Here is a 55587-nt window from a genome sequence, read left to right as displayed (position 1 = left end):
AGCTCCTTGAGGTTGCTGCTGAGCGTCTTATCTGTGATCGTCCCAAGATAGCGCTTCATCTCGTTGAACCGCACCGGCTCATACTCCATCAGGCAATATAAGATCACCATCTTGTGCTTGCCGCTGATGAGCGACATCGTGTAGCTGAATCCGGTGTCGGCAAAATTTGCGCTTTTAATATACTTCTCCATGCAGGACATATTTACACTTCCATTTCAGAAAGTACCTGTATTTATTAACAGTACTTGTGTTTTTTCCGATGCATGCTATGATGATAGCAGGATGACCATATGAAGTCAATCCAAAATGCAAATGGAGGTCGTTAATAATGAAAAAAGAATTGGGTGTCCATCCCTATCTGTTTCCAATGCCCGTGCTGATGATCGCCACTTACGGCGACGATAATGTCGTCGATGTGATGAACATGGCGTGGGGCGGTATCTGTGCCGAAAACATGGTTTCTCTCAACATTGACGAGGATCACAAGACCTCAGAGAACATCAAAAAGCGCGGTGCGTTCACGCTGAGCATTGCGGACATTCCCCATATCGAAGCCGCCGATTTCTTCGGCATCGCCAGCGGCAACAAGATGCCGGACAAGTTCGAGCGCAGCGGCTTGAGTGCTGTAAAAAGCGAAAAGGTAAACGCTCCTATTGTGCAGGAGTTCCCGCTGACGCTGGAGTGCAGGGTCGTTGAGGACAAGATGGAGGTCTACGGCCACCACATCATCGGCGAGATCGTCGGCGTGCTGGCGGATGAAGCCGTGCTGGATGAAAAAGGCAAGGTGGACGCCGCAAAGCTGAATGCATTTGTGTTCGACCAGTTCCGCAGCGGCTACTATGCCATCGGCGAAAAGGTCGGTCAGGCATGGCACACCGGCGCACCGCTGATGAAAAAATAAAGATAATCCCTGCACTTGCAGGCAAACTGCCAGCTCGCTATGCCGATCTTGCTTTTCAGGATACGACACGAAGGATGCCAGAGCGTTTTACGCCAACAATGAAGCGCTGATGGGCAAAAAGAAGGCCGTTTTCCTCACCGCGATGGCCGATGAGGATCAAAAGACTGCCTCCGGCGCGAACTCTTCGTTTGACCTCATGGCCGACTATCTCGGCTGGGAGATCGTGGGCAGGCTGAATGTCGGCGGCTGCTCCACGGTGGACGATCTTCACGAAGAAGACCTGACCGCCGCTTACGAGCTCGGCAAGAATCTGTAAACAGTTGATCGTATAAAAAAAGAGGACTTGCTTTGCAAGCCCTCTTTTTTATTGTCGAAACATTCTGCTGTTGTACACGGCCAACGCCGCAATGAGCGACAGAACAGTGGAAAAGATCAGCTTCACCGGCGCGAGCGCTTGCAGACTGACGAGAAAATACGTCCAGCCGTCGGCTTCCAGCTTGATGCGAAAGGCCGGAATGCAATAGCCCATCGCAACATACGCCGCGGCAAAGATCACGGCAAACGCTATGATCGTCCAGCGTCTCTTTTTCATCTCCCACGCTCCTTTCTTATCACTGTACCGCGCAGCCGCCCCATTCGACGACTGTGAAGCCCGTGCGCTCGGGCGCGGAAAGCCCCTGCGCGGGAAGGTCGACAAATTTTTCCGATGGCTGCCACGCCATGAAGACGCGCAGCAGCGTGTCAGGCGCGGGATCGACCGTGAGCTTGGCAGAATCCGTATAAACGTCCTGCTGGAACGAAATCAGATTGTAGGCGTTGTCCTGCATCTGCGGCAGCCAGTAGATGATAAACTCGTTCGCCTCCTCGCGATTAAGGCCCAGCTGCGCGAGCGCATCCTCGAGGAACGCCGCGGTATCCTCTCCCGCGACGCAGAAGCCGGTGGAAAAGTCGTAATCCGTCCCCGACGTGCCCTCCCAGTAGAGGTAGCGGTAGGTTTGGCCGCTCTCGTCCGTCAGCGTGCCATCCGGCGCGGCGCGGACGCTCCAGCCGTCACCGTAGGCGGGATAGGCGCACGTCAGCTCGCCCGCAAGATCAAGCGTCACACGCACATCCGTCTCCTGCTCGGGATATAGATAAATCACAGGCTTTTCGTCACTCACCTCTTCCTTCGGTTCCCGCCCGCAGGCCGAGAGCGAAAAGAGCAGCAAACACGCAAAAGCTAGGGAAAACAACTTCTTCATGGCAGAGTTCTCCTTTTGTTGTTATATTGATAATAGACGTAAATCTCCACGAAAAAGTTCCAATTTTCGCGTCCGCAGACGTGAAATGATCTTGATTGTTATTTCTGACGACAAAAGGTGAATTGCCGCAGCACGGCAAGAGAAGTCGCCCTGAGGCGTGCGCGTCAGAAATAACACCCTTGCACGGAGCGAGTGTCGAGGGAACCGAGGCACAGAGCGCAGTGCATCCTAAATCAAACGCGGAGCGGCATAGCCGCTCCGCGTTTGAAGTATTCATTTGTGCGGTACCTGCCAGATCGTATCCGCATACTGCGCGACGGCGCGGTCGGCGGCGAAGATGCCGCTGCGGGCGATGTTGATGAGCGACATGCGGTTCCATTCCTCGCTTCTTGCGTAGGTGTCTGCCATGCGCTGCTCGGCGGCGCAGTAGGACGCGAAGTCCTGCAAGAGCATGTATTCATCGTTCATCAGCAGCCGCGAGGCGAGATCGTCGTAGGAAACGCCGTCTGAGAAGCCCGCCTTGAGCTTGTCGATCACCGCGCGCAGGTTCTCGTCGCGCGCGTAGAGCTTCTGCGGGGCGTAGCCCTCGCGCTTGAGGCGCACGACCTCGTCGGCGTGCAGGCCGAAGAGGAACATGTTCTCGTCGCCGAGCCTCTCGTGCATCTCGACGTTCGCGCCGTCGAGCGTGCCGACGGTCAGCGCGCCGTTCATCATGAACTTCATGTTGCCCGTGCCGCTGGCCTCCTTGCCTGCGGTGGAGATCTGCTGGCTCACCTCACTCGCGGGCATCAGATGCTCGGCGAGCGACACGCGGTAGTTCTCAAGGAACACCACCTGCAGCTTGTCGCGGCAGATGGGGTCGGCGTTGATCTCAGCGGCAAGGGAGTTGATGAGGCGGATGATGCGCTTGGCGACCGCGTAGCCCGGCGCGGCCTTCGCGCCGAACAGGAACACGCGCGGCTGCATGGCGCGGTTCGGGTCGTTTTGCAGCTGTTGATAGAGGTAGATGATATGCATCGCGTTCAAAAGCTGACGCTTATACTCGTGCAGGCGCTTGACCTGCACGTCGAAGATCGCGTCGGTGTTGAGCACGATGCCCTGCGTCTTTTTGACGTAGGCGGCAAAATCGAGCTTATTCGCGCGCTTGATCTCGCCGAGGCGGTTCAGCACCGCGGTGTCGTCTGCATAGGCCTCGAGCTTTTTAAGCGCTTCGGGCTGCAGGAGGTATTCATCCCCGCCCGCGAGCGCGCGCACGAGCTCGTCGAGCCGCGGGTTGATCTGCGCGAGCCAGCGGCGGTGGTCGATGCCGTTGGTCACATTTTTGAACTTCTCCGGCTCCATTGCGCACTGGTATTTGAAAACGTCGTTTCGCAGGATGTCGGAGTGCAGGGCGCTCACGCCGTTCACGGCCATGCCGCCCGCAATGCACAGGTTTGCCATGCGGACCTGACCGTCCCAGATGATGGCCATTTCGCGCGTCTTGGCCTCGTCGTGGTAGTAGTTTTCGATTTTTTCCTGATAGCGGCGCGCGATCTCGGTGATGATCGTCCACACGCGCGGCAGAAGCGACTGCATCAGCTCCTGCGGCCAGCGCTCGAGCGCCTCGGAAAGCACCGTGTGGTTCGTGTAAGCGACGGAGTGCGTCGTAATGTTCCACGCCGTGTCCCAGTCGAGGCCCGCGTCGTCCATCAGGATGCGCATGAGCTCGGGGATGACGAGCGCGGGGTGCGTGTCGTTGATCTGGATGACATTCTTTTCGTGGAAATTCGTGGCCGTGCCGTAGACCTCGATGTGCTTGCGCACGATGGACTGCACGGTCGCGGAGACGAAGAAGTACTGCTGCTTTAAGCGCAGGCTCTTCCCCTCGGGATGGTTGTCCTCGGGATAGAGCACCTTCGCGATGGTCTCGGCCATCGCGTGCTGCTCCTGCGCGCGCAGATATTCGCCCTGTGAAAAGAGCGACATGTCGAGCGGCACGGGGGACTTCGCGTCCCAGAGGCGCAGCGTGTTGACATGCTTCGTGCCGTAGCCCGCGATCTCCATGTCGCAGGGGATAGCCAGCACCTCGGTCTCACCCTCGGGCACGACATGCAGCCGCCCGTCGTCCCAGAACTGGCGGACCGTGCCGCCGAAGCGGACGGTCTCGGTCTCCTGCGGCTTGGGCAGCAGCCACGCGCCGCCGAGGTCCTTCCAGTTGTCCGGCAGCTCGACCTGCTGGCCGTCGACGATGCGCTGGCGGAAAATGCCGAGCTCATAGCAGATGGAATAGCCCGCGGCGGGGATGTCGAGCGTCGTCATCGAGTCGAGATAGCACGCGGCCAAGCGGCCGAGGCCGCCGTTGCCGAGACCCGCGTCGGGCTCGCTTTCAAAGATGTCCGCTGCGCGGAAGCCCAGCTCGTCGAGCGCTTCGGTCAGAATTTCGCCGACGCCTAAATTGAAGGCGTTTTTCATCAGGCTGCGGCCCATCAGGAATTCCATCGACAGGTAGTGCACCTGACGGCGGTGTTCCTCGCGGGTCTCGCGCATGGTGTCCACGCTGCGCTCGGCCATCACGTCGCGCAGGACAAGGGCGCTCGCGCGCATCATCTGCGCGTCGCTCGCCTCCTCCACGGTGCTGCCGAAGCTGACCTTCAGCTTTTCGCACAGCGCGTCTTTCATTTTCTTCACAGAGTCAATGGTCATAGATCGTTTTCCTTTTCTTTATCGGCAGATAGATTCGTAAATGTTGCGGTATTCCTGCGCCGAGCGCGTCCAGCTGAAATCTGCGGTCATGCCGCGCTGCTGGAGCATCGCGTAGGCGCCCTTGTTGTCATGGTAAAGGTCAATGGCCTCGCAGATCACGTGGCACATGTCGCCAGCGTTGTAGTTGGCAAAGGTGAAGCCGTTGCCCTGTCCGTTCCAGGCTTCATACGCATGGACAGTGTCCTTTAATCCGCCGGTCTCGCGCACGATGGGCACCGCGCCGTAGCGCATCGCGATCATCTGCGAGAGCCCGCACGGCTCGCTCTTCGACGGCATCAGGAAGAGGTCTGCGCCCGCGTAGATCTGCATGGCGAGCTGCTCGGAATAGCCGAGGTAGACGGCCATGCGTCCGCCGTAGCGCTGCTTGGCGTACTCAAAAAACGTTTCGTACTTCGCGTCGCCCTTGCCGAGCACGACGAACTGTACGTCCTTGCCCATAAATGCGTCGAGCGTTTCGCACACAAGGTCGAGCCCCTTGTGGGAGACAAGGCGCGTGACCATCGCAAGGATGGGCGTGTCGGGCCGTTCCTGCAGCCCCAGCACGCGCTGGAGCGCTGCCTTGTCCTTCTTCTTTCCGGCAAGGTCGCCGGGCGAGTAGACCGCTACGAGATTCCTGTCGTGCGACGGGTCATAGCGCTGCATGTCGATGCCGTTGAGCACGCCGTGGAGCTTGCGCGCGTTCATGCTCATCACGTTTTCCAGCCCGTGGGCAAAGTACGCGTACTTGAGCTCCTGCGCGTAGGTCGGGCTCACGGCGGTCACGGCGTCCGCCGTGACGATCGCGCCCTTTAAAAGGTTCACATCGCCGCCGAATTCGATCGTGCCGCCGTCGAACCAGCCATGGTCCAGGCCGAACAGGTCTTCGACCGTGCGGCTGCCGTAGCGGCCCTGATATTCGATATTATGCACCGTAATGACGGTTCGGATTCCCTTATAAAAGTCGTCGCGCACGGCTTCATCCCTGATGTAGATGGGCACAAGCGCGCTCTGCCAGTCGTTGCAGTGGACAACGTCGGGCTTTTGCGGCAGGGACTTGAGCAGTTCCGTCACCGCGCGGGAGAAAAAGCCAAAGCGCTCGCCGTCGTCATAGTAGCCGTAGAGCTCGCTGCGGCGGAAATACGTCTCATTGTCGACAAAGTACCACGTGACGCCGTCACGCTCGAGCGAAAAGAGCCCGCAGTAGACGCTGCGCCACGCAAGGCGCACGAACGTCCACTTTTCAAAGTGGAGCTGCTCGCCCCACTTGTCCTTCACGCGCTCGTAAAGCGGCAGGATGACGCTCACGCGGTCTCCGTTTGCCGCGAGCGCCTGCGGAAGGCTGCCGGCCACGTCGGCAAGGCCGCCCGTCTTGCAAAAGGGGACCGCCTCGCTCGTCACATACAAAATGTTCATCTGCAAGCTCCTTTCTTCTGTTTGCTGCTTTTATACAATGCTGCCCTTGCTCACGGCGAGCGGGTAGCTCTCGTGTCCGATGAGTGTGCCGCCGCGGCGGATGCGGACATCCTTGTCGGCGATGACGCAGCCGAGCGTCACACCCTCCTCCACCACGGTGTTTTTAAAGAGGATGCAGTTTTTGACGGTGCTGCCCTTGCCGACCTTGACGCCCGGGAAGAGGATGCTCCCCTCCACGCTGCCCTCGATCTGGCAGCCGTCGGCGATGAGCGAGCCCACACAGCGCGAATCCGGCGCGATGTAGGACGCCGCCTCGTCATCCTCTTTAGCGAGGATGGGCCGCTCGGCACACAGGAGCTCGGAGCGGATGGCGGGGTCTAAGAGCTGCATGCTGCGCTCATAGTATTCCTGCACCGTGCGCAGCTGCGCGGCAAAGCCGTCCCACAGGAAAGCGCGCAGGTCGAGCTTGTCGCCCATGGCGCAGAGCACATCGCTGCGGAAGCTGTATTTATCCTGCGCAGCGCACTCGTCCACAAGGGAAATGAGCAGATCGCGGCTCAGAAGGTAGATCTCCAGGCTGCGGCAGCCGCTCGCCTTGTGCGGCGCGCAGCGCGTCTCGGTGATGCGGCCCGCCTCGTTGACGGTGAAATACGTGGCGTTTTCCACAAACTGGCCGCTCTCGGTGCAGACGCAAGTGATGTCCGCGCCGCTTTCGATGTGCGCGTCCAGCACCTTCTGCAGCGGCAGATTGATGATAAGGTCGCTGTCGGACAGGACGACGTACTTCTGCCGGATCTCGTGCAGGTACGACCGAACGCCCGAGAGCGCCTCCATCTTGCCGCGGAATTCCTCCACGCCGAACTTGCGCGCGTCGGCAAAGGGCGGCAGCAGCTTGAGACCGCCGTTCTTGCGCGCCATGTCCCACGTCTTGCCGCTGCCGATGTGCTCGAGCAGGCTTTGATAGTTGCCGTGCAGCACAACGCCGACGTCTGTGATGCCCGCGCCCGCCATGTTGGAGAGCATGAAGTCGACCACGCGGTAGCGCCCGCCGAACGGCACAGAGCCGGGCATACGCGCTTCGGTCAGCTCGCGAAGGCCAGGAGCCTTTTCATAGGCAAAGATGATGCCGTGCAGTCCGTTCATCGTACCGTCTCCTTTCCGTCCACGCTGCGCATGCGGTTGGCAGGCAGCACATAGTCATCCGCGACCGCCGCGCCGGGGCCGAGCACCGTGATGCCCCACTGCTCCGGCGGCACCGCCTCGGGCGGCGCGCCGACAAAGGCGTGCTCGCCGACGACGCCGTTCTCGCCGATGATGGCGTAGGAGACGCGCGCGTCCTTTTTGACGACCGCACCGGGCATCAGGATGGAGTACTGGACGCTTGCGCCCTCCTCCACCGTGCAGCGCTCAGAGAGGACGGAGTTCTCCGCCTCGCCCTCGACCGTGCAGCCGCGCGCGACGACGCTGTGCTTCACGTGCGCGTTCTGCCCCAGATACGCCGGCGGCGCAGAGACGGAGCGGCCGTAGATCGGCCAGTCCTTTTCGAGTAAGTCAAGTCCACTGCCGGTCGCGAGCATATCCATGTTCGCATCCCAAAGAGAGTCTAGCGTGCCGACGTCCTTCCAGTAGCCAGAGAAGCGGTACGCCGCCATCTTTTCCCCGTTTTGCAGCATCTTGGGGATGATGTTTTTGCCGAAGTCGTTGCTGCTCGCCTCGTCGCTCTCGTCCTCGATGAGGTACTCACGCAGCTTTTTCCACGTGAAGACGTAAATGCCCATCGACGCCAAGTTGCTCTTGGGATGCGCGGGTTTTTCTTCAAATTCCGTAATCGTGTCGTTTTCATCCACATTCATAATACCAAAGCGCGGCGCATCCTCCCATGGCACCTCCATGACGGAGATGGTGCAGTCCGCGCCCGCTTTTTTGTGGTGAGCGAGCATTTTAGCGTAATTCATCTTGTAGATGTGGTCGCCCGAGAGGATGAGCACATACTCGGGGTCGTACATGTCGACAAAGCCGATGTTCTGGAAGATGGCGTTGGCCGTGCCCTTATACCACGACGCACCGCCCGCGCTCTGATACGGCGGCAGGATGTGCACGCCGCCGTCCGCGCGGTCGAGATCCCACGGCTGGCCCGAGCCGATGTAGCGGTTGAGCTCCAGCGGGCGGTACTGCGTCAGAACGCCGACGGTGTCGATGCCAGCGTTGGCGCAGTTTGAGAGCGGAAAGTCAATGATGCGGAACTTGCCGCCAAACGGCACGGCGGGCTTCGCCATATTCTCCGTGAGCACGTAGAGACGGCTGCCCTGGCCGCCGGCAAGCAGCATAGCGATACATTCTTTCTTCACGCTTGTTCTCTCCTCCTTGTTTCGTTGCCGTCCGGTCACACCTCGGGCGGCTCGTTGGTTTTCTCCTCTTCCTGCCATTCGCCCTCGCCCGCGAAGAACACCGCGCCGAGCGGTGGGATGGTCACGCACAGCGAGCAGGGCTTGCCGTGCGAGGGGATGGACTCGGTCAAAAGCTCTCCTTCGTTGCGCCAGTCGCCCGTGCCGCCGTATGCGGGAAGGTCGGTGGTAAACACCTCGCGGTATATCTTTTTCGGCGGGACGCCGAAGCGGTAGTCCGCGCGTCCGACGGGCGAGAAGTTGACCGCCGCGATGAGCTCGCGCCCTTTCCGGTCGCGCCGGACGAAGACGACGACGTTGTTGTGGTTGTCGTCGGCGACGAGCCACTCAAAGCCCTCCCATGAAAAGTCAATGTCCCAAAGCGGGCTCTGCGATAAGTAAAAGCGGTTGATGTCCTTGAAAAACCGCTGGGTCTGCTGATTTTCTTTGTTTTCGAGCAAATACCAGTCGAGCTGCGAGGCAAAATTCCACTCATGCCACTGGCCGAGCTCCGCGCCCATGAATGTGAGCTTTTTCCCCGGATGGGCGAGCAGGTACGCCGTGAACGCGCGCACGCCCGCGAGCTGCTGCCAGTCATCCCCCGGCATCTTGCCGCGAAGCGACCCCTTCATGTGCACGACCTCGTCGTGCGAGATCGGCAGGACGAAATTCTCCGAAAAGGCGTACATCAGCGAGAACGTGATGTCCTTGTGGTGGAACTGGCGGAACCAGGGGTCGAGCTTCAAATAGTGGCACATGTCGTTCATCCAGCCCATGTTCCACTTGAGGTTGAAGCCGAGGCCGCCATCCTTGGCGGGCCGCGTGACGAGCGGCCACGCGGTCGACTCCTCGGCGACCATCAGCGCGTTCGGGTCGACGGAAAACGCAGTCTCGTTGAGCGCGCGCAGGAAGTCGATGGCCTCTAAATTCTCGTGCCCGCCATTGATGTTCGGCGTCCAGCGGCCGTTTTCACGGCCGTAGTCGAGGTACAGCATCGACGCGACCGCGTCCACGCGCAGGCCGTCCACATGGAACTCGCGCAGCCAGAACGCAGCAGAGGAAAGGAGAAAGCTCTTCACCTCGCCACGGCCATAGTCGAACACACGCGTTCCCCAGCCCTTGTGCTCGCGCTTATTGGGGTCGGCGTATTCGTAGCAGGGCGTGCCGTCAAAGTCGATGAGGCCGTGCGCGTCCTTGCAGAAGTGCGACGGCACCCAGTCTAAAATGACGGAAATGCCCTTTTGGTGCAGATGGTCGACAAAGTACATAAAATCCCTGGGCGTGCCGTAGCGCGACGTTGCGGCAAAATAGCCGGTGCACTGATAGCCCCAGGAATCGTCAAGCGGATACTCGGTGACGGGCATGAGCTCGACGCAGTTGTAGCCAAGGTCCAGAACGTGATCCGCCAGCTCATGGGCAAGCGTGCGGTAATCGTAAAAATCACCGTTCTCGCGCCGCCGCCATGAGCCGAGATGGACCTCGTAAATGTTGAGCGGCGAGCGGTCGAGGGGTGCCTTTGCGCGGCTCGCGCGCCATTCGTCATCCCCCCAGCGGTAGCCGCCGAGGTCATAGAGCTTGCTGGCCGTACCGGGGCGGGTTTCGGCGTGGAAAGCATAGGGGTCGGCCTTGAGCACGGTCTCGCCCGTCTGTGCCGTCACAGCAAACTTGTAGGTGTCGTAGCGCTTGAGGGACGGCACAAAGCACTCCCAGAAGCCGTCCGCGTTCTTTTCCATCGGGTGGGCGTAGCCGTTCCAGCCGCAGAAATCGCCCACAACGGACACATGCGCGGCGTTCGGCGCCCAGGTGCGGAAGACGTAGCCGTCTTTCCCCGACCGCCGCGTGCGGTGCGCGCCGAGATAGCGGTAGGCCTCGCTGTTCGTGCCGCCGTAAAAAGCTGCGGCGTCAAATCGTCTGCCGGTTTGTTTCATGCCTCTTGTCCTTTCTCCTCATAGAGCGTATGAGAGCGGCGCAGCACCTTATTCCTCATCCGGTGCGCGCTGCGCAGCGGCGCCGCCGAGGCCGAAATCCTCCTCCACGCTCGCCGTGTCGCGGCGGAGCATATTTTCCATCACGCGGATATCGCTGTCGATGTCCATCGCCTCGTTGCGGTACAAATCGTCGAGCTGCTTGTCAAAGCCCTTGATGAGGGCATCCATCGTCTCTTCGATGCGCTCCTGCGCGCGGGAGAGATTCTCGCCCTCGATGCCCGCCTCTTCAAACTTGGCGTAGCTGTCAAGCAGCTTGAGCGTCGTGGGCAGGTAGTAATTGAGGAACGTCGCGGCCTGCTGCTGCTTTTCGGGATGCTCCTCGACCTCGCGGAAAATTTTGCCCGCAACGGTCTCGAGGTGGTCGATCTTCTCACTCAGCACGGCGTCGGCGATGCGGTCGTTCGCCGAGCGGATGGCGCGCAGCGCGCCCGCGTAGCCCTCGTTCGCTTCCTTGGGCGTGACGTTTTCCTTTTTCGCGGTCGCATTCGCGTAGTCGGCAAAGGCGTCGGCGCTGCGGAAGAAGATGCCGCGGCCGCTGTCTAAGTACGCGCCCGTGCCGAGCAGGCCCTTTTCGACCATGTAGTCAAGGTCACTCTCGATTTTTTTGCGGCTCTTGCCCGTTACGGTGCAGAGCTCCTCCACGCTGATGTAGCCGCGCTCGCCCATCACGGCGAGATAGCGCGCGATGCGTGCACTGCGGCGCTTCATGCGCTGACCGGCAGCAAACATCGCGATACCGCCGGCAAGGAAGCCGCACTCGGACAGCATGTACTCGGCCATGTAGGAATACCAGCCGTAGCCGATGATCTCGCCGATGTTCGAGATCAGCCCGCTGCCGGCAGCCAAGGCGATAATGCCGCCGATGATCATCAGCGTGCGCGCGGTCTTGTCGGAAGTCTTCGGCGCGCGGTTCATCTGCTTCGCCGTCTTCACCACGGACTTTTCCACCTTGCTGCGCGAGGAAACGTTTGCATTCGGGCTTGTGGACGTGCGCATGCCACTGCGCGGCGAACTCACCTTTTTCGGCTTGTCCGAGAGCTTGGAGATGAGCGCGATGAGGCCGATGGGCCACAGGCCGAAGGCAAACAGCGCCGCGATCAAAATCCAGCCGCCGACGTCGACATCGTTCTTTTTCTTCGTTTTTCCGCCGCTCTCGTCAAAGCGGAACGAACCGGTCTCGGGATCGTATTCAAAATCCTTGCTCATCAGTTCTTCTCCTTTTTCTTGCCCGCTCTCGCGGCGCGCTCGCGTTCAAAGTCGACGATCTTCGTCTTTTTGCCCGTCTTTTCATCCAGCACATAGAGCGTATTGAGCTGGGATCTGAGGTTTGCCTTCACCGAGTCGATATAGTCGCGGCGCAGGCACGCCTGCTCCTCCTTTTCCTCGTCGGTCAGGCCCTCGGCCTTGGCCTTGTGCGCCAGCGCGTTGATGCGCGCGATCTTTTCATCCATCGTCATATGCTTCTTCTCCTTACAGGTATCGGCGCAGCAAAAGCGCCGTTCTTCCTTTTTTACTCAGGCCGCCGACCTCGGCGACCTCGAACTTGCCGAGGCCGCGGGCGGAGATCACATCCCCCTGCGCGACGGGGGCGTCGCTCTTGAGCGTTTCGCGGTGGTTGAGCTGCACGCGCCCGGATGAGATGAGCTCCTGCGCCTTGCCGCGGCTCATCGAAAAGCCGCTCGCCGCCACGGCGTCGAGCCGCAGTGTCGAGACCGTGTCGCGAATCTCCTTGACCTTGAGCTCGGGGACGCTCAAGTCTGAAAGCTCGATCTCGCTGACCGAGAGCTTCACGCGCCCCGCGCTCGTCACGTTTTGCAGCAGATACGGCGCGATATCGCGCGAGACGATCAAATCGCACGAGCCCTCCGACACCAAAATGTCGCCGAGCTTTTCGCGCGTGACGCCCTGCGCCATCAGCGAGCCGAGAAAGTCGCGGTGCGTCAGCGTATCTTCCTTGCGATACGTGCAGCGGAGCGCCGTCATGTACTCGCTCTCGTCGGCCTCCTCCTGCCAGTCGGGCAGAAAGAGGAGCATTCTCCGCTCCGCGCGCTCAAATCCACCGCAGAAGGCGCAGCCGTCATGAATGGCGGCGGCATGCAGTAGGTCCTGCGCGCTGCGCTGCTCAGCGGGGCTCAAAAAGTCCGTCGCCGACGGGATATTGCGGTTTCTGCTCTGCTCACACTTGTCCAGAATGTGCGCCAGCAGCACGCGCTCATCGCCATTGCGCGCGGCGCGATCCAAAAGCTGCCGTCTGTCCATCATGCTTTCCCATTCTGCGTGCGCCAGAGGGACGCATACTCGCCGTTTTGCGCGAGCAGCGCCTCGTGGCTGCCCTGCTCGGCGATGCGGCCATTCTCGACGACGAGGATGCGGTCCGCCGAGCGGATGGTCGAGAGGCGGTGCGCGATCACAAGCGTCGTGCGCCCACGCGCGAGCTCGTCGAAAGCGTGCTGAATTTTGACCTCCGTCACGCTGTCGAGCGCGCTCGTCGCCTCGTCCAGAATGAGGATGGGCGGGTTTTTGAGGAAGATGCGCGCGATGGACACGCGCTGCTTCTGTCCGCCGGAGAGCATCGTGCCGCGCTCGCCGACATAGGTGTCGAAGCCGTGCGGCATGGCCATGATATCATCGTAAATCTCCGCGCGCTTCGCCGCTTCGACGATCTCCTCGTCCGTCGCGTCGGGGCGGCCATAGCGGATATTCTCGCGCACCGTGTCGGCAAAGAGGAACACATCCTGCTGCACGATGCCGATGGCGCGGTGAAGAGACGACTGCGTAAGAGAGCGCACATCTTCCCCGTCGATACGGATCGCGCCCTCGCTCACCTCGTAAAAGCGCGGGATGAGCTGGCAGAGCGTCGACTTGCCTCCGCCGGAGGGGCCGACGATGGCGAGCATCTCGCCAGGCCTTATATGCACGCTCACGTCGTGGAGCACGCCTTCATTCTCCTCGCCCTCGTAAGAAAAGCTCACATGGTCGACGTCGATCTCGCCGCGGCAGTGTTCGAGCTCCTTCGCGTCCGGTGCGTCCTTGAGCGCGGGCTCGACGCGCATGAGCGCCGTGAAGCGCTCAAGACCTGCAAAGCCACGAGCAAAAATCTCAGAGAAATTCGCGAGCTTTCGCACGGGGTTGATGAACGTTGCGATGTAAAGGGAAAACGTGATGAGGTCAATGTAGTTCATCTCGCCGCGCATGATGAGATAGCCGCCCACCGTGATGACGGCGGCAGAGAGCAGCGTCATAAAAAATTCCATCGTCGCGTTGAACACACCCATCTCGTGGTGGAATTTGCGCTTGGAGACCTTGAATTCCTCGTTCGCCGCGTTGAATTTGTCGATCTCCTCTTCCTCGTTGGCAAAGGCGCGCGCCGTGCGGATGCCGGAGAGCGACGACTCAATGCCGACGTTGATGGCGGCAGTCTTCTGCTTCTCGCCGCGCGAGGCTGCCGTCATCTTGCTGCGGCGCGACATGATGACCGCGATGAACACCGGCAGGATGCACGCCACGACCAGCGCGAGCCGCCACTCGATGGAAAACAGGATGGCGAGCGCGCCGACGATCGTCAGCGTCGAAATGAGCAGGTCCTCGGGGCCGTGGTGGGCGAGCTCCGTGATCTCGAAGAGATCGCTCGTCAGCCTGCTCATGAGCTGGCCCGTGCGGTTGTGGTCAAAGAAGCTGACGTCCAGCTCCTGCACGTGCGTGAAAAGGTCGCGGCGGATGTCCGCCTCCACCAGAATGCCGAATGTGTGCCCCCAGTAGGAAATGACATAGTATAAAAGCGCGCGCACAATGAACGCCGCCATCATCACGCCCATCACGATAAAAAACGTGCGGTACTGCTGATTCGGCAAAAGGTCGTACATCGACTTGCGCGTCACGAGCGGGAAGGCGAGATCGATGAGCGCAACGACCGTCGCGCAGACAAGGTCCAGGATAAACAGGCCGCGGTGCGGCTTGAAGTAGGTGAAGAGAATGGAAAGCGGCTTTTTCTGCTGAAATTCACGGGTCGTCATATGGTCGATAGCTCCTGCAAATACTTTTTCAAGGTGATTGTAGCACAGGCGGGCAGTGCTTGCAAGGAAAGCCGCCCCTTTTTGCGTAAAAAAGAACGGCCCCCGGCCGTTCTTTTTCTCTTTACTTGATGCGCACCGTGATGGTCAGCACCGCGCCGCCAACGGTGGCCGTCACGGTCGTGGTACCCACCTTGGCAGGCGTGATCAAGCCGTCCGCCGAGATGGACAGGACGCTCGCGTCCGCCACCGCCCAGGCCGCGGCCGCGTCCGTGCCGGAAACGCTCAGGCGGATGGTCTCGCTCGGCTTGATCGTGCAGTCAAAGTTGCCGTTTCCATCCTTGGGCAGCGTCGTGCCGACGTTCGTCTTGATGCTCAGGGCCGAGGCATCCACCGTCGGGGTGGACGGGGTTGTCGTGGTGCCGGGATTGGTGGCAGTTGTGTCGCTGCCGTTTGCGGGATCATTTGCGTTCGGCTCATCACCGGTGTTCGGGTCAGTGGTGCCGCCGTTGTTCGCGTTCGGATCGTCCGTGTTCGTATTGCTGTCGTCGGGCGTATTGACATCGTCCTGCACGCCGGGGGTATTGCCGTCGTCGGCGGGCGTGATCTTTGCGACGATCTTGTCACCAAAGAGCGACCAGCTCAGAAGCAGCAGCACGACGACGAGCACCGCCGCCATCGCGCCGCGGACGGACTGCGTCTGCTTTTTATCCGAAACGCGCCGGCCGCCGCTCTGTTTGCTGGAGTTGTACTTGATCTTACGGGGATGGTCTCCCTCCTCGCAGAACGGGCATCTGCGATAGCTGGGGGAATATTCTTCGCCGCAGCGCGGGCACTTGAGAAGATTCATGCCGACGCTCCTTTCTTTTGTCAAAATAGAGTCTCTGCGCGCGAGCACACACGGTGCCGCATTCCTTTACATAATACTTGCTTTTTTGTCCCGCGTCAACCGAAACACGCAAATTTTTGCCGCATTCCGCCGCGCGGCCTTGCTTTTTCGCCAAAGTCTTCCTATAATCGACTTAACAACAAACGATTCATGGAGGGTCTGGCGATGAACACCATCTTCATTGGCATTGCAGGTGGCACCGGTTCGGGCAAAACGACGCTCACCGAGCATCTGAAGCAGCACTTCGGCGACGATATCAGCGTCGTGCACCACAACAGCTATTATAAATATCAGGACAGGCCCTTTGAAGAGCGCTGCAAGCAGAACTACGACCACCCCGACGCTTTCGAGACCGATCTGATGGTCGAGCAGCTTAAGGAGCTCAAGGCGGGCAAGGCCATCCGCTGCCCTGTCTACTCCTACGCAGACCACCAGCGCACAAGTGAGACCGAGCTCATCCAGCCGAGCAAGGTCGTCATCGTCGAGGGCATCCTCATTTTCCAGGACCCGCGGCTGCGCGAAATGCTTGACATCAAAATTTTCGTCGAGACCGACGCCGATGTTCGCATCCTGCGCCGCGCGCTGCGCGATGTGCGCGACCGCGGCCGCACGCTTGAGAGCGTCATCACGCAGTATTTGACGACCGTCAAGCCCATGCACGAGCAGTTCGTCGAGCCGAGCCGCAAGTACGCCGACATCATCGTCCTCGAAGGCGGCCACAACTTAGTCGCTCTCGACATGATCATGCAGCGCATCGCCAGCCACATCGCCTCCGCCGACTAACGCAGCGGTTAAAAAAGCCTCGCAGAGTTTTACCCGCAAGGGGTACGCGGCATCCGTAAGGCGGCAGAGCCGCCAACGGCTGCCCAGGCGTCCGCAGACGCGAAATAAATTGGAATCCGTTTTTCCGGCGGCGTGTACGCCGGAAAAACACTTCTCGCTCCGCACGTGTCGCAGTCGCCCTACGGGCGGCAAGGCACGAAGCGGAGCGCATCTTTCTCAAAAAAGAGGGACGCAGCTTTCAGCTGCGTCCCTCTTTTTTGAATATCTTTTACACTCCCGCGAAGTGGAACACGACGCCGATCACCGCGGAGACTCCGATAAAGACGATCGGGTGCAGGTCCTTGGTCTTTTTGATGTAGCGCGTGAAGACGAGCAGCACCAGCGCAAGGATGATGCCGCGCCAGCTGATCGCGCCGTCCCACGAGAATTTCATCAGGATGGAATCCTCCTGCGACGCGCTCGTGATCCCGGCGATCACCTGGAGCATCACGCCCGCGCAGGCCGCGCCGATCAGGCCGGTGGAGGCGGGACGAAGGCCGTAGAATGCGTTGGCGACATACTGGCTGTCGCGGAATTTGGCGAGCATCGCCGCAACGATCAAAATGACGATGATCGACGGCGTCACCTCGCCGATGGTGGCGACGATCGCGCCCGGCACGCCGCCGACCGTATAGCCGACATAGGTCGCCATGTTGATGCCGACAGGACCCGGCGTCGATTCCGACACAGCCAGCATGTTCATCAGGTCCGTCTGCGAAAACCAGCCCGTGGTCGCCCCGATATCCTTAAGGAACGGCAGCGTCGCCATGCCGCCGCCGATGGCAAACAGGCCCGTTTTGAAAAATTCCCAGTATAAGCGAAGATACAAGGTCATTTTGCCGCCCTCCCCTCAAGATTTTTCAGCACGATGCCGGACAGCGCCGAGAGCAGCACGAACCACACCGGCGAAACGCTCAGCAGCATATTCCCCAGCAGCACGATAACAAAGATGACCGCCGTGCGCTTATCCACGACCGACTTTTTCAGCAGCTTGAGCACAGCGTTCAGGATGAGCACGCATACACACACCTGAATGCCTGCAAAGGCGTTCTGCACCCAGGCAAGGTGGGCAAAGTTCGTAATGAGTCCCGCCAGGATCGTGATAATGACGAGCGAGGGGAATACCACGCCGAGCGTCGCGGTGATGCCGCCCATCGCGCCTTTTCTCTTCTGCCCGACAAATGTCGCCGTGTTGACGGCGATGATGCCCGGTGTGCACTGACCGATGGCAAAATAGTCCACCAGTTCTTCTTCCGTTGCCCAGTGCTTATTCTGCACCACCTCGCGCTCGAGGATCGGCAGCATCGCCATACCTCCGCCAAAGGTCATCACGCCGATCTTGGCAAAGGTGAGAAACAGCTCCAAAAGTTCCTTCAAAATACTTTCTCCTTACTCCACATATCCGTAAAGGCCGCGCACGGACACCTCACCCGTGCGGACGGTCTCGACCGTCCCGTTTTCGCGGCGCACGATGAGGCCGAACTCCTCGTCCACGTCAAGCGCCGTGACTTTCTCCTTCGTATCCTGCCACAAAAGCTGCACCTCGCGCCCGATGGTCACGCAGCGGCGGCGGTATTCGTCAAGATACCCGCTCGTCTCTCCGGATCTGAGCGCCGTATAAAGCGCATCGAGCTCCTCGATCATCGCCGCGGACAGCTCCGCGCGCGAAATGAGCCTGCCCGTCTCGCGCAGGATGGACGTTGCGATCTTCGAGACCTCGCCGTCGAAGTCCTCCTCGCGCTGGCTGACGTTGAAGCCGATGCCCGCCACGACGTACTGGAGCTCGCCGGTCTCACCCTCGACGCTCAGCTCGGTCAAAATGCCGCAGAGCTTTCTGCCGTTCAGGATGAGATCGTTTGTCCACTTGATCTGCGAGTACGTCCCCGCCACGCGGTCGACCGCGCGGCTCATCGCAACGGCGATGAGACCCGTGAGCGGCATCAGCTGCGACGGCGCAAGCTTCGGACGCAGCAAGATCGACAGGTAAACGCCCTTGCCCGCCGCGCTCTGAAAGCTGCGGCCGTGGCGGCCGCGGCCGCTCGTCTGCTCCGCCGCGACGGCGACGGTACCGTCCGGCGCGCCGTCGAGCGCGATGCGCTTTAAGTAGGCGTTCGTCGAGTCGATGGAATCAAAGCAGTCGATGCGCTTGCCGACGGTTTCGACAGGTCCCAAGTAGCTGCGCACGGTCTGCTCGGTCAGCGTGCCGGGCAGCGACTTGAGGCAGTAGCCGCGTCCCGTGACGGCGTCGATCTCGTACCCCTGCGCGCGCAGGGCGGAAATGCTCTTCCAGATGGCCGCGCGCGTGATGCCGAGCTCGGCGCTGACGGCCTCGCCGGAGACGAAGTGTCCCTTTTCCCGCAGCAGCAGCGCCAAAACAGTCTCTTTTCCCATAGCGTCCTCCGTTACAAAATGTAACCGAAATTGTTACCCTTTTGAGGTTGACAGTCGGCGGCTTATCGCTTACGATTGACATAAAATATCAAACGCTGCGTTTTTCGCAGCCGCCGTCTTAGGATTGTAGCACGCTTGCCGCCGCATGTAAACCAAAATCTCACGTTTTGGCTTACCCGGCGGTTTCTTGACGAATTCCTGATTTTTCCATTGCCACGCTCCGCCCCGGCGTGTACAATAAGACGCTGACAAATTATGACAGGAGTTTCCCCGTGAGCTTTTCCGACCTTACGTTTCTTTTTTATTTTCTGCCGCTGTTTTTCGCGGTCTATTACATTCTGCCCTTTCGCTTCAAAAATGCTGCGCTCGTGCTGGGCAGCTTTGCCTTCTACTTCATCGGCGCGGGCGCGCGCGACACACTGCTGCTGTCCGGCGTGCTACTTCTGCACTACGCCCTCGCCCGCGCAATGGCGGGGAAAGAAGTCCGCACGCGAAAAGCACTGCTGATCATCGCGCTGGCGGCGGACCTCTTTTGCCTCGTGTATTTCAAGTACGCCGCATTTATTCTGGAAAATCTGGGCAAACTGACGGGGACGGCGTTCTCTCTCGTTGAGCTTGCGCTGCCGCTCGGCGTCAGCTTCTACCTTTTCCAGAGCGCGGGGTACCTCATCGACGTGTATCGCGGCGAGGAGGCAGAGAAAAATCTCATCGACTACGCCGCTTTCACCATCGCGTTCCCCCAGCTCACGATGGGGCCGATCTTGCGCTGGCGTGAATGGCGCGGCGCGCTGAAAGCACGCTCGGTCACGCGCGAGGACGTATTCTCCGGCTTTGAGCTCTTTGTTGTCGGCCTGTGCTTCAAAGTGCTGCTCGCCGACCAGCTCGCGCCGCTGTGGGCGTCGCTTGAGCGCATCGGGTATGAATACCTGTCGACGCCGCTCGCATGGCTTGGCGCGGTGAGCTACAGTTTGCAGCTCTATTTCGACTTTTCCGGCTATTCTCTTATGGCGATGGGCCTCGGGCAGATGCTCGCGCTGCCTGTGCCGCGCAACTTTGACCTGCCCTACACCGCGCGCTCGGTGAGCGAGTTCTACCGCCGCTGGCACATCACGCTCGGCACATGGTTCCGCGACTATGTGTACATCCCGCTCGGCGGCAGCCGCAACGGCAATGCCCGCACGGTACTCTCGCTCACGGTCGTGTGGTTTTTCACTGGCCTCTGGCACGGGGCGAGCTGGAATTTTGTCCTCTGGGGTGTAATGCTGCTTGGATTCATCCTGCTCGAAAAGTTCTGCATTGGCAATTTTCTCAAGAAGCATAAAGTGCTCTCGCACGTCTATCTTCTCTTCGTCATCCCGCAGACGTGGGTCAGTTTCCGCATCACGCGCTTAAAGGACGTCGGCGCGTATTTCTCCCGCCTGTTCCCGCTGTTCGGCGCGCGCAGCGCCATTTCCGCGCAGGATGCGCTCAAGCTGTTCTCGTCCTACTGGTGGCTGCTGCTGCTCGCCATCTTCTTCTGTCTGCCGCAGCCGCGCCGCTTTTATGAAAAGCACCGCGGCAGTTTACTCGTCCAGCTCCCGCTGTTTCTGCTCTTCTGGGTGTGCGTGTACTTCATCGCCACCTCGTCGGGCAACGCCTTCCTCTATTCCCGTTTCTAAGGAGACCTTTCATGTCCTCTCGTCCCTTTTTCCTGCTGCCGCTGTGCTTTGTCAGCGCGCTGGCGCTCAACGCTTACGCCGCGCTCGATCCCACCGGCGTGTATCAGGATTATCTTGAAAAACTGGATGCCGCGACGCCGCCCGTCGCGGCAATGGCCACAGCGGCCGCAGACGGGGTCTACCCGTGGAGCGAGCCCAAAGCGCCCGAACCTCCTCCCGTCCCAGACCCCGCTCCGCTTCCGGACCCGGAACCGGAGCCCGAACCGGAAGAGCCCGACTCCCCCTTCACCACGGTGGACGCGAGCTACTTTGACGACGCGCTGTTCATCGGCGACTCGCACACCGACGGCTTCAAGGACTATGCGGGCCTCAATAACGCCGACTACCTCTGCCACAACGGCCTGACGGTCTGGTCGGCGGTCGAAAAGGCGGAGTTCCCCGGCAAGCAGACGCTTGCGCAGGCGCTCTCCGGCAAGCACTACGGCAAAATTTACCTGATGCTCGGCATCAACGAGCTCGGTACCGGCACGGCGGAGAGCTGGGCCGCACAGTACAAGGTCCTGCTCGACGAAGTGCGCGAGCTCCAGCCTGACGCCATCATCTTTTTGCAGGCCATTTTCCACACGACGCAGGAAAAGTCCGACGCGACGTTCTTTAAGAATTCGACCATCGACGCACGCAACGCCGAGCTCCAAAAGCTCGCCGACAACGAAACGGTCTTCTATATCGACTGCAATCCCGTCTTCGACGACTCTACCGGCGCGCTGACGCCGGAATACTCCGGCGACGGCGTCCACGTCAAGGCCGCGTACTATCCGATGTGGAGAGACTATCTCTTCCAGTTTGGCGTCGTAAGATAGCTTCAAGAAAGCGGTGAAGCCGCTTTCTTGAGAAAGTTTCGCTGCGCTCTGCGCCTCGGTTGGCCGCATAATGCGGCCAATTCGACGCTCGCTCCGCGCAAAGTGTTTTTCGCCACGCACTTGTCGCGGCGAAAAACAAATTTCGATTTATTTGCGCCGTGCGCGGCGCAAACTCTGCGAGGCTCTTTACGTAAAAAGGAACCGCTCTTCGAGCGGTTCCTTTTTTGCGTTGCTTCGTTTTATTCGTGCTTGACCTTGTAGCCGCGGTTCAATCTCATTTCGAGCGCGTCGAGCTCTTCGTAGAGCTCAGGCGGCACCTTGCCGATCTTCTCGTAATACTCACGCGCGTCCTCGCACTCCTGGAGCCAGAGCTCGCGGTCGACCGAGAGCAGGCGGCGCATGTCGTACATCGACATTTCAAGCCCCTCCATGTCGATATCGTGGGTGTTGGGCTCGTAGCCGAGCGCGGTCTCCGCCGCGCCGATCTCATCGTCGGCGCGCGAGATGATCCATTGTAAAACACGCATATTGTCGCCAAAGCCGGGCCAGGCGAAGTTGCCGTCCTCGTCGGTGCGGAACCAGTTGACGTTGAAGATCTTCGGCGGCTTGGGGATTTTCTTGCCCATGTCGAGCCAGTGCTGCCAGTAGTCGCCCATGTGGTAGCCGCAGAACGGCAGCATCGCCATCGGGTCGCGGCGCACAACGCCGACGCGGCCCGTCGCCGCGGCGGTGGTCTCCGACGCCATGATTGAGCCGATAAACACGCCGTGCTGCCAGTTGAAGGACTGGTAGACCAGCGGCGCGGTCTTCGCGCGGCGGCCGCCGAAGACGATGGCGCTGATGGGTACGCCCTCGGGATTGTCGAACTCGGGGCTCAGACACGGGCAGTTGCGCGCGGGCGCGGTGAAGCGGCTGTTGGGGTGCGCGGCCTTTTCAGGGCTCTGCGGCGTCCAGGGACGGCCGCGCCAGTCGATGGCGCGCGCGGGTGGCGTCTTGTTGAGTCCCTCCCACCAGACGGTGTTGTCGCTGAGGTCAAGCGCGACGTTCGTAAAGATTGTGTCCTTGTGCGTGGAAATGAGCGCGTTGGGGTTCGACTTCATGGATGTGCCGGGCGCAACGCCGAAAAAGCCGTTTTCGGGGTTCACGGCCCAGAGTCTGCCGTCCTTGCCGACGCGCAGCCACGCGATATCGTCGCCCACGCACCAGACGCGCCAGCCCCAGCGCTGCAGGCCCTCGGGCGGGATGAGCATGGCGAGGTTCGTCTTGCCGCAGGCGGAGGGAAAGGCGGCGGAGATGTACTTGATCTCGCCGCGCGGGTTCTGGATGCCGAGGATCAGCATGTGCTCGGCCATCCAGCCCTCCTGACGGCCGAGGTTCGAGGCGATGCGCAGCGCGAAGCACTTCTTGCCCTGAAGCACGTTTCCGCCATAGTTCGAGTTCATCGAGATGATCGTATTGTCCTGCGGGAAGTGGACGATGTACTTGTTGTCCTTGTCGAGGTTGCACTGGCAGTGCAGGCCCTTGATAAAGCCCTCATCGTCGCCGAGCGCGTCGCACACGGCCTTGCCGATGCGGGTCATGATGTGCATGTTGAGCACGACGTAAATGGAGTCGGTCAGTTCAAAGCCGTATTTGGCGAACGGAGAGCCGATGATGGACATGGAGTACGGGATGATGTACATGGTGCGGCCCTTATAGGCGCCGTCGGCCAGCGCGTACATTCTTTCGTACATTTCCTTGGGCTCTACCCAGTGGTTCGTGGGGCCTGCGTCCTCTTCCTTTTCACAGCAGATGAACGTGCGGTCCTCCACGCGCGCCACGTCGTCGGGGTCGGTGCGGTGCAGGTAGCATCCCGGGAGCTTGTCCGGGTTGAGCTTGATGAGGATGCCCTCCTTGACGGCCTGCTCGCGCAGCGCGTCGAGCTGTTCCTCTTCCCCCGTGATCCAGACAATCTTGTCCGGCTTGGTGATGGCGGTCATTTCGTCGATCCACGACAAAACGGCCTTGTTGTTCGTCAAATTCGTCATTTGTTCTTTCCCTCGTAGCATGTTCACGGTGTAATGAAAAAGAAAAATTTTGCACCGCGTCTTGTGAGGTGTGCTGTGCCGCTTTGGGGCGGCAGGGAGCTAACCGATGCACAGGAAAAATGGCTGCTATTGAGTTTGACTCCTTTCTGCCGAAAATTGTAGCAGAATGTCTTATCAATAGCAACCATATGGTTTATCAATTTTTTGAATAGATGCTTCTGTGCTGTCACAGTAATGCGGCGATCTCGGCGGACAGCGCGGCGAATTCACTGAGCCCCAGCCGCTCGCCGCGGATGTTGGCCTCTAAGCCGCAGGACGTGACCGCCTGCGTGACCTGCTCTTTTGTGAGCTGGCTGCCGAACGCCGTCATCAGGCTGTTGACAAGCGTCTTGCGCCGCAGGGCAAATGCGGCGTACACCACGCGGAAGAAGAACTTCTCGTCCTCAACCTCGACCGGCGGCTCCTTGCGCACGACGGCGCGCAGCACGGCGGACGTGACCTTCGGCTGCGGCTCGAAGCACTCGCGCGGCACAGCGAAAAGGTATTCCGGCTCCGTGTAGTATTGCATGAAGACGGAGAACGCGCCGTAGGCGCTCGTGCCCGGCGCGGCGCAGAGGCGCTCGGCGACCTCCTTCTGCACCAGCACCGTGATGCTCTCGAAGCACTTCGACTCGATGAGCGCGGTGATGGCGGGCGTCGTGATGTTGTAGGGCAGGTTTGCGCACACGATGGGCGTGAGGCCTGCGAATTTCTCACGCACAAGCGCAGGGATATCGGTTTTCAAAATATCGGCGGACACGACCTCGAAGTTGTCAAAGCGCGCCATGGTCTCGTCCAGGATCGGCAGCAGCGTCTTGTCAAGCTCCACGGCCACCACCTTGCCCGCGCGCTCGCAGAGCTCGTGGCTCAGTGCGCCGATGCCAGGGCCGATCTCGAGCACGCCGTTCTGCTCGTTTGCGCGCGAGCTCTCGGCGATCTCATAGGGGATGGCGGGGTCGATCAAAAAATTCTGCCCCATGGACTTGGAAAAATGAAAACCGTGGCGCTTTAAGAGCGCCTCGATGGCAGCTTTGTCATTGCGTTCCATAGCGTGGTTCCTTTCTGCGCGCTGGGCGTAAAAAATTGTAAAATGATTCTACCATATTTTGCGCAAAAGAGTAGTAAAAATTTTTCCCGTGTGATAAAATGCAGAAATCTCAGGAAAAGAGGGAGACTTTCATGGAGCTCACACCGCAAATTCTGATCGTTGTTCTGCCGCTCATCTTTCTTGGCGGCTTTGTCGACTCCGTCGCCGGCGGCGGCGGACTCATCACGCTTCCCGCCTATCTGATGGCCGGTATCCCCGCGCATCTTGCAATGGGGACAAACAAGGTCGTCAACGGCACCGGCACGGCGCTCGCCTCGTTCAAATACTTTCGCGGCGGCAAGGTCCTGCTGCGTCCCGCCATCGTCTCGGGGATCGGCGCACTGCTCGGCGCGGCCATCGGCACAAAGATCGCTCTGCTCATCAACGAGGACATTCTGAAGATCATGATGCTCGTCGCGCTGCCCTGCGCGGCCATCCTGCTGATGCTCAAAAAGGACTTCGGCAAGGAAAATGACGCACCCGCGCGCGAGTACACGCCGCAGCAGGAGATGACGCGCGCCGCGCTCATCGGTTTGGGTCTTGGCTGCTATGACGGGCTCATCGGCCCGGGCACGGGCACGTTTATGATCATGGCGTTTACGATGGCACTTTCGATGGACCTCCTCACGGCGTCGGGCTGCGCGAAGATCGCAAACCTCTGCTCCAACGTCGCCTCGGCGGTGCTGTTCATCTTCAGCGGCAAGGTCTGGTGGCTGCTGGCGCTCCCCGCGGCGGCCTGCAATATGCTGGGCGCCTACTGCGGCGCGCGCTACGCCATGAAGGGTGGCAGCAAGCGCGTGCGCGGCATGATCTTTGTCGTGCTGGGGCTTCTCTTCATCAAGATGGGCTACGAGCTGCTGTTTTGAAAAGACGAATTCTATATAAAAAAGCGGACAGTCAAGGCTGTCCGCTTTTTTCAGTTCTTCAGGCTGTGCAGCGGCGCGGGAATTCTGCCGCCGCGCGCAATGAACTCCGCGCTCGAATAAGGGTGGACCGCCTGCACCGGTGCCGAGCCGAGAAGTCCGCCGAACTCCACCGTGTCGCCCACCTTACAGCCAGGCGCAGGGATGACGCGCACCGCAGTCGTCTTTGTGTTGATCATGCCGATGGCCGCCTCATCGGCGATGATGGCAGCAATGGTCTCTGCGCTCGTGTCGCCCGGAAGCGCGATCATGTCAAGTCCTACGGAGCACACGCAGGTCATCGCCTCCAGCTTGTCGAGCGTCAGCGCGCCGGACGACGCCGCGGCGATCATGCCCTCGTCCTCGCTGACGGGGATAAATGCTCCGGATAAGCCGCCCACCGAGGAGGACGCCATCACGCCGCCTTTTTTCACCGCGTCGTTGAGCAGGGCGAGCGCGGCGGTCGTACCGTGTGTGCCGCAAACCTCAAGCCCCATTTCCTCCAGAATGCGGGCCACGCTGTCGCCGACGGCGGGCGTGGGCGCAAGGGAAAGATCGACAATGCCAAACGGCGTATCGAGCCTGCGGCTCGCCTCCTGCGCGACGAGCTGACCCATGCGCGTGATGCGGAACGCCGTTTTCTTCACGGTCTCCGCCACCACGTCGAACGGCTGGCCCTTGACGCTTTGCAGCGCGTGATACACAACGCCCGGCCCGGAAACGCCGACGTTGATCACTTTCTCCGGCTCGCCCACGCCGTGGAACGCGCCCGCCATGAAGGGGTTATCCTCTACCGCATTGCAGAAGATCACAAGCTTGGCGCAGCCAAAGCCGCCCTGCTTTTCCGTGAGCGCTGCCGTCTTTTTCACCGTCTGCCCCATCAGGGCGACGGCGTCCATGTTGATTCCCGCCTTGGACGAGCCGACATTGACCGACGAGCACACAAGGTCCGTACAGGCCAGCGCCTCGGGGATCGCAGCGATCAGCTTCTGGTCGGCGTCCGTCATGCCCTTTTGCACAAGCGCCGAAAAACCGCCAATAAAGTTAACGCCGACATTTTTGGCCGCGCGGTCAAACGCCTTGGCAAACGGGACATAGTCTTCCGTCTCCGACGCGGCGGCGACCAGCGCGATGGGTGTGACGGAAACCCGCTTATTGACGATGGGAATGCCAAATTCCCGCTCGATCTCTTCTCCCGTTGCGACCAGGCGCTCTGCATAGCGGCCGATCTTGTCGTAGATCTTTTCACACGCACGCTCCGCGCTGCTGTCCGCACAGGAGAGGAGCGAGATGCCCATCGTGATCGTGCGGATATCCAGATGCTGCTGGTCGATCATACGGATCGTTTCCAGAATATCATTGCGGCTTAGCATGGTTCTTTCCCTCCTCGCTCAGATCTTGTGCATCGCGTTGAAGATGTCCTCCCGCTGCATGCGGATCGCAATGTCCATCTCCGCGCCGAGGGCGCTCAGCTTTTCCGTCAGTTCCGTAAAAGAGAGCGAACAATTTTCGAGATCCGCCAGCATGACCATGGTGAAATTTTCCTGCAAAATCGTCTGGCTGATATCCAGAACGTTCACGTTCCACTTTGCCAGCAGCGAGCTGACGCCCGCGATAATACCGACCTGATCTTTTCCCAGTACCGTGATAATGGCTTTCATCCTGTGTTCTCCTTTCGGTTTCTTCCGGTAATTGTATCATGTCACTGCAATAAAGTAAATGTTCCGGATGCGCAACATACGCATCCGGAACATACATTTATCGTACTATTCGACAAACCGCCCCGCTCAGTCGAGGAAGTAGACCGTCGAGTTCTTCTGGCGGCCGAATTGCTTGCACTCCTGATAGGAGTTCATATAGAGGTCGATCGCCGCGCCGCGCACGCCGGTGTCCTCAGCCACAGCGTTGCCGTAGGTGTAGCCCGACGAGCCGACGATGAACATCTCGGTACCGAGGGGAATGACCTTCTTATCCACTGCGACGGTGCCGACGTGGACCGTCGTGCCCGTGGCCGTTCTGGTGCCCACGCCGCCGTAGCCCGCGGTATAGGCCGTGCAGGTGACCTTCATCGAGCCGGAGAAGTGGACGGAATCGCCGGACTTCATCAGAAGATAGCCGCTGCCGTCGCTCTCGGTGACAACGGACTTGACCGTGTCGCCGCTCTGTGCCTTGTCGACGAGCGTGCCGGTGTAGGTGATCTCCGCGACGGAGGTGTCGTTCTTCTCCTCCACCGCCTGGCGGGAGACGAACTGGCCGTCGGCATACACGACCTCATAAACGACGTCGCGCGTGCCGTCGATGCCCTGCTGGACGACCTGCGTCTCGCCCTTGGGGATGCGGTACGACGTGGAGGTCAGCGTGGTGTGGGGAGCCGCCTCGGTGGCGGTCTCATAGTAGGTGAAGTCAGAGGCAACGGTGATCTCGACCTCTTCCTCCGTGACGTCGACCAGCACCATCTCAAGCGGGCTGACCGAGATCTGCAAACGGCGCAGCAGCTCGCTGACGCGCTCGCCGTTTCTCGTGGTGGCGTATTCGATGTCGTCGCCGTGCGTCACCGTCACCTTTTCACCGGCAGGAAGTGTGACTTCCGCGTCACCGCTCTGCGCGCCGGTGACAATGACGCGCTCCTGCGGGATGTCCGTTGTGCCGTCGAGCACGCTGACCGTATCGCCGTCGGCGATGAGGTACAGCGCGTCCGCGCGCAGCTCGGGCGAACTGTTCAGCAGCATCACAGCCGCGAAGAGCAGAAAGAACATCGCTCTGCGGCAGCGCTGGGCTGTGAACAAATTTTTCAAAAACTTCTGCATGGGATACTCCTTTTTTCGCGGCGTGAGCCGCCGCAGCTTCGCGCAGCGGGGAAGTGCGCTGCGTCCGGAAAAGATTACAAAATGTAACTTTTCCAAAACTTGCTGGCAGTATACCGCCTGAAAAAGGATTTGTCAAGTTTCCGCCGTTTGTTCGCCAAAAGTTCTGTATTTTATAAAATCTTCGATATTTTTCTTATTTCCATCTTCTAAAAGTTGCTATTTAAGTCATCGGATTCGTGATTTTCTCGATTTATGTAAACCATCGTCACCCCTCTCCCCCGCCTCGCCGCCATCTCGGCGTCGAAGAGGCGGCGCACCTGCCGACGCTCTTTGTCCCGTCCGAGCGGGCAAAAAACTCTTGGGAGCAGGCCGGGTGTGTCCCGCTCCCGCCCCGCAAGGCGGCAAAAACGCGGAAAGCCCTGCAAACACTGGCTTTTTTGCTTCTCTGCCGTGCGCTCCCTTCCCTCGGTCAGCAAAGGAGCGCCCCCTGCGCCCAGGAAAGGGCGCAGGGGACGAAAAGCCGTCTTAGCAGTGTGGCGCAATGCCAAAATATGCAAGTTTGACTTTTTGAAAATTCATTTATTGAAATCCATTTATGTCAACCTGATTTTTTGATTTTTGTTGGCAAAGGTCACAAAAATCGCGCCTCTTTTTCGCTTTTCCCGTCATATGGGCGATCGCAGAGGAAGTTACATTTCATCCTTTTTTTCGTCCGTTTCCCCGTGAAAATGAAGGTAAACGGACGCCGTGGCGTCTTTCGGCAGCACACGTTCAAGGGCGAAAATGTCCGCCTCCCGAATCGCCTTAACGCTCTTGAACGTCTTGAGCAGCGCCTGAGCGCGCACCTTGCCGACGCCCGGAATCCCGTCGAGCGCCGAGCGGGTCGAGGACCGCGAATGGCTCTTGTGGTGGAACGTGATGGCAAAGCGGTGCGTCTCCTCCTGGATCTGACCGATCAGGGCGAAGACGTTCGGCGCGGCGTGCAGGTCGATCTCGCGGCCCTGCGCGGTGACGAGCGCGCGCGTGCGGTGGCGGTCGTCCTTGACCATGCCGAAGATCGGCACACGCACATGCATCTGCGCGCACACGCGCTCGGCGACGCCCGCGTGCGTGATGCCGCCGTCGATGAGCATGACGTCCGGCAGGGGGCTGAACTTCTCATCGCCGTCCAGATAGCGCTGGATGCGGCGCGTGAGCACCTCCTCCATGGACGCGTAGTCGTCCGGGTGGGCCGACAGGCTCTTGATCTTGAATCTCCGGTAGGCACTCTTCTTGGGCTTTGCGCCCTCGTAGACGACCATCGACGCGACGATGTCGCTCGCGCCGGTGTTCGAGATATCGTAGGACTCCATACGCCCGGGTGGTTCAGGGAGTGAGAGCATCCCCGCAAGCTGCGTCAGCGTGCGGTTCTCGCGCTCCTGCGCGGTCGTCACGCGCTCGACGTCCTCGCGCGCGTTGCACTGCGCCATGGCAAGGAGCTCGGCCTTCTCGCCCCGCTGGGGGACGTGGAGCGTCACCTTGCGGCCCGCGCGCTCGGTCAAGATTTGTGCGAGCTCGTCCGCGCCCTCGATCTCGCAGGGCAGCAGAATTTCGCGCGGCAGCACGCTCTTATTGAGGTAATACTGCGGCAGCAGCGCAGACAGGATCATCTGCTCGCTCTCGTCCTGCGGCGCGGCGAAGAGGTTCAGGTCTCGACCCGTCACGCTGCCGTCCTCAATGTGCAGTACGGCGCTGCCGCACTTGAGCGCGCCGCGATAAACTCCCCAGATATCGGTGTCGGCGCAGATGCCGGCGATGACCTTCTGCCGCTTGCCCAGCACCTCGATGGCGCGGATGCGGTCGCGCAGTGCTGCCGCCTGTTCAAAGTGCAGATCTGCGGCCTCCTGCTCCATCTCCTCGCGCAGCGCGCGCGTTAAGCGGCGGTAGTGGCCGTTCAGCAGCTCTTCGGCCTGCCCGATGCGGCGCATGTACTCGTCCTCATCCGGCGTGCCGCGGCAGAACGCGTCGCAGCGCCCCATGTGATGGTTGAGGCAGGGCCGCTCCTTTCCAATGTCGCGCGGGAATTTGCGGCTGCACGTCGGCAGGCGGAATGCCGCACAGATCGCGTCGATGGCCGCGCGCGTCTCGTTTCGTCCGCCAAACGGGCCAAAGTAGAGCGCGTTGTCGTCCGCAGGCTTGCCGACCATCGTAAAACGCGGATAGTGCTCCGTGCCGAGGCGCACAAAGGGATAGCCCTTGTCATCCTTTAACAAGATATTGTAGCGCGGCATGTGCTGCTTGATGAGCGAGTTTTCCAAAATCAGCGCCTCGAACTCGGTCGAGACGAAAATCGTGTCAAAGTGGTCGACCTGCGAGACCATGCGGCGCGTCTTCTCATTGTGGGAGGAATTCTCCTGAAAATACTGGCTGACGCGGTTTTTGAGCTTTTTCGCCTTGCCGACGTAAATGACGCAGCCGGTCTTGTCCATCATCAGATAGACGCCAGGCGCGAGCGGCAGGTCGTTTGCCTTGTCCAAAAGCTCCTGCTTCGTCATGGGACATTCCCTCCTTTCTTTTCATCTCTACATTATAATATATAATAGTATATCCGGTCGAATGGTGCCGGTAAAATGGAAAAAGGCGGCTTCCTGTGGAAGCCGCCTTTCCTGGTTGTTTCTTATTCGCCGAAATTGTTGGAAACCAGCTCGCACAGAGCGGTCACGGCTTCCTTTTCGTCCGCGCCGTCGGCCAGCAGCGTGATGGTCGTGCCCTTGACGATCCCGAGGGACAGCACGCCCAGCAAGCTCTTGGCGTTCACGCGACGCTCATCCTTCTCCAGCCAGATGCCGCTCTTGAACTCGTTGGCCTTCTGAATGAAGAACGTGGCAGGACGAGCATGCAGGCCTACTTCATTGTTGATCGTAACATTCTGAGTATACATCGTTACTACTCCCTCTCCAAAAAAATCTTTCGGACTTTATCGTATCATATACCATCGGGGGCCGATTCGTCAATGCCATTTCGCGCGAAATGGCGCGGATTTGGCAATAAACACAGACAAAGTGCTTCCCCGGGCAGGCATTTATTTCAACTCGACCACAGTGACGCCCGACTCGCCCTCGCCATAGTTGCCAAGGCGGAAGCTCTTGACGGCTTTGTTGCGCCGGAGGCTCGCGTGCACCGCCTTGCGCAGCGCGCCCGTGCCCTTGCCGTGGATGATCGTCACGGTCTCAAGATGCGCCATGACGGCAGCGTCAATGTAGTTATCGAGCACGCTTTCGGCCTCCAGCGTCTCCATGCCGCGGATGTCGAGCTCGCGCGCAGCGGACGCCGTGCGCAGAATGCGCTGCGAGGGGGCAAACTGCGGCTGCTTTTTGGCCGTGGCCGCGCGCTCCGCCGCCTCGATGAGGCGGACCTCGTCGGCTTTGACCTTCATCTGCAAAACGCCCGCCTTGAGCGTCAGCGTGCCGTCCTTGACAGCTGTGACCTCGGCCTGACGGCGCGTACCGGGGATCTCGACCATGTCTCCAACCTCAATGGGCCGCGAGGGCTTGGGGATGGGCTCCGTGCTCTCGTCGCGCACGCCCGCAGCGTCGCGCGCCTGCTTGATGTTGTGCATGATCTCGGCGCGCTGGGCGTTCATCTGCTGGGCGTCGAGCTTTTTCTGCTGCTTGCGCAGCGCATCGAGCTCGCGGAACGTGTCGTCCGCGACGGACTTGGCCTCAGCCAAAAGGCGCTTGGCCTCGGCTTCGCCGCGGCTTCTCGCGTTCTCCTTCGCGCGCTCCATCTGCGTGCGGAACTCGCGCGCCTTGCGCGCGTCCTCCTCGCGCTGGGCGTAAAGACGGTCGACCTCGGCTTTTTCTTTCTCTAACTGCTGCCTCTTCTGCTCCAGCTGCGTCAGCACGTCTTCAAAGTGGATGCTCTCGCTGTCCATCTGCGCCTTGGCCTTTTCAATGACGGCCTCGGAAAGCCCCAGCCGCTTCGAGATTGCAAAGGCATTCGACTTGCCGGGGATGCCGATGAGCAGCTTATAGGTCGGGCAGAGCGTTTCCACATCGAACTCGCAGCTTGCGTTTTCCACGCCCGCGGTCGTCATGGCAAAGGTCTTGAGCTCGGCGTAATGCGTCGTCGCAGCGATCTTCGCACCCTGTGAACGCGCCTGCTCGATGACGGCGATGGCCAGTGCCGCACCCTCAACGGGGTCGGTGCCCGCGCCCAGCTCATCGAAGAGGATCAGGCAGTGCTCGTCCGCCTCGTCCAAGATCTGCACGATGTTTTTCATATGCGCCGAGAAGGTCGACAAACTCTGCTCGATGCTCTGCTCGTCGCCGATGTCGGCCAACACCGAGGAAAAGATGCTCACGGCGCTGCGGTCGTCGCAGGGGATATGCAGGCCGCACTGCGTCATCAGGCAGAGGAGGCCGAGCGTCTTTAAGCTCACGGTCTTGCCGCCGGTGTTCGGGCCTGTAATGACAAGCGTATCGAAGCTGCGGCCGAGCTCAATGTCGATGGGCACGGCCTTCGCGGGGTCGAGCAGCGGGTGACGCGCATGGCGCAGATACACGCTGCCGTCCTTTTTGAGCTCGGGGCGCATGGCATTCATGCGGTAGCTCAGCTCGCCGCGCGCGAAAATGAGGTCGAGGTGGACGAGAATGTCATAATCCCACAGAATATCGCGGCTGAAGCTCGCCGCCTCGCCCGAGAGGGCGTAGAGGATGCGGTCGATCTCCTTCTCCTCTTTCGCTTCGAGCTCCTTGAGCTCGTTGTTGGCCTGCACCACGCCCATCGGCTCGACGAAGATCGTCGCGCCGCTCGAGGACGTGTCGTGCACGAGGCCCGGCAGCTCGCCGCGGCACTCGGCCTTCACCGGCACGACGAAGCGCCCGCCGCGCTGCGTGATCAGCGCGTCCTGCAAAACGTTCCGGTAGCTCGGGGACGAAATGATGCGCTGCAGGATCTGGCGGCCCTTGGCCGCCGCCACGCGCTTGTGGCGGCGAATTTCCGCGAGCTCGGGCGAGGCCGCGTCGGCGATCTCGTTTTCGTCGAGGATCGCGGTCGTGATCTTCTCCTCCAGAAAGCGGTTCGGGTGCAGGGAGAGGAAGAGTTTGTCGATGACCGTCCCCTCCTCGTCCTCCTTATAATAATCCTGCACGCGGCGCACATTCGTGAGAAGCCCCGCGATGTCGAGAAGCTCCCGCGTGTTGAGCATGCCTCCGCGCTCGGCGCGGGAGAGCGCTTCGCCCACGTCGCGCACGCCGCCAAAGGCAGGGCTGCCGCGCAGCATGATCATCTTGCGCGCCGCGTCCGTCTCGTCGAGCAGGCGGTTGACCTCGCCGAAATCATCCGATGGCGTCAGCCGTCGCGCCCGCGCCTTGGCCTCCGCGCTCACCGCGTGATGCTCGAGCATCTCCAATAGCCGCGGCAGTTCCAGCACGCGGATGGATTTTTCAAACAGTTCACTCATAGTTTTCTCCGAAATTTTGATTTCGATTCGTATTTCTTTCGACAGATATTTCGTTTAGTTGTCAATTTTCATGCTTTTGTAGAAGTCCAGCGTTTTGAATCGCCGGTCAAGCTGCACCTGCGCAAACACCTCGCACGCCGCGGCAAAGCGCTTTTCCGTCTCGCCCGAGAGGGAAAACGACAGCATCCGCTTCGGCTCGGAAAACAGCACATGGCGCATCGCCGCGAACGAGCCCGCGTCCAGCGGCAGAAGGCCGCCCCCGCCGTGGCCCGCACATTCTTTGCACAGCAGCACGCCCTGCTGCGCGTCAAACACCGGCTCTTTCGGGTTGTGCGTGCCACAGACGGCGCAGCCGTCGAGCAGCGGCTCGTAGCCCGAGAGCGCAAGCAGCTTGAGTTCAAACGCCGCCTTGACGATGCTCTGCGGTTTTTGCAGCGTGTCGAGCGCATAGAGCGAGTTGAGCAGCAGCGATAAGATCTCCGGCACGGGCTCGTCCTCCGCCGTGACGCACTCGGTCATCTCGGCAAAATACGACGCGAGCGACAGTAGCTCAATGTCCTGCCGGATACCGTCGAACAGCGAGATCGTCGACGCCTCGTCGAGGTAGTACCAGTTCCCGCGCTGATAGAGTACGAGCTCGGAAAAGGCCAGAAGCTCACTGCCCGCGGCGATGCGGCTTCCCTTGCGCCGCGCCCCGCGCGCCACGACCGCGATCCGCCCGAGCGAGTCGGTCAGAATATTCAATATGTAGTCGGCCTCCTTCGTCGCCGTCGCGCGAAGGACGATGCCTTTAGTCACGAGTTTTTCTGACATAAAACTCCTCTAAATTGTTTTACACCAAGGGGTGTAAAGGGTGGTTGCCTTGCAGGCAGGATGGTTTTTTCCGCGCACTGCGCGGAGGGGGAATGCAGCGCGTAGGCGCTGCTGCCGGTCAAAGGGGGTATTCTCTTTCCAAAGAGAATACCCCCTTTGGAACCCCCGGAGAAAGGCAAGGGGGCTTCCCCCTTGACCCCGCACATTGGCAGTTTGTAGCTCGAAGAGCTGCGCAGCCTGCGGAATCGGGTGCGGTGTACATGGCTTCGCCATGAATCTTCTGCGATTCGTGACAACTCTCAACCGCGCCTTACTATCGTGAGGCGCGAGTGACGTTTGCTTGGCGGCAGACTGCGTGCCAAATGCGGCATTGCTGCGCTCGCCGCATTGTAGGGACTGGCAGTAGACGGAAATTAGGCTGTACTTCTACAAGATGGGCAGAGCGGCACCCGCAAGGGGTGTGCCGCATCCGTAAGGCAGCAGAGCCGCCAACGGCTGCGCAACAGCGGATGATAGGAGCAAGTCAAATCGTATAGCAACGCCAACCGCGGCAACGCCGCGCACAGGGCAGTGCAATCGGCAAGCATTGCAGCTCTTCGAGCTGCTCGCTTGCAATGGGAAACGCCTTTCTTTTGGACGGGCGACGCCCATTTTCTTTCTCGGGAAAGAAAATGGGGGTCGCATCACGCGGCACTTGTGCCGCATTGACATTCGCACCTGTGCGAAAAAGAAAGAATTCTCTTTCGAGAAAGAGAATATTCCTCTTTCTCGCATCCCCTGCACGGTGCAGGGGAAAAATTCCTCACCCCTCAATGGGTATCATTTACTGCCAGTAAATAAAAAATCGGCTCGCCGGTTTTCAAAAACAGCGCGAAATATCCGTTTCGCAAATCCCTCACCTCATGCTTAGCATGAGGAAAACTCCCGCGAACTATGGCTGGGAAAATTTATTACTGCTTTTTGATGCAGTCAATGAAGCTGCCGATCGCCATACCGATGCACGTACCGCTCGCCATACCGGCGGCCATGTTGTTAAAAAGCGGCTGCCCCAGTGCAAAGCCGATGCTCATGCCGATCAGCATACCAAAAATCATACAATTGCCGCTGTCATCGGTCTTCTTTTCTTTCTTATCGGACATGCTTTTCCTTCTTACTGTTCGTCGTAGCCGAAGCTTCTGATATAGTTCATATTGTCGCGCCAGTTTGTCCCACGCGGCCTGCCGCCGCGCGGGAACCCATTAAGCCATTGACGGGCGAAATGAATTCGCCCCATGGCATTCTCCGCTGACGCTCCGAATGACGCCGCGCACGCGGCGGCTTGCTCACGCTCGCAGGAAAACCGGCGTTTCCCCTCTTCTGCGCAGCTTACTGTTCGTCGTAGCCGAAGCTTCTGATATAGTTCATATTGTCGCGCCAGTTTTCCTTGACCTTGACCCAAGTCTCGAGATAGACCTTTGTGCCCATGAAGCGCTCGATGTCGCGGCGGGCCTCGGTCGAGATCTTCTTGAGCATCGCGCCGTTTTTGCCGATGATGATACCCTTGTGGCTCGCCTTTTCGCAGTAGATGGTCGCGTCGACCTCGATGACCTCGTCGTCGCGCTCAATAAAGCGCGTGATCTCGACGGCCGTGCCGTGTGGGATCTCTTTATCGAGGTTGCGCAGCAGCTTTTCGCGCACGATCTCGCCCACGACCTGACGGTCGGGCTGGTCAGTCGTCATGCCGTCGGGGAAGAGCTGCGGGCCCTCAGAGGCGTACTTACCGAGCTCGTTCATCAGATCGTCCAGCCCCTCGTGCGTGCGCGCGGAAATGGGGATAATGGCGTCAAACGCATACGCCTCGCTGTAGGCCGCAATGACGGCAAGCAGGTCGTCCTTTTTCTCGACAGTGTCGATCTTGTTGATGCACAAAATCGCCGGCAGATGAGAAGCCTTGATCTTTTCGATGAGCTCGGCCTCAGGGATGCCGACGTGCGCCACTGGCTCAACGAGCAGCAGCACCGCGTCCACGTCCGCGATGGATTCGCGCGTGACCTTGACCATGTAGTCGCCCAGGCGGTTGCGCGCCTTGTGGAATCCAGGCGTGTCGAGCAGCACGTACTGCGTGTCGCCGCGGTTCATCACGCCGTAAATGCGGTTGCGCGTGGTCTGGGGCTTGTTCGACACGATGGCGATCTTCTCGCCCACAAGGGCGTTCGTCAGGCTGGATTTGCCGACGTTAGGCCGTCCGCAGACGGTGATCATAGCGGTCTTCGTTTTGTTCATGATAGGTGATCCTCAACTTTCTTTTGTTCGTTGAACGTTTTTTATTCATACAGCGAAAGCTGTATTCTCTTTTTGGATGCCCAAAGGGCGCGGTATTCTGTTCCACTGCCGTGGGGACGCGGGACAAAGGGGGTATTTTCTTTCCAAAGAGAATACCCCCTTTGGAACCCCCAGAGAAAGGCGAGGGGAGAACCCCTCGACCCCCGACATTGTCGGTCTGGCGCTTGAATAACTGCACGCGCTGCGCAATGTAAGTGCGGTGTACATGGCTTCGCCATGAATCTTCTGCGAGTCGTTACGTCTTGCAACCGCGCCTTACTGCCGTGAGGCGCGTGTGACGTTTGTCTGGCGGCAGACTGCGTGCGGAATGCGGCATTGCTGCGCTCGCCGCATTGTGGAGACTGGCAGCAGACGGGAATTACTGCGCACTTCTACAAGATGGGCAGAGCGGCACCCGCAAGGGGTGTGCCGCATCCGTAAGGCAGCAGAGCCGCCAACGGCTGCGCAACAGCGGATAATAGGAGCAAGCCAAATCGTCTTGCAATGCTAACGCGGCTCCGCCGCGCGCAGGAAGTAGCAATCGGCAAGCATTGCAGCTCTTCGAGCTGCTCGCTTGCAATGCAAACGCCTTTCTTTTGGACGGTCACACCGCCCGTTTTCTTTCTCGGGATAGAAAATGGGGGGTGTGGTGTTGCCGCCCGCAGGCGGCATTGCCCTCCGCACCTGTGTGGAATTATCACCGCTCGAGTTCGAGCAATTTCATAATTGCCTCTTCATGTTCCCGCATCTGCGCTTTCATCGGCCCTTCGTCCAGATGGTCGTAGCCCAGAAGGTGAAGCACCGAGTGCGTCACGAGGTACGCCAGCTCGCGGCGGTTGGAGTGGCCGTATTCCTTCGCCTGCGCGGCGACGTGCTCGAGCGAGATGACCATATCGCCGAGCGGGACGAGGCCCGTTCCGGGGTCGGCGTCCTCCTCACCCGGCAGCTCGCCGGGGGTAAGCTCGAACATTGGGAAACTCAGCACGTCCGTCGCGCGATCGACCTCGCGCATTTCGCGGTTGATCTCGTGGATGGTCTCATCGTCCGTCAGCCGCACGTCGATCTCACAGGGAAAGTCCACACCCTCGGCGGCGAGCGCCGTGCGGATGACCTTGCGGATGAAGGCGCATTTGCTGTCGCTCACGCCGAGCACGTCCGACGTGATGGGAATATAATGTCTCTTTGCCATCACTTTTTCCTCTTTTCGTTTCGCGCGGCCTCATAGTCCGCGTAGGCCTTGATGATGCGCTGGACCATCACGTGGCGCACCACGTCCTGGTCCGTGAGCTCGCAGATGCCGATGCCCTCCACGTCTTTGAGCACGCGCACGGCCTGCTTGAGGCCGCTCATCTTGTCCGCCGGCAGGTCGATCTGCGTCACGTCGCCGGTGATGACCATTTTTGAATTAAAGCCCATGCGCGTCAAAAACATTTTCATCTGCTCGCAGGACGTGTTCTGCGCCTCGTCCAAAATGATGAAGCTGTCGTCCAGCGTGCGGCCGCGCATATAGGCAAGGGGCGCGACCTCGATGTTGCCGCGCTCTAAATACTTCTGGTACGTTTCCGCGCCGAGCATATCAAAGAGCGCGTCGTACAACGGGCGCAGATACGGGTCGACCTTGCTCTGCAGATCGCCCGGCAGGAAGCCGAGGCGCTCGCCCGCCTCGACCGCGGGGCGCGTCAGGATGATACGGTTCACCTTGCGCTCGCGGAACGCCGCGACCGCCGCGGCGACGGCGAGGTACGTTTTGCCCGTACCTGCGGGGCCGACGCCGATGGTGATGGTGTTTTTCAAAACGGACTCGATGTATTTTTTCTGTCCGATGGTCTTGGGCTTGATGGGGCGGCCCTTGGAGCTGATGCAGATGACGTCCTGCGTCAGCTCGCTGATGCGGTCCTCCTGTCCCGCGCGCACGAGCGAGATCACGTAGCGCACATTCTGCTCGGTGATGGGTTCGCCGCGGTTTGAGATCGTGAGCAGTGCATTGAGCGCCTTCACGGCGAGCATCGTGTCCTCGACCTCGCCGTTCACGCGCAGCTCGCCCTCGCGATTGGAAATGGTGACCTTGAATTCCGATTCGATCAGCCGCACGTTCTCATCGAATGAGCCGAACAAATTGACCGCCTGCTCCATGCGTTCGATGCTGATGCGCTGTTCCATGCTGTGTTTCCTCCTGAAAAAATGTTGACGCCGGCCGGTCGCGGCTGACGGTGTTATCCTTCACTGACGGCAATGGGCACCTCTTTTCCGATCTGCTCCTCACACTCAGCGGAGAGCGTCACGACGAGGGTGTCGCCCTCCACAGCGGTCGAAAAGCGCCGCTGCGTCACGCTGCCAGTCTCCCCCAAGAGGGCGGCAAGATACGTTTCGAGCATGTCTTTTCCCTGCGCCTCCGCGTCGGCGCGGGAACGTGGTGTTATTTCCAATTCGTAGGGCAGCAGCGTTTCCGTCTCCCATGTGACGGGCAGGGCAAAAAGGCCAAAAAGCGTCCATTGTGTTTGATTCTTTATTTTATCACAATCAACATTGCAAATGCTACTCCCTTTTGCACCAATTTTCAACCGATTCTCGCCCCAAATCAAGGTATGGCTGCGCTTTTCTTTTCCGGTGTAAACCTTCTTTTCATACGTGAGCGGCACGCGGACGGTGAGGTCGTACCATGTCCGTGCCCAGACTTCGCCCTTGCCCGCTAAAAAGCGCGTCGTCACGCTCGGCTTTTCTGTGCCGCCCGTGTCCACCACGCCCGCGATCAAAAGCTGGCCCTGCTGTACGCTCGTGCCGGGCAGGACTCTTTTCTCCCCATCCAGCGCGCGGACCTTGGTGATAAGGCCCGGCTTTGCCGCAATGACGTTCGTCGGCTCGCTCTCGTTTACCCGCTCGGGTGCGCGCACGCGCTCACGCACCTGCACATAGGCCTTGCAGCCGCGCACGTTGACCGCCACCCAGCAGAGGTCCTTGAGCTCCGGCAAAACGCGGTTGCAGATATCCTGCGAGCGGAACGAATAGATGAACGTTCCGCGGTGGACGCCGTGCTCGCGCAGGGCATGCAAAATCGTCTCAGTCGGGACGGTCTCGTTGCCCGTGACCTCAAAATCCCAGATGAAAAGCGAGTTGACGAGCAGCAGCGCCGCACACAGAATGCCGCCGGCGAACAGTGCGTGGCGTCGGCGCAGGCGCGCAAAGAAAAACGGCGTGCCCGCCGTGCGCTCGATAGATACCTCCGCCCCGCAGCCCTCGGCGGCACGGCGCAGCGCGCGCAGGTCGCCGCGTGTCACGCAGAACGACAGCGCCGTATCGTCGATCCACCTGACATCCCAGAATTCGATGCCCCGCGCGGAGCAGAGGTTCAGCATCCGCTCGGGGTACGCGCTCTTTGCGCGCACGCATACACTGCCGCGCAGCAGCTTGACGGCTTTTTTCAGCATAGCTCCCTCATCTCACATATTCCACGGTGTCGATCTTGCCGAAGATGCGCACCTCGCTGTCGGTCATGCTGCGCAGCGTCAAATTCTGCCCGCGCACGCGCAGGATGAGCGAGCCCGCCCCCACGTCGATCTGCTCTGTTCCGTAGGATAAGATCCCGCTGTGTCCCTCCAGAAAGAGCTGCCGGTCGCCCAGCATCTCCACATGGCACAGCCCCGCCACGATGTCCGCCGGCAGGTCAAAGAGCTCTGCCATGCGCGCCAGCATGCGCTGCGGCCGTTCGTTTCGTTCCATCGTCCATCTCCCCTTTGGGCAAAGCCTATGCGCCCTTTCGCGCGGATTTGCCTGTCCCATGCGGGCAAGTTCGGCTTGCCCCGCGCATAGACTCGTCTGGAAGGTCAGGTGATGGCATGAAAATAAGAGACCGTTTGCCGCTTCTGGCGGTGCTGTGCTGCTTTTCCGCACTGCTGCTGTTGCCGGAGGTCAGCGCACAGGCGGCGCGGGACGCGATGCTGCTCTGCGCGCAGACGCTTATCCCGTCGCTGTTTCCGTTTTTCGTGCTCTCGTCGCTGCTCATCGCCTGCGGCGCGTCGGAGCTGCTCTCTGCGCTTTTGTCGCCGCTGATGCGGCCGCTGTTCGGTCTTTCTGGTACGGGCGCGGCCGCGCTGGCGCTGGGTCTTTGCGGCGGCTACCCCGTCGGCGCACGGACAGCTGCCGAGCTTGTGGAAAACGGCGCGCTCTCGCAGGAAGAGGGCGAGCGGCTGCTCGCCTTCTGCAACAACGCGGGACCGGGATTTCTGCTCGGCGTGTGCGGCGCGGGCGTGTTTTCGTCCAGCCGCGCGGGCGCGGCGCTGTATCTCATCCACGTCGCCGCGGCGCTCTGCGCAGGTCTTCTCACCTGCCGCGCGTTGCCGCCGGTGCCGCATGGAACATATCCGCACAAAAGCGCAAAAGCGCAGCATCTTTCCACAGCCTTTCCCGCGGCGGTGCAGAACGCGCTGACGGGATGCCTCAATGTGAGCGCGTTCGTCGTGTTTTTCACGGTGCTTGCGCGGCTGTTGCTGCACTTTCTGCCGGAGGCCTTCGCCTCATCGCTCCCCTGCGCGCTGCTGCTTGGATTTTTAGAGCTCACGAGCGGCGTGCTGTCGCTTCCCTGCTCGCGCGCAGGCTTTCTCGCCTGCGCGGCGCTGCTCGGCTGGGGCGGACTGAGCGTCCACTGCCAGACGCTCAGCGTGCTCGCGGCCACTCCCCTCTCCGCGCGGTACTATCTCAAGGGAAAGGTGCTGCAAGCGCTGCTGTCGCTGCTCCTTGCCCTGCCCGCGCTGCCGTTTCTGTTTCCCTGACGTTCACGGCTCCGCCCCTGTGATGGCGCTCGCCACCTGCGAGACCACATCCGCCACCGCGTCGTCGAAAAGGTGCATATACACCGCGCTCGTCACGGATGTTGAGCTGTGCCCCAGCGCCTTCGAGATGCTGAACATCGGCACATTCTGGCTGTTGGCGACGCTCGCAAAGCTGTGGCGCAGCCCGTGGAGCGAGATCGGCGGGAGGCCCTGCGCGGCGATGAACTGCGCAATGCGCTGGCACAGAACGTCCGGCTGATAAGGCTTTCCCGCCTCGTTGACGGCGACGTAGCCCTCGGGGTTATATTTAGGGTCCTGCTTCCGCCGCCTTTCCCAGTCGCGGTGCAGTCGTTTGAGTAGCGCAGCCAGTCCTCCACAAAAACGTCCCTGGGCGCGCTCATGCCGCCGAGCAGCTGCGCGCGGCGGTACTCGGCGATGACCTGCTCGGCCTGCTCCATCGTGGGATAGGTGCGCGTGCGGCGCACGCGCCTGCCGTCTTCGCCGTCGTAGTAGAGCGAGACATCGTAAAGGTGGTTCCTGTCGTCATACGACAGGTTCCGTTTGAGCGTTTTTCTCATGCGTTTCTTCCTCTTTCCGTCGTTATGATCTTTTCTACATTTTGTGCAGAAAATAAAAAAACACCGCTGCATGAGCAGCGGTGTTTTTTAGCGAATAAAATCAGGCGTTCTTCGCGATCTCGACGAGCTTGGTGAAAGCGACGGGATCGTTGATGGCCATCTCGCTGAGCATCTTGCGGTTGATCTCGATGCCGGCGGTCTTCAGGCCGTGCATGAACGTGGAGTAGTTCATGCCGTTGAGCTTGCAGGCTGCGGAGATACGGGTGATCCACAGGGAGCGGAAGTCTCTCTTCTTCAGGCGGCGGCCGACATAAGCGTAGGTCAGGGACTTCATGACCTGCTCGTTGGCCATCTTGAAGTGGCGGGATTTGTTGCCCCAGTAGCCCTTGGCGAGCTTGAGGGTCTTGTTTCTTCTCTTGCGCGTCATCATCGCGCCTTTAACACGTGCCATATTGTATAAGCCTCCTTAAAGCGTATCGTTGTAAATTATTTGTAGGGGATCATCTTGCGGATCGTGCTGGCAGTGGTCTTGTCAGCATAGCCGCCCTGACGCAGACGACGCGTACGCTTGGTGGGCTTCTTGGTCAGGATGTGGCTCTTGAAAGCCTTGGCGACCTTGACCTTACCGGACTTGGTCAGATTGAATCTCTTTTTGGAACCGCTGTGGGTTTTCAGCTTGGGCATAGTAGTTTCTCCTTTTCGTATTTGTTGTGGCGCTCAAAGTTACTTTCCCGCCTTGGGGGAAAGGAAGATCGACATGCTGCGGCCTTCCATTTTCGGCTCTTTATCCAGGTTGGCGACCTCGGCGACGGACTCTGCAAAGCGCACAAGAAGATCGCGGCCGATGTCCGTGTGTGCCATCTCGCGGCCGCGGAAGCGGACAGAGACCTTGACACGGTTGCCGTCGGCAATGAATTTCTGGGCGTTTTTGAGCTTGGTGTTAAAATCGCCCACGTCGATACCGGGGGACATGCGCACTTCCTTGATCTCGACGACATGCTGGTTCTTTCTGGCTTCCTTTTCGCGCTTGCCCTGTTCAAAGCGGAACTTGCCGTAGTCCATGAGCTTGCACACAGGCGGCTTGGCCTGCGGCGAGATCTTGACTAAGTCAAGCCCCTGCTCGTCGGCGATGTGCTGCGCCTGCGCGGCAGACATGATGCCGAGCTGCTCGCCGGTCGCACTGATGAGACGGATCTCGCTGTCCCGGATCTCTTCGTTGATCTGATGCACGTTGCTGCTAATACCGAAGCACCTCCGTTTTTCATAAAGAATTTGGCAAACAAAAAACGAGCACAGAACATTCTGCACCCGTACCATGCCACAAAAAAGCCCGAAGGCTTTGTTTTCCACGATTGACCCCTTCGCTTTGCTGGGGGTGAGAACGAATGCACCGCTCTTCTTTGTTTTGCTTAAGTAGTATATGCTCTATTTTCCGGTTTGTCAACAACAATTTGCCCGAAAAAGTGAAAATCCCACGGTATATTTTTACTTTTGCCCGTCAACACTATGTCTGCAAGCAAGAAAAGTGAAAGGAGGCGAGCACATGAAGGAGCGCAATAATCAGAACAAGAACCAGAATCAGGAAAACACCAATCAGAACCAGAACGGCAACCAGAATCAGAACAACCAGAACAAGAACAACCGCTGATTGTACTCAAGAGCGCAGGGCTCCGGGAACACCCGGGGCCCCGCACCTTTATAGAACCTTAATCCCGCGGCCCTTGCGCGGCGAAGCGTTTCGTGCTATCATTTTATTTAAAATGAGGTATTATACCGCTTGCATTTTCAGAAAGGCGCATCATGCTCGACTCTCTTTCTCTCTGGCTGCACGAAACCCCGCTCGGCGAAACGCTGCTCACCATGCTCATCTCAATGCTCCCCGTCGTGGAGCTGCGCGGCGGCCTGCCCGCGGGCGTTGCGATGGGGCTGCCGATCCCCGTGGCGTTTGCCGCATCGCTCGTCGGCAACATGATCCCCGTGCCGTTCATCATTTTATTTGTCCGCCCGCTGTTCCAATGGGTGCGCATACATATTCCAAAGCTTGAGGGCTTCATCTCGCACCTCGAAGCGCGCGCCGAGGCGAAAAGCGCCGACGTCCTCCGCTATCAGACGTGGGGGCTTTTGATCTTTGTCGCCATCCCGCTGCCGGGCACCGGCGCGTGGACGGGCGCGCTGATCGCCGCCGTACTCAACATGCGCCTAAAGCGCGCCGTGCCGGTCATCTTCCTCGGCGTCGTCATCGCGGGCTGCATCATCACGCTGCTGACGCACGGGGTCACGCTTTTGTTCTAAAGGAAAGAGCGCGCAGGCGCTCTTTTTTGTTTCTTTTTGTCTCCAAACTGCAACCTTTTTGTAACGACTTTCGTCTAAAGTCATGTTACCATCCATATCGCCGCAGACTGTGCGGCAAACATCGGAAAGGAGAATTCCATATGAAAAAACATCTTCAGTGCGGCCTCACCGCCGCGCTGACCCTCGCGCTGCTCCTGACCGCCTGCGGGCAGAAGGAGGCGGACGCAAACGACACCCCGCCTGACGCGCAGGTGGGCAGCCTGTATGAAGACTTCTTCACCGGCGACGTCACCGTGACGGCGAATCTCATCAACGCCGGCGTCGAGGCGACGACCGCCTCGTTCCGCGCGCCCGACGTCTACGCCACCAAGGGCGTCGACGGCTCGGACATGGACTGGACGATCACCCGTTTCGCCCTGCTCGACCTGGACGGCGACGGCGCAGACGAGCTGGTGCTCGCTATCGACTACAGCGGCGAGGAGGAATACGTCATCCTCACCTGCCATGACGGCGTGGTTTACGCCAACCAGGTCGTCTACCGCGGCTTTTTGTCACCAAAGGCCGACGGCACGTTCGAATGGTCGAACGGTGCCTTCGACAACGGCGCATCCCGCGCCCGCTTTGAAAATGGCGTACTGGTCTATGAGGACTTCGCCTCCATGTCCGAAGGCAGTGATGGAAATGCTGTTTACACGCTGAATGGCGAGAGCATTGATGAAGCTGCGTACAGCGCGTTTCTTGACGAGCAAGCCGCCAAAGACGATCTCGCGTGGACGGAATTTTCTGTCGATGCGGTGAACGCCGCACTGGCGGGGTAAATATTTCCCTGCGCTGCGCAGGGGGGGCGAATAAAGGGGGCCATTCTCTCACGTGAGAGAATGGCCCCCTTAGACCCCCAAGAGAACGCAAGGGGCTCTGCCCCTTGACCCCGCCATTGCAAGCGAGCAGCTCGAAGAGATGCGGCGCTTGCCGATTGCACTTCCCTGCGCGCGGCGTTGCCGCGTTGGGTGTTGCTATACGATTTGATTTGCTCCTACTATCCGCTGCCGCTCTGCTGATCTTGTAGAAGTGCGCAGTAATTCCCGTCTATCGCCAGTCTCCACAATGCGGCGAGCGTCAGCAATGCCGCCAGTCTGTCGCCAGACAAACGTCACTCGCGCCTCACGATAGTAAGGCGCAGTTGCAATCGGTGCCGAATCGCAGGGATTCATGGCGCAGCCATGTACACCGCACCCACACTGCGCAGCGCGTGCAGTTATTCAAGCTGCAAACTGCCAATGTTGGGGGTCGAGGGGGGGCTCCCCTCGTCCTTTCTCTTGGGGGTGTAAGGGGGATATTCTCTTTCGAGAAAGAGAATATCCCCCTTTCCCGCGTCCCCCACACGGTGTGGGGGATAATAGAGTGCGCCCTGCGGGCGCAAAAAAAGAAGCACCCTTTCGGGTGCTCCCTTTTTATTCAACAGTGACAGATTTCGCAAGATTGCGAGGCTTATCAATATCACACCCGCGCTGGAGCGCGATATAATACGCCAGCAGCTGCAGCGGCACGACACCGAGCGACGGCAGCAGCATCTGCGCCGTATCGGGGATGGTGATGACGTTTTCGACAGTCTTTGCCATTTCGCCGCGGTGGCTCTCGGTCGCAAGCGCGAGAACGTCCGCGCCGCGGGCCTTGACCTCGACCACGTTGCTCATGGCCTTGTCGAAAAGCGGGGCGTAGGTGCCGAGCGCGATGACGAGCGTGCCGTCCTCGATGAGCGAGATCGTGCCGTGCTTGAGCTCGCCGGAGGCGTAGGCTTCGGAGTGGATGTAGCTGATCTCCTTGAGCTTGAGCGAGCCCTCGAGTCCGAGCGCATAGTCGAGGTTGCGGCCGATGAAGAAGACAGAATTGTGGTTGAAATACTGGGAAGCGTACTTGGGGATGGCCTCGCAGCTCTCGCTCGCGAGGAACTGCTCCATCTTCTCCGGCAGCTTCTGAAGCTCTGCGACCGCCTCGTTGTACTCCTCCTTTTTCACTGTGCCAAGCACCTCGCCAAACGCAAGACCGATCATGTCGAGCACTGCGAGCTGCGTAGAATAGGCCTTTGTCGTCGCAACGGCGATCTCGGGGCCCGCCCAGGTGTAGAGCACGTCATCCGACTCACGCGCGATGGACGAGCCGACCACGTTGACGATGGAGAGGATGTAGCCGCCGCGCTTTTTCGCCTCGCGCAGCGCGGCCATGGTATCGAGCGTTTCGCCCGACTGGGAGATGACAATGACGAGCGACTTATCGTCCACGATGGGGTCGCTGTAGCGGAATTCGGACGCGAGCACGACCTCGACATTGCGGCGCAGCAGATGCTCAAGATTGTACTTGCCGATCATGCCGACATGGTACGAAGAGCCGCAGGCCACAATGAAAATGCGGGTAAATTCACGCATCTTCTCAACGGGGAGCTTGAGATCGTCGAAGATGACCCTGCCGTCCTTGATGCGCGGGGAGATCGCGCGGCGCAGCGCCTCGGGCTGCTCCATGATCTCCTTGAGCATGAAGTGCTGGTAGCCGCCCTTTTCCGCGGCGGAGACCTCCCAGTCGATGGTAAAGTGCTTCTTTTCGACCTTCTGCTCCAGCGCGTCGTAGACCTCGATGCCCTCGCGCGTCAGCACGGCGACCTCGCCGTCTTCCATGTAGGCGACATCGCGCGTGTGCTTGATGATGGCCGTCACGTCGGAGGCGAGGAAGTTGCAGCCCTTGCCGTAGCCGAGCAGCAGCGGCGCATCCTTGCGCGCGGCGATGATGCGGTCCGGGCAGTCGGCGCAGAGCATACCGAGGGCGTAGGCGCCCTCGATGCGGCGCAGCACGCGGCCCACGGCCTCTAAAAAGTCGTGACACTCGTTGTAGTAGAATTCCAGCAGCTGCGCCACGACCTCAGTATCGGTCTCGGACTTGAACTGGATGCCCTGACCGATCAGAAATTCCTTGATCTCGACGTAGTTTTCGATGATGCCGTTGTGGATGACGGCAAACTTGCCGTTTTCGCTCACGTGGGGGTGAGAGTTGATGATGTTCGGCGCGCCGTGCGTCGCCCAGCGGGTGTGACCAAGGCCGATGCAGCCCTCGAGGTCCGCGCCGCCGTGGATCTGTTCGCTGAGGACCTTGAGCCGGCCCACCGCTTTTTCGACCTGCAGCTTTCCCTGCGCCGAGATGACGGCCACGCCCGCGGAGTCATACCCGCGGTATTCCAGATGCGCGAGCCCGTCCAGCAGGATGGGGGCCGCCTGTTCCTGACCAATGAATCCAACGATTCCGCACATATGATAACATTCTCCTTTTGATGATTTTTGAAAAATGGGCAGAAATGCCCCTTTGCGGCGCAAGGCCGCTTCGTCAAAAGGACAAATGCGCAGTCATTTGTCGCTTTTCCCGTGGTCACAGCCCCTTTGTTCTGCGGTCGCCCGCATGTTTGTCGGCTGTGTGCGCGCCCACGGGCACGGGGAAGCATCCGCCGAAATTTCGATCCTCTTCCCACCTCGTCGTCCCGCCAAAGGCGGGCGCTGGCGCTTATGATGGAGTAACTCCATGAACTCCTTTCACTTCTGCGATTTTGATGTATTTCAACCAGACTTCTCCGGATGAAAGCGGTTATTTCGCCCCTCCGCGGGGCAAACTCCCAAAAAGGGAGGATGACTATGGCTACTGCTTTTATCCGCACGATCGTGCTCTATTTTCTCATCATGGTCGGGCTGCGCCTTCTCGGCAAGCGGCAAATCGGCGAGCTCGAGCCCATCGAGCTCGTGCTCACGCTGCTCATTTCGGACCTTGCCGCCGTGCCGATGCAGGATTTCGGCATCCCGCTTTTAAACGGCGTCATCCCGATCGTGACGCTCTTGTTGCTCTCGATGCTGCTCTCGTGGGGGAGCGTGCGCTCCATCCGCCTGAGGCGGCTGATCTGCGGCAGCCCGACGGCGCTCATTTTAGATGGCAAGGTGCAGCAGGACGCAATGCGCCACAACCGCTTCACGCTCGATGAGCTCATCGAAGAGCTCAGATCGCAGGGCGTGACGGACCTCACAAGCGTCAAATACGCGGTGCTCGAAACCGACGGGCAGCTCTCTGTCCTCCTCTATCCCGACGAGCAGCCCGCAACGCCGAAGCAGTTGGGAAAGCCCGTCAAGGACGACACCTTCCTCCCGCATATCTTCATCAACGACGGGCGGGTACTGGGTGAAAACCTTTCGCTCGCGGGTTTAGACAGCGCATGGCTCGACAAAACCGTGCGCGCGCAGGGCTACCACGCCCCGTCGGAGATCTTTCTGCTCTCGCTCGACGGCGCGGGCAAAATTCTGTGCATCGGAAAGGACAGTGCCAAATGAAGCGATTTTTCTGGATCCCGTTCTGCCTGCTGCTCGCGCTCTTTGGCGCGGCGCTCTTGAATGCCGCCGTCGCCGACGGCTTAGTCACAGACTGGTGCGCAGCGCTCGACAAATTGCAGGACACCGCGCAGGCGGAGAACTGGGACAGCGTGCGCGATGATCTCTCCGCGCTTCACGAAAGCTGGGACGCGCACGCGACGTATTTCCACATCATTTTGCAGCACGACGAGCTCAACGAGGTCGAATCCCTGCTTGCCCGCGCGGACAGCTTCGCCTTCGAGCAGGACGAGGGCGAATTTCGCGCGTGTGTCGCGGAGCTCAAATCGCAGCTTTTGGTGCTGTCGGAAATGCAGGAAATTTCGATTCAGAACATTTTATAGCTCACTTGCCCTCGAGCAGCTTGTTGAGTTCCTTCATAAACGTGTCGATGTCCTTGAACTGGCGGTAGACCGAGGCAAAGCGCACGTAGGCCACCTCGTCCACGGCGCGCAGCTTGTCCATAACGAGCTCGCCGATATACTCGGTGCTGACCTCGCGCTCCAGAGAGTTCTGCAGCGTCTGCTCGATCTCGTCCGCCTTCTGCTCGAGCACCTCAAAGGGCACGGGGCGCTTTTCGCATGCGCGGATCATGCCGTTCAAGACCTTGCGCTTGTCAAAGCTCTGGCGGCTGCCGTCCTTTTTGATGACGACCATCGGCAGGCTCTCCACCGTTTCATAGGTGGTGAAGCGCTTGGCACACGAGAGGCACTCGCGCCGGCGGCGGATGCTGCTGCCCTCTTCGGCAGGGCGGGAATCAATGACCTTGCTCTCTTTGTATCCGCAATAGGGGCATTTCATCGTGCAGAACCTCTTTTCTCATCTTAGTCAGAGAGAGTATAGCATACTTTCTTTCGGGATGGTAGACATAATTTGCATTTTTTCACAGGATGGGCGAATTTTTCTCATCCACGCGGTAGATGACGCACTTTCTCCCGCCGACCGTCCCGATGCGGGCAAGGCAGAAGAGCTCCGCCAGCGGGAACGGCGCGTTCTCGCTGTACGGCAGCGCCAACAGTTTTCCGCTTTTCTCCTCGCGTACCATCGCGCCGGATAACAGTGAGAGCGCACAGTCGAGCCGCGCCGAACGGAAAAACGAGCCGCGCGGCAATGCTTTCCAGTCCCCCACCGCTCTCCCCTCCTGTCGGCACAAAATAAAGAGCCTGTGCTATTTCTATGCACAAGCTCTTTTCTTTATGTAGGGATTTTACTGCACGCTGTAATTGCCACGTACGAGCAGCTTTGTGCTGTTCGCGCTCGCCTGCACGCCTCGGCTGTCGACCGTCGCCATGTAAAGGTGGTTCTGCTGCAGGCCAAGGCCGCCCGCGAGCGCCGCGCCCGACGTCTCGTCGATGAGCCCCGGGGTGCTCGCCGCCACGCACACGCCGCTGCCCGTGCGCAGCATCGCCTCGCAGCCGACGCCCATGTACAGAATTTGCCCCTGATTCAGCGTGATGACCGTAAAGCTCATCGCCGTGCCGCCGGAAGTATTACCGCTCGACGCACCGTACTTCTGCTCGAAAGCCTGCGTCTCGCTCTTCACCTGCTCGGTGAGCTTACTTGAGAGCGTCTGTTCGCGCGAGGCGGTCTTCTTGTCCACCTCGGAAAGGATCTGCGGCAGGAATTTTTCGTTTAAGTAGCTCAGCGTCACGAGCGGGTCGCTGCTCGTGCCCGCGCCGCCAGTCGCGGCGACGGTCAGCGTTAGCACCGTTGCGCTCACCAAAAGCAGTCCCACCAGACGGGCAAAGGCGTTGTTTCTCTTTTTCATGCTGTATTCCTCATTTTCTCCCCGGCGCGCACTCTTTCCGTACGCGCCGGAGGGGTTAGACCAACTGTGTGTTTTGCAGGCCGAAGCTCACGGCGATGGCCGCGTCGATGCGCTCCATCAGCTCGCCGTCCACGCGCCCCATGCGCTCGCGCAGGCGCCGCTTGTCGAGCGTGCGGATCTGCTCGAGCAGCACCACGCTGTCGCGCGGCAGGCCGTAGTCCGGCGCGGAGAGCGCGATATGCGTCGGCAGCTTCGCCTTGTTCGTCTGCGAGGTGATGGCCGCCGCGATCACCGTGGGGCTGTAGCGGTTACCGGTGTCGTTCTGCACGATGAGCACCGGACGCACGCCGCCCTGTTCGCTTCCGACCACGGGCGAGAGATCGGCGTAATAAATATCGCCGCGTTTCACATTGATATCCACTTAGCTATTCACACTCCGAGCGGAAGAAAGTACCCTTGCCTTTGTCAGGGGCCAATTTCATTCTCCCACGCGGGGGCGGAATTTATACGGGGGCTCGCAACTTTCCCCGTCTTTCTGCCCCCAGTCCATCGTATGCTGAGGACAGATGCCGCGTGCTTTTCTTAAAGCGGCTGCAAATTCTTGTCGACGGACACGCCGTTTAAGCGATAGACGCGCGGCACACGCTTGCTGACCGCGCACATCAGCTCATAGGGGATGGTATCGCAGAGCGCGGCGTCGTCCGCGCAGAGGATGTGCTCGCCGAAGATCTCGACCTCGTCGCCGGACTTCACCTGCGGGAGGTCGGTCACGTCGATCATGCACATATCCATGCAGATGCGCCCGACCTGCTTGGCGCGGCCATAGGGCGTGAGCACTTCGATCTGATTCGAGAGCGCGCGGTGCAGGCCGTCGGCGTAGCCGATGGGCAGGACCGCAATGCGGCTGGGCCGCTGCGTAAAGTATGTGCGCCCGTAGCTGATGGGCTCGCCCGCAGCGAAGTCCTTGATCGTCGCCACGCGCGTTTTGAGCGACATGACGGGCTGCATGCCCATCTTTTCGGCCAAGTCTCCCGAGCCGTAGAGGATGATGCCGCAGCGAACCATATCCCACGCCCATTCGGGGTAGCTTGCAATGCCGCCGGCATTGCAGCAGTGGTGGAGCTGGAAGCGGAAGCCGCTTTGCGTCTCCACCTTTTCGATCATGCGCGCGAAGCGCTCATGCTGCAATTTCGTAAATTCGACGCTCTCCTCCGTGTCCTCGTCCGACACGCTGAAGTGCGTGAACACTCCCTCGATGTCGAGTCCCGGCAGTTCGAGCACACGCAGAATGTCGCGCAGACTCGCGTCAAAGTGCGCCTCGTCGCACGAAAAGCCGAGGCGGCCCATGCCGGTGTCGAGCTTGACGTGCACGGTCATCTTCCCGCCCAGCGCGATGGCGCGGTCGGAAAATTCCTTTGCGATGTCGTAGCTCTGCACCGCCTGCGTCATGTGCAGCTGCAAAATGCGCGCCGTCTGATCCGCGGGCGTGAAGCCCAGCATTAAGATCGGCAGCGTCACGCCGCTGTCGCGCAGCTCCTCGCATTCGTCGATGTTCGACACGGCGAGATAGCCCGCGCCGAGCTGCTCGAGCCGCTTGGCGATCTCCACCGCACCGTGGCCATAGCCGTCTGCCTTGACGACGCCGAGCAGCTTCACCTTATCGCCGACGTGGCGGCGGATGACCTCGAAATTATGGGTCAGATGGTCAAGGTCGATCTCCGCCCAGGTCCTCTTGAGCGTGTTTTCCATAGACGCTTCCACCCTTTTGCTTTCAGTTTCGACGCGCGCTATTGCGCTGCGTCTGGCGATAGTATATCACCAAAAATAAAATTCGTAAACTCCGCCGCAGCAATAATTTTGTCATTTTCCGCGATCTCGGTGTACACCGGCGCGCCGGAGGCGTCGAGCCAGAGCGAGCAGGCGAGCGTTTCGCCGCTGAGCGTCAGCGAAAAATCGGCACGCAGCGTATCGACGTCCCCGAGTGTTTCCGCACCCGAGCTGTCGAGATACACTTTCGGGAAGTTTTGCAGCACGAGCGGCACGCAGGAAAGCGCCGAAACGCGCGGCGAGAGCGTGCCCACGTCCAGCACCAGATCGTCGAACGTCAGCGTCAGCTTGTCGCCCTCAAGCACCGCGCCGACGCCCGTGAGCTCCTCCGGCTCGCTGACGGTCGCGCGCACGGCGTCGCCCTGCGCGCTCAGGTGCAGGGCATAGACAAGCGTCTCGTCCCCGCGCGGCACACTGACGCGCACGTCCGTTTCGTAGGACGTCAAGTTTTTGTACTGCTCCTGCATCGCCTCCGCGCGGTCGATCTCCTTGCCGCAGGAGCACAAAAAAAGTAAGCAAAGCACTGCGGGCCATATCTTTTTCATATCTCCATCCCCCTTCGTCCGTTATCTCTATGCGCGCGCATGCCGCAGCATTCCAGCTTTTCAGAGCACAGACAGTCAAAGGCATATCCTACCGGCAAGGCTGCACTTTTCGCAGTTGCACATCTGCCGGTTCTGTGCCATCCCCGAAAAAATATTTTGCACATAGAGTTGCACACCACACTTCCCGCGGAACGCAAAAAAGAGGAAGCTGATTTCTCAGCTTCCTCTCGAAAATCGCTTGATTTGTAAGGGGATTCGGCTTACTTGAAGTAACGCTCCAGCAGACCCTTGAGGGCCTTGCCATGACGGGCCTCGTCGCGGGCCATCGGTGCTCGCCGCACTGGCAGGCCGCTTCGCGTCCTATGGGGAGTTTAGGAATATCAAGGCTTTGCGGGATTTATCTATTTATTTTTTCACTCTCATTCAAGTCGCAAGGCTGTGGAAGTCTTCCAAAAAACTTCCACAGGAGGGCTTTGCTATGGCTAATGAAACGGGTATTTACAAGTTGAAAGACGGCGGTTGGGGTTTCCGCTATACTATTTCTGTTTGCGGAAAAAGAAAGGAAGTGATCTACCTAAAATTGGTAGATCACTTGATGTTTTCTAATTTAATTCTGCTTCTTTTCGTTTCAAAGTTGTTTAATGATGCTCGCACTTCTTCATTCTTGCTCTTGGATGCTGAAAGATGAGAAAAGATGTTTAATATAGTTCAAACATCTTGTTTCGCGAACACGCAAAGGTGTATCATAGCAACATCCACACGGCAGACTTCCACATTGGCTTTTCAGCGAGTGAATTTTCATCTTAACTTCCACAAAGCTTCCACTCCCCGCTCTCCCGCGGTGCAAAAAAGAGGAAGCTGATTTCTCAGCTTCCTCTCGAAAATCGCTTGATTTGTAAGGGGATTCGGCTTACTTGAAATATCTTTCAAGTAAACCCTTGAGGGCCTTGCCATGACGGGCCTCGTCGCGGGCCATCTCGTGGACGGTGTCGTGGATGGCGTCGAGGCCGTTCTTCTTCGCGCACAGGGCGAGGTCAAACTTGCCAGCGGTGGCGCCGAACTCGCAGTCGACGCGCCACTTGAGGTTGTCCTTCGTGCTTGCCTTCATGTTGGGCTCGAGGTCGGAGCCGAGCATCTCGGCGAACTTCGCGGCGTGCTCCGCCTCTTCATAGGCGGCCTTCTCCCAGTACAGGCCGATCTCGGGATAGCCCTCGCGGTGCGCAACGCGCGCCATGCAGAGGTACATGCCGACTTCGCTGCACTCGCCGTTGAAGTTGGCCATCAACTGGTCAAAGATATACTTCTTATCCTCTTCGGAGATGTCGGGGTTGTTCTTCACGGTCTTGCCGTAAACGCCGAACTCGTGCTCGGCAGCGAGCTTGAGCTCACCCTTGACCTCTTCGAACATGTTGCTCTTGGCGTGGCACACGGGGCACTCCGCAGGAGCCTCGGGGCCTTCATAGATATAACCGCAAACCTTGCAAAGCCACTTTTTCATAATTGCTACCTCCATAAAGTTTATCTTGAAATGTGAATTGTTTTGCTTGCCTTTCATTGGCGTTAGTCTACCACACTTTACCGGCTTTATAGAAGTTGCAAATGCAACATTTTGATGAATTTTTTATGAATTGCGCTCCATGGCCTTCAGGATGCGAGGCGCGAGGATCACACTCACGACGATCTTGAGGCAGTCGCCGGGAAGATAGGGCAGCATGTAGGCCGTGGCGAGCGTCATCCCGCTCACATTGCCGCCCTTGTAGACGTTGACGATCAGCGCGATATAGGGAAGGCCCACAAGGTACAGCACCGCAAGACCGGCAAAGCACGCAAGCAGAAGGCGCGGCACGGAGCGGTCCTTTTCCGCGATCTTGCCGATGACCCACGCCGTGGGGATCAGGCCCAGCAGGAAACCGAACGTGGGGTTAAAGATATAGCCAAAGCCGCCGCCCGCCGCGAAGATGGGCACGCCGACAAGGCCGAGCGCCACGTAGAGAAGCTGCGACAGCGCGCCGAGCTTCGCGCCCAGAAGCAGGCCGGCCATCGCCGTGAAGAAGAACTGCAGCGTGATCGTCGCCTGGAAAAGCTGGAAGTGCAGGAACGCGCCGATAGCCGTCAGCGCGGCGAACAGTGCACAGTAGATCAGGTCTCTTGTTTTGATGTTTTTCATGGTGATTCTCCCTTTTCTCAAAAAAACTGGGCTCATCATAACATGACGCCCGCCTATTGTCAACCTATAAATTTCATAAAGGTTTACAAGTTTGCAATTTTTCTTGCACAAAATCAAAATCGCAGCGCCTACGTCGCTGCACGAATGAAGGGGGGCCATTCTCTTTCCGCGGAAAGAGAATGCCCCCCCTTACACCCCCCAAGAGAAAGGGATTAGATTGGCAGTCTCGGACTTGAATGACTCCTATGCCTCCGGAATGGGAATGCCTGCGCGCGGCGGAGCCGCGTTTAGCGTTGCTATACGATTTGCCTCTGCTCCTACTATCCGCTGTTGCGCAGCCGTTGGCGGCTTTGCCGCCTTACGGATGCGGTACACCCCTTGCGGGTGCCGCTCTGCCCATCTTGTAGAAGTGCAAACTAATTTCCGTCTACCAGAGTGCTAATCAATGCGGCGAGCGCAGCAAAGCCGCATTCGGCAAGCAGTCTGCCGCCAAGCAATCGTCACTCGCGCCTCACGATAGTAAGGCGCGGTTGCTGAATGTTTCGAATCGCAGGGA

Annotated in this window: 56 protein-coding genes (1 of these 56 only partly in view); 12 read left to right on the top strand and 44 right to left on the bottom strand. The window is 59.5% G+C overall.

The genetic code is table 11. The annotated features are described in order from the left end of the window. Positions 1–191 carry the 5' portion of a helix-turn-helix domain-containing protein gene (locus tag NI20_RS0100485; protein WP_033119542.1) on the bottom strand. 151 nt of this gene lie to the left of the window's left edge, so the window shows 191 of its 342 coding nt (coding positions 1–191); it begins with the start codon at positions 189–191; the stop codon falls past the left edge of the window. Between the two features lie 137 nt (positions 192–328). Here NI20_RS0100485 and NI20_RS0100480 point away from each other — a divergent pair, with 137 nt between their 5' ends. Both NI20_RS0100480 and NI20_RS0100475 read left to right on the top strand, forming a co-directional pair. Further along, complete coding sequence (locus tag NI20_RS0100480; RefSeq protein ID WP_033119498.1) at positions 329–901, top strand: flavin reductase family protein; 573 nt, start codon at positions 329–331, stop codon at positions 899–901. A gap of 109 nt (positions 902–1010) precedes the next feature. Beyond that, entirely contained in the window at positions 1011–1217 is a 207-nt protein-coding gene (locus NI20_RS0100475) for a hypothetical protein (RefSeq protein ID WP_052084317.1), read from the top strand. 48 nt (positions 1218–1265) lie between these two features. Here the strand turns inward: NI20_RS0100475 and NI20_RS0100470 are convergent, their stop codons facing one another. The 12 genes from NI20_RS0100470 to NI20_RS0100415 all read right to left on the bottom strand — a co-directional run bounded on the left by NI20_RS0100470 (position 1266) and on the right by NI20_RS0100415 (position 15508). Further along, the gene (locus tag NI20_RS0100470) at positions 1266–1493 is read right to left on the bottom strand and encodes a hypothetical protein (RefSeq protein ID WP_033119497.1); all 228 of its coding nucleotides are present in this window, start codon (positions 1491–1493) and stop codon (positions 1266–1268) included. Between the two features lie 19 nt (positions 1494–1512). Then, positions 1513–2142 (bottom strand): lipoprotein, encoded by a 630-nt coding sequence (locus NI20_RS15545; protein WP_033119496.1) that lies wholly within the window; start codon positions 2140–2142, stop codon positions 1513–1515. A gap of 273 nt (positions 2143–2415) precedes the next feature. Further along, positions 2416–4824, bottom strand: a complete 2409-nt coding sequence (locus NI20_RS0100460; RefSeq protein ID WP_033119495.1) for a glycogen/starch/alpha-glucan phosphorylase — start codon at positions 4822–4824, stop codon at positions 2416–2418. Positions 4825–4842: 18 nt separating this feature from the next. After that, positions 4843–6276 carry a glycogen synthase GlgA gene (gene glgA, locus NI20_RS0100455; protein ID WP_033119494.1) on the bottom strand — a complete coding sequence of 478 codons (1434 nt, stop codon included), beginning with the start codon at positions 6274–6276 and terminating at the stop codon, positions 4843–4845. A 30-nt stretch (positions 6277–6306) separates the two neighbouring features. Further along, the gene (gene glgD / locus NI20_RS0100450; RefSeq protein WP_033119493.1) at positions 6307–7419 is read right to left on the bottom strand and encodes a glucose-1-phosphate adenylyltransferase subunit GlgD; all 1113 of its coding nucleotides are present in this window, start codon (positions 7417–7419) and stop codon (positions 6307–6309) included. Then, positions 7416–8603, bottom strand: a complete 1188-nt coding sequence (locus tag NI20_RS0100445) for a glucose-1-phosphate adenylyltransferase (RefSeq protein WP_033119540.1) — start codon at positions 8601–8603, stop codon at positions 7416–7418. The genes glgD and NI20_RS0100445 overlap by 4 nt, the downstream gene beginning before the upstream one ends. 56 nt (positions 8604–8659) lie before the next feature. Beyond that, entirely contained in the window at positions 8660–10588 is a 1929-nt protein-coding gene (gene glgB / locus NI20_RS0100440; RefSeq protein WP_052084316.1) for a 1,4-alpha-glucan branching protein GlgB, read from the bottom strand. Positions 10589–10636: 48 nt separating this feature from the next. Continuing rightward, a complete protein-coding gene (locus NI20_RS0100435; protein WP_052084315.1) occupies positions 10637–11854 on the bottom strand; it encodes a 5-bromo-4-chloroindolyl phosphate hydrolysis family protein in 1218 nt (405 codons plus the stop codon). Next, positions 11854–12105 carry a DUF896 domain-containing protein gene (locus NI20_RS0100430; protein WP_033119492.1) on the bottom strand — a complete coding sequence of 84 codons (252 nt, stop codon included), beginning with the start codon at positions 12103–12105 and terminating at the stop codon, positions 11854–11856. The genes NI20_RS0100435 and NI20_RS0100430 overlap by 1 nt, the downstream gene beginning before the upstream one ends. Before the next feature lie 13 nt (positions 12106–12118). Beyond that, on the bottom strand, positions 12119–12910 hold the full coding sequence (locus tag NI20_RS0100425; protein WP_242842884.1) for an RNA-binding protein: 792 nt from the start codon (positions 12908–12910) through the stop codon (positions 12119–12121). Continuing rightward, positions 12907–14661, bottom strand: a complete 1755-nt coding sequence (locus NI20_RS0100420; protein ID WP_033119490.1) for an ABC transporter ATP-binding protein — start codon at positions 14659–14661, stop codon at positions 12907–12909. Before NI20_RS0100420 ends, NI20_RS0100425 begins: the two co-directional genes overlap by 4 nt. A gap of 121 nt (positions 14662–14782) precedes the next feature. Continuing rightward, a complete protein-coding gene (locus tag NI20_RS0100415; protein WP_033119489.1) occupies positions 14783–15508 on the bottom strand; it encodes a hypothetical protein in 726 nt (241 codons plus the stop codon). 204 nt (positions 15509–15712) lie between these two features. On the opposite strand from NI20_RS0100415, the gene udk reads away from it, so the two are divergent. Beyond that, entirely contained in the window at positions 15713–16330 is a 618-nt protein-coding gene (gene udk / locus NI20_RS0100410) for a uridine kinase (protein ID WP_033119488.1), read from the top strand. 268 nt (positions 16331–16598) lie between these two features. On the opposite strand, the gene NI20_RS0100405 is transcribed toward udk, so the two are convergent. Genes NI20_RS0100405 through NI20_RS0100395 form a run of 3 tightly spaced genes read right to left on the bottom strand, consistent with a single transcriptional unit; the run spans position 16599 to position 18760 of the window. Then, positions 16599–17204 carry a chromate transporter gene (locus NI20_RS0100405; RefSeq protein ID WP_033119487.1) on the bottom strand — a complete coding sequence of 202 codons (606 nt, stop codon included), beginning with the start codon at positions 17202–17204 and terminating at the stop codon, positions 16599–16601. Further along, the gene (locus NI20_RS0100400) at positions 17201–17746 is read right to left on the bottom strand and encodes a chromate transporter (RefSeq protein WP_033119486.1); all 546 of its coding nucleotides are present in this window, start codon (positions 17744–17746) and stop codon (positions 17201–17203) included. Before NI20_RS0100400 ends, NI20_RS0100405 begins: the two co-directional genes overlap by 4 nt. A gap of 12 nt (positions 17747–17758) precedes the next feature. Continuing rightward, a complete protein-coding gene (locus tag NI20_RS0100395) occupies positions 17759–18760 on the bottom strand; it encodes a biotin--[acetyl-CoA-carboxylase] ligase (RefSeq protein ID WP_033119485.1) in 1002 nt (333 codons plus the stop codon). 272 nt (positions 18761–19032) lie between these two features. Between NI20_RS0100395 and NI20_RS0100390 the strand changes: the two genes are divergently transcribed. Continuing rightward, positions 19033–20418 carry an MBOAT family protein gene (locus NI20_RS0100390; RefSeq protein ID WP_033119484.1) on the top strand — a complete coding sequence of 462 codons (1386 nt, stop codon included), beginning with the start codon at positions 19033–19035 and terminating at the stop codon, positions 20416–20418. An 11-nt stretch (positions 20419–20429) separates the two neighbouring features. Next, positions 20430–21278 (top strand): GDSL-type esterase/lipase family protein, encoded by an 849-nt coding sequence (locus NI20_RS0100385; protein WP_052084314.1) that lies wholly within the window; start codon positions 20430–20432, stop codon positions 21276–21278. 239 nt (positions 21279–21517) lie between these two features. Here the strand turns inward: NI20_RS0100385 and NI20_RS0100380 are convergent, their stop codons facing one another. Further along, on the bottom strand, positions 21518–23305 hold the full coding sequence (locus NI20_RS0100380) for a phosphoenolpyruvate carboxykinase (GTP) (RefSeq protein WP_033119483.1): 1788 nt from the start codon (positions 23303–23305) through the stop codon (positions 21518–21520). A 226-nt stretch (positions 23306–23531) separates the two neighbouring features. After that, positions 23532–24392, bottom strand: a complete 861-nt coding sequence (gene rsmA, locus NI20_RS0100375) for a 16S rRNA (adenine(1518)-N(6)/adenine(1519)-N(6))-dimethyltransferase RsmA (RefSeq protein ID WP_033119482.1) — start codon at positions 24390–24392, stop codon at positions 23532–23534. Between the two features lie 131 nt (positions 24393–24523). Between rsmA and NI20_RS0100370 the strand changes: the two genes are divergently transcribed. After that, a complete protein-coding gene (locus NI20_RS0100370) occupies positions 24524–25297 on the top strand; it encodes a TSUP family transporter (RefSeq protein ID WP_033119481.1) in 774 nt (257 codons plus the stop codon). 50 nt (positions 25298–25347) lie between these two features. Here NI20_RS0100370 and NI20_RS0100365 read toward each other — a convergent pair whose 3' ends face one another. From NI20_RS0100365 to NI20_RS0100300, 13 genes are all read right to left on the bottom strand, one after another. Further along, entirely contained in the window at positions 25348–26706 is a 1359-nt protein-coding gene (locus tag NI20_RS0100365; protein ID WP_033119480.1) for a PFL family protein, read from the bottom strand. A gap of 18 nt (positions 26707–26724) precedes the next feature. Then, positions 26725–26994 carry an ACT domain-containing protein gene (locus NI20_RS0100360; RefSeq protein ID WP_033119479.1) on the bottom strand — a complete coding sequence of 90 codons (270 nt, stop codon included), beginning with the start codon at positions 26992–26994 and terminating at the stop codon, positions 26725–26727. Between the two features lie 126 nt (positions 26995–27120). Further along, positions 27121–28140 (bottom strand): G5 and 3D domain-containing protein, encoded by a 1020-nt coding sequence (locus NI20_RS0100355; protein ID WP_118601911.1) that lies wholly within the window; start codon positions 28138–28140, stop codon positions 27121–27123. A gap of 689 nt (positions 28141–28829) precedes the next feature. Continuing rightward, positions 28830–30674 (bottom strand): excinuclease ABC subunit UvrC, encoded by a 1845-nt coding sequence (gene uvrC / locus NI20_RS0100345; RefSeq protein ID WP_033119477.1) that lies wholly within the window; start codon positions 30672–30674, stop codon positions 28830–28832. A 122-nt stretch (positions 30675–30796) separates the two neighbouring features. Then, the gene (locus NI20_RS0100340; RefSeq protein ID WP_033119476.1) at positions 30797–31060 is read right to left on the bottom strand and encodes an HPr family phosphocarrier protein; all 264 of its coding nucleotides are present in this window, start codon (positions 31058–31060) and stop codon (positions 30797–30799) included. 141 nt (positions 31061–31201) lie between these two features. Continuing rightward, positions 31202–33583, bottom strand: a complete 2382-nt coding sequence (locus tag NI20_RS0100335; RefSeq protein ID WP_033119475.1) for an endonuclease MutS2 — start codon at positions 33581–33583, stop codon at positions 31202–31204. A 54-nt stretch (positions 33584–33637) separates the two neighbouring features. Further along, positions 33638–34396 (bottom strand): DNA repair protein RecO, encoded by a 759-nt coding sequence (gene recO / locus NI20_RS0100330; protein WP_033119474.1) that lies wholly within the window; start codon positions 34394–34396, stop codon positions 33638–33640. A gap of 950 nt (positions 34397–35346) precedes the next feature. Further along, positions 35347–35535, bottom strand: coding sequence for a hypothetical protein (locus tag NI20_RS0100325; protein ID WP_033119473.1), 189 nt, complete (start codon positions 35533–35535; stop codon positions 35347–35349). 226 nt (positions 35536–35761) lie between these two features. After that, positions 35762–36658, bottom strand: coding sequence for a GTPase Era (gene era / locus NI20_RS0100320; RefSeq protein ID WP_033119472.1), 897 nt, complete (start codon positions 36656–36658; stop codon positions 35762–35764). 736 nt (positions 36659–37394) lie between these two features. Next, entirely contained in the window at positions 37395–37886 is a 492-nt protein-coding gene (ybeY, locus tag NI20_RS0100315; RefSeq protein WP_033119471.1) for an rRNA maturation RNase YbeY, read from the bottom strand. Then, positions 37886–38857 carry a PhoH family protein gene (locus NI20_RS0100310; RefSeq protein WP_033119470.1) on the bottom strand — a complete coding sequence of 324 codons (972 nt, stop codon included), beginning with the start codon at positions 38855–38857 and terminating at the stop codon, positions 37886–37888. The genes ybeY and NI20_RS0100310 overlap by 1 nt, the downstream gene beginning before the upstream one ends. A gap of 53 nt (positions 38858–38910) precedes the next feature. Further along, entirely contained in the window at positions 38911–40122 is a 1212-nt protein-coding gene (locus NI20_RS0100305) for a sporulation protein YqfD (RefSeq protein WP_033119469.1), read from the bottom strand. Positions 40123–40129: 7 nt separating this feature from the next. Further along, positions 40130–40414, bottom strand: coding sequence for a YabP/YqfC family sporulation protein (locus tag NI20_RS0100300; RefSeq protein ID WP_033119468.1), 285 nt, complete (start codon positions 40412–40414; stop codon positions 40130–40132). Positions 40415–40530: 116 nt separating this feature from the next. Between NI20_RS0100300 and NI20_RS0100295 the strand changes: the two genes are divergently transcribed. Then, positions 40531–41463, top strand: a complete 933-nt coding sequence (locus tag NI20_RS0100295) for a nucleoside recognition domain-containing protein (RefSeq protein ID WP_033119467.1) — start codon at positions 40531–40533, stop codon at positions 41461–41463. Between the two features lie 3 nt (positions 41464–41466). Here the strand turns inward: NI20_RS0100295 and xerC are convergent, their stop codons facing one another. From xerC to infC, 4 genes are all read right to left on the bottom strand, one after another. Then, a complete protein-coding gene (gene xerC / locus NI20_RS15910) occupies positions 41467–41811 on the bottom strand; it encodes a tyrosine recombinase XerC (protein ID WP_369699380.1) in 345 nt (114 codons plus the stop codon). A 330-nt stretch (positions 41812–42141) separates the two neighbouring features. Next, positions 42142–42492 carry a 50S ribosomal protein L20 gene (gene rplT / locus NI20_RS0100285; protein WP_033119465.1) on the bottom strand — a complete coding sequence of 117 codons (351 nt, stop codon included), beginning with the start codon at positions 42490–42492 and terminating at the stop codon, positions 42142–42144. Positions 42493–42527: 35 nt separating this feature from the next. After that, positions 42528–42725 (bottom strand): 50S ribosomal protein L35, encoded by a 198-nt coding sequence (rpmI, locus tag NI20_RS0100280; RefSeq protein ID WP_033119464.1) that lies wholly within the window; start codon positions 42723–42725, stop codon positions 42528–42530. A gap of 39 nt (positions 42726–42764) precedes the next feature. Continuing rightward, positions 42765–43271: a translation initiation factor IF-3 gene (gene infC, locus NI20_RS0100275; protein WP_033119463.1), complete on the bottom strand. Its 507-nt coding sequence runs from the start codon at positions 43269–43271 to the stop codon at positions 42765–42767. A gap of 570 nt (positions 43272–43841) precedes the next feature. On the opposite strand from infC, the gene NI20_RS0100270 reads away from it, so the two are divergent. Next, complete coding sequence (locus tag NI20_RS0100270; RefSeq protein WP_033119462.1) at positions 43842–44333, top strand: small multi-drug export protein; 492 nt, start codon at positions 43842–43844, stop codon at positions 44331–44333. 140 nt (positions 44334–44473) lie between these two features. Further along, positions 44474–45151, top strand: coding sequence for a hypothetical protein (locus NI20_RS0100265; protein ID WP_033119461.1), 678 nt, complete (start codon positions 44474–44476; stop codon positions 45149–45151). 633 nt (positions 45152–45784) lie between these two features. Here NI20_RS0100265 and glmS read toward each other — a convergent pair. Beyond that, on the bottom strand, positions 45785–47629 hold the full coding sequence (gene glmS, locus NI20_RS0100260) for a glutamine--fructose-6-phosphate transaminase (isomerizing) (protein ID WP_033119460.1): 1845 nt from the start codon (positions 47627–47629) through the stop codon (positions 45785–45787). A gap of 375 nt (positions 47630–48004) precedes the next feature. Here glmS and NI20_RS0100255 point away from each other — a divergent pair, with 375 nt between their 5' ends. Together NI20_RS0100255 and NI20_RS0100250 are read left to right on the top strand one after the other, a co-directional pair. Then, positions 48005–48688, top strand: coding sequence for a DUF421 domain-containing protein (locus tag NI20_RS0100255; RefSeq protein ID WP_033119459.1), 684 nt, complete (start codon positions 48005–48007; stop codon positions 48686–48688). Further along, complete coding sequence (locus NI20_RS0100250) at positions 48685–49068, top strand: DUF4363 family protein (protein ID WP_052084311.1); 384 nt, start codon at positions 48685–48687, stop codon at positions 49066–49068. Before NI20_RS0100255 ends, NI20_RS0100250 begins: the two co-directional genes overlap by 4 nt. Before the next feature lies 1 nt (position 49069). On the opposite strand, the gene nrdR is transcribed toward NI20_RS0100250, so the two are convergent. From nrdR to NI20_RS13915, 6 genes are all read right to left on the bottom strand, one after another. Continuing rightward, positions 49070–49525, bottom strand: a complete 456-nt coding sequence (nrdR, locus tag NI20_RS0100245) for a transcriptional regulator NrdR (RefSeq protein WP_033119458.1) — start codon at positions 49523–49525, stop codon at positions 49070–49072. Positions 49526–49607: 82 nt separating this feature from the next. After that, on the bottom strand, positions 49608–49853 hold the full coding sequence (locus NI20_RS0100240; protein WP_033119457.1) for a hypothetical protein: 246 nt from the start codon (positions 49851–49853) through the stop codon (positions 49608–49610). A 78-nt stretch (positions 49854–49931) separates the two neighbouring features. Continuing rightward, complete coding sequence (locus NI20_RS0100235) at positions 49932–50492, bottom strand: hypothetical protein (protein ID WP_033119456.1); 561 nt, start codon at positions 50490–50492, stop codon at positions 49932–49934. A 55-nt stretch (positions 50493–50547) separates the two neighbouring features. After that, positions 50548–50913, bottom strand: coding sequence for a type II toxin-antitoxin system PemK/MazF family toxin (locus NI20_RS0100230; protein ID WP_369699378.1), 366 nt, complete (start codon positions 50911–50913; stop codon positions 50548–50550). Between the two features lie 161 nt (positions 50914–51074). Continuing rightward, positions 51075–52241, bottom strand: a complete 1167-nt coding sequence (alr, locus tag NI20_RS0100225) for an alanine racemase (RefSeq protein WP_033119455.1) — start codon at positions 52239–52241, stop codon at positions 51075–51077. 38 nt (positions 52242–52279) lie between these two features. Further along, complete coding sequence (locus NI20_RS13915; protein ID WP_052084310.1) at positions 52280–52864, bottom strand: hypothetical protein; 585 nt, start codon at positions 52862–52864, stop codon at positions 52280–52282. A gap of 478 nt (positions 52865–53342) precedes the next feature. On the opposite strand from NI20_RS13915, the gene NI20_RS0100215 reads away from it, so the two are divergent. Beyond that, the gene (locus NI20_RS0100215) at positions 53343–53552 is read left to right on the top strand and encodes a hypothetical protein (RefSeq protein ID WP_033119454.1); all 210 of its coding nucleotides are present in this window, start codon (positions 53343–53345) and stop codon (positions 53550–53552) included. Positions 53553–53774: 222 nt separating this feature from the next. On the opposite strand, the gene NI20_RS0100210 is transcribed toward NI20_RS0100215, so the two are convergent. Together NI20_RS0100210 and NI20_RS0100205 are read right to left on the bottom strand one after the other, a co-directional pair. After that, positions 53775–54362: an NADH peroxidase gene (locus NI20_RS0100210; RefSeq protein ID WP_033119453.1), complete on the bottom strand. Its 588-nt coding sequence runs from the start codon at positions 54360–54362 to the stop codon at positions 53775–53777. A gap of 123 nt (positions 54363–54485) precedes the next feature. Continuing rightward, on the bottom strand, positions 54486–55031 hold the full coding sequence (locus NI20_RS0100205) for a biotin transporter BioY (RefSeq protein WP_033119452.1): 546 nt from the start codon (positions 55029–55031) through the stop codon (positions 54486–54488). Positions 55032–55587: the final 556 nt, after the last annotated feature.

Origin of the sequence: Oscillibacter sp. ER4 (assembly GCF_000765235.1) — a bacterium.
Classification (GTDB): domain Bacteria; phylum Bacillota; class Clostridia; order Oscillospirales; family Oscillospiraceae; genus Hominicoprocola; species Hominicoprocola fusiformis.
The sequence above is the reverse complement of the archived record's forward strand: the minus strand, read 5'-3'. Positions and strand labels throughout refer to the sequence as shown.

What these genes read in the sequence shown, in the direction of transcription:
- NI20_RS0100480 (WP_033119498.1), top strand. Translation starts at nt 329, where the DNA reads ATGAAAAAAGAATTGGGTGTCCATCCCTATCTGTTTCCAATGCCCGTG.
- NI20_RS0100430 (WP_033119492.1), bottom strand. Translation starts at nt 12,105, where the DNA reads ATGACGATGGATGAAAAGATCGCGCGCATCAACGCGCTGGCGCACAAG.
- NI20_RS0100385 (WP_052084314.1), top strand. Translation starts at nt 20,430, where the DNA reads ATGTCCTCTCGTCCCTTTTTCCTGCTGCCGCTGTGCTTTGTCAGCGCG.
- NI20_RS0100335 (WP_033119475.1), bottom strand. Translation starts at nt 33,583, where the DNA reads ATGAGTGAACTGTTTGAAAAATCCATCCGCGTGCTGGAACTGCCGCGG.
- alr (WP_033119455.1), bottom strand. Translation starts at nt 52,241, where the DNA reads ATGGAAAACACGCTCAAGAGGACCTGGGCGGAGATCGACCTTGACCAT.
- rpmI (WP_033119464.1), bottom strand. Translation starts at nt 42,725, where the DNA reads ATGCCCAAGCTGAAAACCCACAGCGGTTCCAAAAAGAGATTCAATCTG.
- NI20_RS0100415 (WP_033119489.1), bottom strand. Translation starts at nt 15,508, where the DNA reads ATGAATCTTCTCAAGTGCCCGCGCTGCGGCGAAGAATATTCCCCCAGC.
- uvrC (WP_033119477.1), bottom strand. Translation starts at nt 30,674, where the DNA reads ATGACGAAGCAGGAGCTTTTGGACAAGGCAAACGACCTGCCGCTCGCG.
- NI20_RS0100205 (WP_033119452.1), bottom strand. Translation starts at nt 55,031, where the DNA reads ATGAAAAACATCAAAACAAGAGACCTGATCTACTGTGCACTGTTCGCC.
- NI20_RS0100395 (WP_033119485.1), bottom strand. Translation starts at nt 18,760, where the DNA reads ATGGGAAAAGAGACTGTTTTGGCGCTGCTGCTGCGGGAAAAGGGACAC.
- NI20_RS0100310 (WP_033119470.1), bottom strand. Translation starts at nt 38,857, where the DNA reads ATGGAACAGCGCATCAGCATCGAACGCATGGAGCAGGCGGTCAATTTG.
- nrdR (WP_033119458.1), bottom strand. Translation starts at nt 49,525, where the DNA reads ATGAAATGCCCCTATTGCGGATACAAAGAGAGCAAGGTCATTGATTCC.
- NI20_RS0100210 (WP_033119453.1), bottom strand. Translation starts at nt 54,362, where the DNA reads ATGAAAAAGTGGCTTTGCAAGGTTTGCGGTTATATCTATGAAGGCCCC.
- NI20_RS0100305 (WP_033119469.1), bottom strand. Translation starts at nt 40,122, where the DNA reads ATGCTGAAAAAAGCCGTCAAGCTGCTGCGCGGCAGTGTATGCGTGCGC.
- era (WP_033119472.1), bottom strand. Translation starts at nt 36,658, where the DNA reads ATGAACAAAACGAAGACCGCTATGATCACCGTCTGCGGACGGCCTAAC.
- ybeY (WP_033119471.1), bottom strand. Translation starts at nt 37,886, where the DNA reads ATGGCAAAGAGACATTATATTCCCATCACGTCGGACGTGCTCGGCGTG.
- NI20_RS0100250 (WP_052084311.1), top strand. Translation starts at nt 48,685, where the DNA reads ATGAAGCGATTTTTCTGGATCCCGTTCTGCCTGCTGCTCGCGCTCTTT.
- glmS (WP_033119460.1), bottom strand. Translation starts at nt 47,629, where the DNA reads ATGTGCGGAATCGTTGGATTCATTGGTCAGGAACAGGCGGCCCCCATC.
- NI20_RS0100340 (WP_033119476.1), bottom strand. Translation starts at nt 31,060, where the DNA reads ATGTATACTCAGAATGTTACGATCAACAATGAAGTAGGCCTGCATGCT.
- glgA (WP_033119494.1), bottom strand. Translation starts at nt 6,276, where the DNA reads ATGAACATTTTGTATGTGACGAGCGAGGCGGTCCCCTTTTGCAAGACG.
- NI20_RS0100295 (WP_033119467.1), top strand. Translation starts at nt 40,531, where the DNA reads ATGAAAATAAGAGACCGTTTGCCGCTTCTGGCGGTGCTGTGCTGCTTT.
- glgB (WP_052084316.1), bottom strand. Translation starts at nt 10,588, where the DNA reads ATGAAACAAACCGGCAGACGATTTGACGCCGCAGCTTTTTACGGCGGC.
- NI20_RS0100370 (WP_033119481.1), top strand. Translation starts at nt 24,524, where the DNA reads ATGGAGCTCACACCGCAAATTCTGATCGTTGTTCTGCCGCTCATCTTT.
- recO (WP_033119474.1), bottom strand. Translation starts at nt 34,396, where the DNA reads ATGTCAGAAAAACTCGTGACTAAAGGCATCGTCCTTCGCGCGACGGCG.
- NI20_RS0100445 (WP_033119540.1), bottom strand. Translation starts at nt 8,603, where the DNA reads ATGCTGCTTGCCGGCGGCCAGGGCAGCCGTCTCTACGTGCTCACGGAG.
- NI20_RS0100300 (WP_033119468.1), bottom strand. Translation starts at nt 40,414, where the DNA reads ATGGAACGAAACGAACGGCCGCAGCGCATGCTGGCGCGCATGGCAGAG.
- NI20_RS0100365 (WP_033119480.1), bottom strand. Translation starts at nt 26,706, where the DNA reads ATGCTAAGCCGCAATGATATTCTGGAAACGATCCGTATGATCGACCAG.
- NI20_RS0100360 (WP_033119479.1), bottom strand. Translation starts at nt 26,994, where the DNA reads ATGAAAGCCATTATCACGGTACTGGGAAAAGATCAGGTCGGTATTATC.
- NI20_RS0100255 (WP_033119459.1), top strand. Translation starts at nt 48,005, where the DNA reads ATGGCTACTGCTTTTATCCGCACGATCGTGCTCTATTTTCTCATCATG.
- NI20_RS0100325 (WP_033119473.1), bottom strand. Translation starts at nt 35,535, where the DNA reads ATGTCCGATAAGAAAGAAAAGAAGACCGATGACAGCGGCAATTGTATG.
- NI20_RS15545 (WP_033119496.1), bottom strand. Translation starts at nt 2,142, where the DNA reads ATGAAGAAGTTGTTTTCCCTAGCTTTTGCGTGTTTGCTGCTCTTTTCG.
- NI20_RS0100355 (WP_118601911.1), bottom strand. Translation starts at nt 28,140, where the DNA reads ATGCAGAAGTTTTTGAAAAATTTGTTCACAGCCCAGCGCTGCCGCAGA.
- NI20_RS0100265 (WP_033119461.1), top strand. Translation starts at nt 44,474, where the DNA reads ATGAAAAAACATCTTCAGTGCGGCCTCACCGCCGCGCTGACCCTCGCG.
- NI20_RS0100235 (WP_033119456.1), bottom strand. Translation starts at nt 50,492, where the DNA reads ATGAAAAAGAGAAACAACGCCTTTGCCCGTCTGGTGGGACTGCTTTTG.
- NI20_RS0100405 (WP_033119487.1), bottom strand. Translation starts at nt 17,204, where the DNA reads ATGACCTTGTATCTTCGCTTATACTGGGAATTTTTCAAAACGGGCCTG.
- NI20_RS0100435 (WP_052084315.1), bottom strand. Translation starts at nt 11,854, where the DNA reads ATGAGCAAGGATTTTGAATACGATCCCGAGACCGGTTCGTTCCGCTTT.
- NI20_RS13915 (WP_052084310.1), bottom strand. Translation starts at nt 52,864, where the DNA reads ATGAAAAAGATATGGCCCGCAGTGCTTTGCTTACTTTTTTTGTGCTCC.
- NI20_RS0100270 (WP_033119462.1), top strand. Translation starts at nt 43,842, where the DNA reads ATGCTCGACTCTCTTTCTCTCTGGCTGCACGAAACCCCGCTCGGCGAA.
- NI20_RS0100380 (WP_033119483.1), bottom strand. Translation starts at nt 23,305, where the DNA reads ATGACGAATTTGACGAACAACAAGGCCGTTTTGTCGTGGATCGACGAA.
- NI20_RS0100215 (WP_033119454.1), top strand. Translation starts at nt 53,343, where the DNA reads ATGGCTAATGAAACGGGTATTTACAAGTTGAAAGACGGCGGTTGGGGT.
- NI20_RS0100475 (WP_052084317.1), top strand. Translation starts at nt 1,011, where the DNA reads ATGGGCAAAAAGAAGGCCGTTTTCCTCACCGCGATGGCCGATGAGGAT.
- glgD (WP_033119493.1), bottom strand. Translation starts at nt 7,419, where the DNA reads ATGAACGGACTGCACGGCATCATCTTTGCCTATGAAAAGGCTCCTGGC.
- udk (WP_033119488.1), top strand. Translation starts at nt 15,713, where the DNA reads ATGAACACCATCTTCATTGGCATTGCAGGTGGCACCGGTTCGGGCAAA.
- NI20_RS0100470 (WP_033119497.1), bottom strand. Translation starts at nt 1,493, where the DNA reads ATGAAAAAGAGACGCTGGACGATCATAGCGTTTGCCGTGATCTTTGCC.
- NI20_RS0100425 (WP_242842884.1), bottom strand. Translation starts at nt 12,910, where the DNA reads ATGATGGACAGACGGCAGCTTTTGGATCGCGCCGCGCGCAATGGCGAT.
- NI20_RS0100460 (WP_033119495.1), bottom strand. Translation starts at nt 4,824, where the DNA reads ATGACCATTGACTCTGTGAAGAAAATGAAAGACGCGCTGTGCGAAAAG.
- rsmA (WP_033119482.1), bottom strand. Translation starts at nt 24,392, where the DNA reads ATGGAACGCAATGACAAAGCTGCCATCGAGGCGCTCTTAAAGCGCCAC.
- rplT (WP_033119465.1), bottom strand. Translation starts at nt 42,492, where the DNA reads ATGGCACGTGTTAAAGGCGCGATGATGACGCGCAAGAGAAGAAACAAG.
- NI20_RS0100420 (WP_033119490.1), bottom strand. Translation starts at nt 14,661, where the DNA reads ATGACGACCCGTGAATTTCAGCAGAAAAAGCCGCTTTCCATTCTCTTC.